The organism is Pseudomonas sp. TE12508 (genome assembly GCF_056279485.1).
The window spans coordinates 1-54,757 of sequence record NZ_JBWCCN010000026.1 but is presented as its reverse complement, the minus strand read 5'-3'; the positions used below and the strand labels follow the sequence as shown (position 1 = coordinate 54,757).

General features: G+C 59.2%; 58 protein-coding genes and 2 pseudogenes (1 of these 60 cut by a window edge). 31 read left to right on the top strand and 29 right to left on the bottom strand.

The window, feature by feature from the left end; genetic code table 11:
- Positions 1-324, bottom strand: partial view of a putative selenate ABC transporter substrate-binding protein gene (locus ACZ9IM_RS28240; protein ID WP_008011825.1) — the start only. The gene continues 528 nt to the left of window position 1, outside the view; 324 of the gene's 852 nt are visible here — the first part of the coding sequence; the start codon lies at positions 322-324; the stop codon falls past the left edge of the window.
- A gap of 158 nt (positions 325-482) precedes the next feature.
- Positions 483-1,169 (bottom strand): annotated as a pseudogene (locus tag ACZ9IM_RS28235) (LysR substrate-binding domain-containing protein); the annotation flags it as partial.
- A gap of 2 nt (positions 1,170-1,171) precedes the next feature.
- Between ACZ9IM_RS28235 and ACZ9IM_RS28230 the strand changes: the two are divergent.
- Positions 1,172-1,489, top strand: a pseudogene (locus ACZ9IM_RS28230) (agmatine deiminase family protein); the annotation flags it as partial.
- A 44-nt stretch (positions 1,490-1,533) separates the two neighbouring features.
- Here ACZ9IM_RS28230 and ACZ9IM_RS28225 read toward each other — a convergent pair.
- Positions 1,534-2,013 carry a VOC family protein gene (locus tag ACZ9IM_RS28225; protein ID WP_007895952.1) on the bottom strand — a complete coding sequence of 160 codons (480 nt, stop codon included), beginning with the start codon at positions 2,011-2,013 and terminating at the stop codon, positions 1,534-1,536.
- A 176-nt stretch (positions 2,014-2,189) separates the two neighbouring features.
- Positions 2,190-3,053, bottom strand: a complete 864-nt coding sequence (locus tag ACZ9IM_RS28220) for an aldo/keto reductase family oxidoreductase (RefSeq protein WP_476225648.1) — start codon at positions 3,051-3,053, stop codon at positions 2,190-2,192.
- Positions 3,054-3,153: 100 nt separating this feature from the next.
- Here ACZ9IM_RS28220 and ACZ9IM_RS28215 point away from each other — a divergent pair, with 100 nt between their 5' ends.
- A complete protein-coding gene (locus ACZ9IM_RS28215) occupies positions 3,154-4,059 on the top strand; it encodes a LysR family transcriptional regulator (protein ID WP_476225647.1) in 906 nt (301 codons plus the stop codon).
- Positions 4,060-4,155: 96 nt separating this feature from the next.
- Here the strand turns inward: ACZ9IM_RS28215 and ACZ9IM_RS28210 are convergent, their stop codons facing one another.
- From ACZ9IM_RS28210 to ACZ9IM_RS28180, 7 genes are read right to left on the bottom strand one after another with little or no spacing between them, the layout of a single operon-like run.
- Positions 4,156-4,593, bottom strand: a complete 438-nt coding sequence (locus tag ACZ9IM_RS28210; protein WP_476225646.1) for a hypothetical protein — start codon at positions 4,591-4,593, stop codon at positions 4,156-4,158.
- Between the two features lie 10 nt (positions 4,594-4,603).
- Positions 4,604-5,437: an enoyl-CoA hydratase/isomerase family protein gene (locus tag ACZ9IM_RS28205; RefSeq protein ID WP_476225645.1), complete on the bottom strand. Its 834-nt coding sequence runs from the start codon at positions 5,435-5,437 to the stop codon at positions 4,604-4,606.
- A gap of 40 nt (positions 5,438-5,477) precedes the next feature.
- Positions 5,478-6,212 (bottom strand): nitroreductase family protein, encoded by a 735-nt coding sequence (locus ACZ9IM_RS28200; RefSeq protein WP_476225644.1) that lies wholly within the window; start codon positions 6,210-6,212, stop codon positions 5,478-5,480.
- Positions 6,213-6,216: 4 nt separating this feature from the next.
- A complete protein-coding gene (locus ACZ9IM_RS28195) occupies positions 6,217-7,047 on the bottom strand; it encodes an alpha/beta hydrolase family protein (protein ID WP_476225660.1) in 831 nt (276 codons plus the stop codon).
- A gap of 47 nt (positions 7,048-7,094) precedes the next feature.
- Complete coding sequence (locus tag ACZ9IM_RS28190) at positions 7,095-8,783, bottom strand: AMP-binding protein (RefSeq protein WP_476225643.1); 1,689 nt, start codon at positions 8,781-8,783, stop codon at positions 7,095-7,097.
- Positions 8,780-8,992: a hypothetical protein gene (locus ACZ9IM_RS28185; RefSeq protein ID WP_476225642.1), complete on the bottom strand. Its 213-nt coding sequence runs from the start codon at positions 8,990-8,992 to the stop codon at positions 8,780-8,782. Before ACZ9IM_RS28185 ends, ACZ9IM_RS28190 begins: the two co-directional genes overlap by 4 nt.
- Positions 8,993-9,013: 21 nt before the next feature.
- Positions 9,014-9,811, bottom strand: a complete 798-nt coding sequence (locus ACZ9IM_RS28180; protein ID WP_476225641.1) for a crotonase/enoyl-CoA hydratase family protein — start codon at positions 9,809-9,811, stop codon at positions 9,014-9,016.
- Between the two features lie 173 nt (positions 9,812-9,984).
- Between ACZ9IM_RS28180 and ACZ9IM_RS28175 the strand changes: the two genes are divergently transcribed.
- On the top strand, positions 9,985-10,560 hold the full coding sequence (locus tag ACZ9IM_RS28175; RefSeq protein WP_476225640.1) for a TetR/AcrR family transcriptional regulator: 576 nt from the start codon (positions 9,985-9,987) through the stop codon (positions 10,558-10,560).
- Here ACZ9IM_RS28175 and ACZ9IM_RS28170 read toward each other — a convergent pair.
- The gene (locus ACZ9IM_RS28170; protein WP_476225639.1) at positions 10,557-11,168 is read right to left on the bottom strand and encodes a TetR/AcrR family transcriptional regulator; all 612 of its coding nucleotides are present in this window, start codon (positions 11,166-11,168) and stop codon (positions 10,557-10,559) included. The genes ACZ9IM_RS28175 and ACZ9IM_RS28170 overlap by 4 nt on opposite strands.
- Before the next feature lie 102 nt (positions 11,169-11,270).
- Between ACZ9IM_RS28170 and ACZ9IM_RS28165 the strand changes: the two genes are divergently transcribed.
- Together ACZ9IM_RS28165 and ACZ9IM_RS28160 are read left to right on the top strand one after the other, a co-directional pair.
- Complete coding sequence (locus ACZ9IM_RS28165; RefSeq protein ID WP_476225638.1) at positions 11,271-11,666, top strand: cupin domain-containing protein; 396 nt, start codon at positions 11,271-11,273, stop codon at positions 11,664-11,666.
- Between the two features lie 384 nt (positions 11,667-12,050).
- Entirely contained in the window at positions 12,051-12,593 is a 543-nt protein-coding gene (locus ACZ9IM_RS28160) for a 3-demethoxyubiquinol 3-hydroxylase (RefSeq protein WP_476225637.1), read from the top strand.
- A gap of 145 nt (positions 12,594-12,738) precedes the next feature.
- Here the strand turns inward: ACZ9IM_RS28160 and ACZ9IM_RS28155 are convergent, their stop codons facing one another.
- Genes ACZ9IM_RS28155 through ACZ9IM_RS28145 form a run of 3 tightly spaced genes read right to left on the bottom strand, consistent with a single transcriptional unit; the run spans position 12,739 to position 14,734 of the window.
- A complete protein-coding gene (locus ACZ9IM_RS28155) occupies positions 12,739-13,224 on the bottom strand; it encodes a MaoC family dehydratase (RefSeq protein WP_476225636.1) in 486 nt (161 codons plus the stop codon).
- A 21-nt stretch (positions 13,225-13,245) separates the two neighbouring features.
- Complete coding sequence (gene panB / locus ACZ9IM_RS28150) at positions 13,246-14,088, bottom strand: 3-methyl-2-oxobutanoate hydroxymethyltransferase (protein ID WP_427623442.1); 843 nt, start codon at positions 14,086-14,088, stop codon at positions 13,246-13,248.
- 28 nt (positions 14,089-14,116) lie between these two features.
- Positions 14,117-14,734, bottom strand: coding sequence for a LysE family translocator (locus tag ACZ9IM_RS28145; RefSeq protein WP_476225633.1), 618 nt, complete (start codon positions 14,732-14,734; stop codon positions 14,117-14,119).
- A 188-nt stretch (positions 14,735-14,922) separates the two neighbouring features.
- Between ACZ9IM_RS28145 and ACZ9IM_RS28140 the strand changes: the two genes are divergently transcribed.
- Positions 14,923-15,375 carry an Lrp/AsnC family transcriptional regulator gene (locus ACZ9IM_RS28140; protein WP_008073172.1) on the top strand — a complete coding sequence of 151 codons (453 nt, stop codon included), beginning with the start codon at positions 14,923-14,925 and terminating at the stop codon, positions 15,373-15,375.
- 50 nt (positions 15,376-15,425) lie between these two features.
- Here ACZ9IM_RS28140 and ACZ9IM_RS28135 read toward each other — a convergent pair whose 3' ends face one another.
- Positions 15,426-15,647: a hypothetical protein gene (locus ACZ9IM_RS28135; RefSeq protein ID WP_427623445.1), complete on the bottom strand. Its 222-nt coding sequence runs from the start codon at positions 15,645-15,647 to the stop codon at positions 15,426-15,428.
- A gap of 243 nt (positions 15,648-15,890) precedes the next feature.
- On the opposite strand from ACZ9IM_RS28135, the gene ACZ9IM_RS28130 reads away from it, so the two are divergent.
- Positions 15,891-16,904 carry a GlxA family transcriptional regulator gene (locus tag ACZ9IM_RS28130; protein ID WP_476225632.1) on the top strand — a complete coding sequence of 338 codons (1,014 nt, stop codon included), beginning with the start codon at positions 15,891-15,893 and terminating at the stop codon, positions 16,902-16,904.
- A gap of 101 nt (positions 16,905-17,005) precedes the next feature.
- Here the strand turns inward: ACZ9IM_RS28130 and ACZ9IM_RS28125 are convergent, their stop codons facing one another.
- Both ACZ9IM_RS28125 and ACZ9IM_RS28120 read right to left on the bottom strand, forming a co-directional pair.
- A complete protein-coding gene (locus tag ACZ9IM_RS28125; protein WP_401176152.1) occupies positions 17,006-17,386 on the bottom strand; it encodes a RidA family protein in 381 nt (126 codons plus the stop codon).
- Between the two features lie 39 nt (positions 17,387-17,425).
- Positions 17,426-18,067 (bottom strand): FMN-dependent NADH-azoreductase, encoded by a 642-nt coding sequence (locus ACZ9IM_RS28120; protein WP_476225630.1) that lies wholly within the window; start codon positions 18,065-18,067, stop codon positions 17,426-17,428.
- A 94-nt stretch (positions 18,068-18,161) separates the two neighbouring features.
- On the opposite strand from ACZ9IM_RS28120, the gene ACZ9IM_RS28115 reads away from it, so the two are divergent.
- On the top strand, positions 18,162-19,016 hold the full coding sequence (locus ACZ9IM_RS28115; RefSeq protein ID WP_476225628.1) for a LysR family transcriptional regulator: 855 nt from the start codon (positions 18,162-18,164) through the stop codon (positions 19,014-19,016).
- A 41-nt stretch (positions 19,017-19,057) separates the two neighbouring features.
- Here ACZ9IM_RS28115 and ACZ9IM_RS28110 read toward each other — a convergent pair whose 3' ends face one another.
- Together ACZ9IM_RS28110 and ACZ9IM_RS28105 are read right to left on the bottom strand one after the other, a co-directional pair.
- Positions 19,058-20,095 carry an AraC family transcriptional regulator ligand-binding domain-containing protein gene (locus ACZ9IM_RS28110; protein WP_427623448.1) on the bottom strand — a complete coding sequence of 346 codons (1,038 nt, stop codon included), beginning with the start codon at positions 20,093-20,095 and terminating at the stop codon, positions 19,058-19,060.
- 10 nt (positions 20,096-20,105) lie between these two features.
- On the bottom strand, positions 20,106-21,020 hold the full coding sequence (locus ACZ9IM_RS28105) for a GGDEF domain-containing protein (RefSeq protein WP_476225626.1): 915 nt from the start codon (positions 21,018-21,020) through the stop codon (positions 20,106-20,108).
- 436 nt (positions 21,021-21,456) lie between these two features.
- Between ACZ9IM_RS28105 and ACZ9IM_RS28100 the strand changes: the two genes are divergently transcribed.
- The 8 genes from ACZ9IM_RS28100 (at position 21,457) to ACZ9IM_RS28065 (ending at position 30,634) form a co-directional block, all read left to right on the top strand.
- A complete protein-coding gene (locus ACZ9IM_RS28100) occupies positions 21,457-23,985 on the top strand; it encodes a TonB-dependent receptor (protein WP_476225625.1) in 2,529 nt (842 codons plus the stop codon).
- A 63-nt stretch (positions 23,986-24,048) separates the two neighbouring features.
- Positions 24,049-25,962: a phytase gene (locus ACZ9IM_RS28095; protein WP_476225623.1), complete on the top strand. Its 1,914-nt coding sequence runs from the start codon at positions 24,049-24,051 to the stop codon at positions 25,960-25,962.
- A gap of 95 nt (positions 25,963-26,057) precedes the next feature.
- Positions 26,058-26,768 carry a protein TolQ gene (tolQ, locus tag ACZ9IM_RS28090; protein WP_476225622.1) on the top strand — a complete coding sequence of 237 codons (711 nt, stop codon included), beginning with the start codon at positions 26,058-26,060 and terminating at the stop codon, positions 26,766-26,768.
- A gap of 13 nt (positions 26,769-26,781) precedes the next feature.
- Positions 26,782-27,228 (top strand): protein TolR, encoded by a 447-nt coding sequence (gene tolR / locus ACZ9IM_RS28085; RefSeq protein ID WP_476225621.1) that lies wholly within the window; start codon positions 26,782-26,784, stop codon positions 27,226-27,228.
- Positions 27,225-28,019 carry an energy transducer TonB gene (locus tag ACZ9IM_RS28080; RefSeq protein ID WP_476225619.1) on the top strand — a complete coding sequence of 265 codons (795 nt, stop codon included), beginning with the start codon at positions 27,225-27,227 and terminating at the stop codon, positions 28,017-28,019. The genes tolR and ACZ9IM_RS28080 overlap by 4 nt, the downstream gene beginning before the upstream one ends.
- 96 nt (positions 28,020-28,115) lie before the next feature.
- Positions 28,116-29,336, top strand: a complete 1,221-nt coding sequence (locus ACZ9IM_RS28075; RefSeq protein ID WP_476225617.1) for a helix-turn-helix domain-containing protein — start codon at positions 28,116-28,118, stop codon at positions 29,334-29,336.
- A 50-nt stretch (positions 29,337-29,386) separates the two neighbouring features.
- Positions 29,387-30,019 carry a Vgb family protein gene (locus ACZ9IM_RS28070; protein ID WP_476225615.1) on the top strand — a complete coding sequence of 211 codons (633 nt, stop codon included), beginning with the start codon at positions 29,387-29,389 and terminating at the stop codon, positions 30,017-30,019.
- Between the two features lie 423 nt (positions 30,020-30,442).
- Positions 30,443-30,634, top strand: a complete 192-nt coding sequence (locus ACZ9IM_RS28065; RefSeq protein ID WP_476225613.1) for a hypothetical protein — start codon at positions 30,443-30,445, stop codon at positions 30,632-30,634.
- A gap of 27 nt (positions 30,635-30,661) precedes the next feature.
- Here the strand turns inward: ACZ9IM_RS28065 and ACZ9IM_RS28060 are convergent, their stop codons facing one another.
- Positions 30,662-30,931 (bottom strand): hypothetical protein, encoded by a 270-nt coding sequence (locus ACZ9IM_RS28060; protein WP_008068154.1) that lies wholly within the window; start codon positions 30,929-30,931, stop codon positions 30,662-30,664.
- A 467-nt stretch (positions 30,932-31,398) separates the two neighbouring features.
- Between ACZ9IM_RS28060 and ACZ9IM_RS28055 the strand changes: the two genes are divergently transcribed.
- Entirely contained in the window at positions 31,399-32,460 is a 1,062-nt protein-coding gene (locus tag ACZ9IM_RS28055; protein WP_476225611.1) for a hypothetical protein, read from the top strand.
- A gap of 17 nt (positions 32,461-32,477) precedes the next feature.
- Complete coding sequence (locus tag ACZ9IM_RS28050; protein ID WP_008068166.1) at positions 32,478-32,831, top strand: DUF1428 domain-containing protein; 354 nt, start codon at positions 32,478-32,480, stop codon at positions 32,829-32,831.
- 14 nt (positions 32,832-32,845) lie between these two features.
- Here the strand turns inward: ACZ9IM_RS28050 and ACZ9IM_RS28045 are convergent, their stop codons facing one another.
- Entirely contained in the window at positions 32,846-33,040 is a 195-nt protein-coding gene (locus ACZ9IM_RS28045) for a hypothetical protein (RefSeq protein WP_192343516.1), read from the bottom strand.
- 126 nt (positions 33,041-33,166) lie between these two features.
- On the opposite strand from ACZ9IM_RS28045, the gene thpR reads away from it, so the two are divergent.
- A complete protein-coding gene (gene thpR, locus ACZ9IM_RS28040; RefSeq protein ID WP_476225609.1) occupies positions 33,167-33,706 on the top strand; it encodes an RNA 2',3'-cyclic phosphodiesterase in 540 nt (179 codons plus the stop codon).
- 340 nt (positions 33,707-34,046) lie between these two features.
- Here thpR and ACZ9IM_RS28035 read toward each other — a convergent pair whose 3' ends face one another.
- From ACZ9IM_RS28035 to ACZ9IM_RS28015, 5 genes are all read right to left on the bottom strand, one after another.
- On the bottom strand, positions 34,047-35,144 hold the full coding sequence (locus tag ACZ9IM_RS28035; RefSeq protein ID WP_427623461.1) for a polyamine ABC transporter substrate-binding protein: 1,098 nt from the start codon (positions 35,142-35,144) through the stop codon (positions 34,047-34,049).
- A 263-nt stretch (positions 35,145-35,407) separates the two neighbouring features.
- Positions 35,408-36,292 (bottom strand): ABC transporter permease subunit, encoded by an 885-nt coding sequence (locus ACZ9IM_RS28030; protein ID WP_476225607.1) that lies wholly within the window; start codon positions 36,290-36,292, stop codon positions 35,408-35,410.
- Positions 36,289-37,170 (bottom strand): ABC transporter permease subunit, encoded by an 882-nt coding sequence (locus tag ACZ9IM_RS28025; protein WP_427623619.1) that lies wholly within the window; start codon positions 37,168-37,170, stop codon positions 36,289-36,291. The genes ACZ9IM_RS28030 and ACZ9IM_RS28025 overlap by 4 nt, the downstream gene beginning before the upstream one ends.
- 29 nt (positions 37,171-37,199) lie before the next feature.
- On the bottom strand, positions 37,200-38,342 hold the full coding sequence (potA, locus tag ACZ9IM_RS28020) for a polyamine ABC transporter ATP-binding protein (RefSeq protein ID WP_008068177.1): 1,143 nt from the start codon (positions 38,340-38,342) through the stop codon (positions 37,200-37,202).
- A gap of 440 nt (positions 38,343-38,782) precedes the next feature.
- Entirely contained in the window at positions 38,783-39,544 is a 762-nt protein-coding gene (locus ACZ9IM_RS28015; RefSeq protein ID WP_427623464.1) for a gamma-glutamyl-gamma-aminobutyrate hydrolase family protein, read from the bottom strand.
- 280 nt (positions 39,545-39,824) lie between these two features.
- Between ACZ9IM_RS28015 and ACZ9IM_RS28010 the strand changes: the two genes are divergently transcribed.
- The 9 genes from ACZ9IM_RS28010 (at position 39,825) to ACZ9IM_RS27970 (ending at position 50,256) form a co-directional block, all read left to right on the top strand.
- Complete coding sequence (locus ACZ9IM_RS28010) at positions 39,825-41,201, top strand: glutamine synthetase family protein (protein WP_192343521.1); 1,377 nt, start codon at positions 39,825-39,827, stop codon at positions 41,199-41,201.
- A gap of 262 nt (positions 41,202-41,463) precedes the next feature.
- Positions 41,464-42,954, top strand: a complete 1,491-nt coding sequence (locus ACZ9IM_RS28005; RefSeq protein ID WP_427623465.1) for an aldehyde dehydrogenase — start codon at positions 41,464-41,466, stop codon at positions 42,952-42,954.
- Between the two features lie 52 nt (positions 42,955-43,006).
- Positions 43,007-44,305, top strand: coding sequence for an NAD(P)/FAD-dependent oxidoreductase (locus tag ACZ9IM_RS28000; protein ID WP_427623467.1), 1,299 nt, complete (start codon positions 43,007-43,009; stop codon positions 44,303-44,305).
- Between the two features lie 441 nt (positions 44,306-44,746).
- Positions 44,747-45,295, top strand: a complete 549-nt coding sequence (locus tag ACZ9IM_RS27995; RefSeq protein ID WP_427623468.1) for a cupin domain-containing protein — start codon at positions 44,747-44,749, stop codon at positions 45,293-45,295.
- A 115-nt stretch (positions 45,296-45,410) separates the two neighbouring features.
- Positions 45,411-45,857: an NUDIX hydrolase gene (locus ACZ9IM_RS27990; protein ID WP_476225605.1), complete on the top strand. Its 447-nt coding sequence runs from the start codon at positions 45,411-45,413 to the stop codon at positions 45,855-45,857.
- Between the two features lie 251 nt (positions 45,858-46,108).
- A complete protein-coding gene (locus ACZ9IM_RS27985) occupies positions 46,109-46,576 on the top strand; it encodes a GNAT family N-acetyltransferase (protein WP_427623470.1) in 468 nt (155 codons plus the stop codon).
- A gap of 180 nt (positions 46,577-46,756) precedes the next feature.
- Positions 46,757-47,752: an L-tyrosine/L-tryptophan isonitrile synthase family protein gene (locus tag ACZ9IM_RS27980; protein WP_476225602.1), complete on the top strand. Its 996-nt coding sequence runs from the start codon at positions 46,757-46,759 to the stop codon at positions 47,750-47,752.
- Positions 47,752-48,468, top strand: coding sequence for an HAD family hydrolase (locus tag ACZ9IM_RS27975; protein ID WP_476225600.1), 717 nt, complete (start codon positions 47,752-47,754; stop codon positions 48,466-48,468). Before ACZ9IM_RS27980 ends, ACZ9IM_RS27975 begins: the two co-directional genes overlap by 1 nt.
- Positions 48,469-48,495: 27 nt before the next feature.
- The gene (locus ACZ9IM_RS27970) at positions 48,496-50,256 is read left to right on the top strand and encodes an isocyanide synthase family protein (RefSeq protein WP_476225599.1); all 1,761 of its coding nucleotides are present in this window, start codon (positions 48,496-48,498) and stop codon (positions 50,254-50,256) included.
- A 281-nt stretch (positions 50,257-50,537) separates the two neighbouring features.
- On the opposite strand, the gene ACZ9IM_RS27965 is transcribed toward ACZ9IM_RS27970, so the two are convergent.
- Positions 50,538-50,831 carry a fructose-bisphosphate aldolase gene (locus ACZ9IM_RS27965; protein ID WP_476225597.1) on the bottom strand — a complete coding sequence of 98 codons (294 nt, stop codon included), beginning with the start codon at positions 50,829-50,831 and terminating at the stop codon, positions 50,538-50,540.
- A 603-nt stretch (positions 50,832-51,434) separates the two neighbouring features.
- On the opposite strand from ACZ9IM_RS27965, the gene ACZ9IM_RS27960 reads away from it, so the two are divergent.
- The gene (locus ACZ9IM_RS27960; RefSeq protein WP_427623475.1) at positions 51,435-51,824 is read left to right on the top strand and encodes a hypothetical protein; all 390 of its coding nucleotides are present in this window, start codon (positions 51,435-51,437) and stop codon (positions 51,822-51,824) included.
- A 15-nt stretch (positions 51,825-51,839) separates the two neighbouring features.
- Positions 51,840-52,262 (top strand): HD domain-containing protein, encoded by a 423-nt coding sequence (locus ACZ9IM_RS27955; RefSeq protein ID WP_427623476.1) that lies wholly within the window; start codon positions 51,840-51,842, stop codon positions 52,260-52,262.
- A 564-nt stretch (positions 52,263-52,826) separates the two neighbouring features.
- Here the strand turns inward: ACZ9IM_RS27955 and ACZ9IM_RS27950 are convergent.
- Positions 52,827-53,660, bottom strand: coding sequence for an NAD(P)H-dependent oxidoreductase (locus ACZ9IM_RS27950; protein WP_476225595.1), 834 nt, complete (start codon positions 53,658-53,660; stop codon positions 52,827-52,829).
- A gap of 85 nt (positions 53,661-53,745) precedes the next feature.
- On the opposite strand from ACZ9IM_RS27950, the gene ACZ9IM_RS27945 reads away from it, so the two are divergent.
- On the top strand, positions 53,746-54,639 hold the full coding sequence (locus ACZ9IM_RS27945; protein WP_427623479.1) for a LysR family transcriptional regulator: 894 nt from the start codon (positions 53,746-53,748) through the stop codon (positions 54,637-54,639).
- Positions 54,640-54,757: the final 118 nt, after the last annotated feature.

Here is a 54,757-nt window from a genome sequence, read left to right as displayed (position 1 = left end):
GTCCTGTTCACGCTGTACCAGCGGAATCGCATTGCCGGTTTTCAGGCGTGCCTGCACGAACGTGAAGCCGCCCAGCCAGGCCAGGTCGATTCGGTCGGTGGCCAGCGCCTCGACCACGGCCGGATAGTCGCTCACGGGCACGAACTCGACCTTCATGCCCAACTGTTGTTCCAGATAGGCGCCAAGCGGCTTGAACTTTCGCAGCAGTTCGGTAGGGGCTTCATCGGGAATCGCGCTGACTTTCAGCGTATCGGCGGCCTGCGCCAACAGGGTGCAAAAAGGCAGGATCAAGCTGACGGCCAATGCCAGGGTACGCTTGAGCATGGAAAATCTCCGGTGTATTAACGAAAGAATGTCGAGGCGCCTGGCACACGCTTATCGCTGCCTGGCGCTTTGTGAGGGTAGACGAAAGGAGCGATATTGACCGGTTTTGGCCCAATTGCAATCGCTCATGAATGGACGAAATATTTGGACCAAAATCGTTACGTTGTCGGGCTTGTTGCTTCCAGGTTCCTGAGCAGCCACTCGCTGAAGTTTCGTGCATTGCTCTCACTGTCCCGATGGGTCAGCAAGGCCCAGTTCGGGCCGCGAATGGTTTGCTCCACCAAGGGTTGCAACAGGCCGTTGGCGCGCGCCTACTGACTCAGTAATTGGCTGACCAGGGCAATACCGAGCCCCGAGCACGCGGCATCCAGCAGCAGGCCGGGGTCGGAGAAGTTCAGCCCCTGATCTTGCTGGCCTACATCGATGCCGGCCTCTACTGCCCAGTGACTCCAGTCCATTTCCCGCTCGCCATGAAGGGTTGTGCGCTGTTCCCGTGGCAGTGCCAACAGGTTCGGGTGACAGGCCGGGTAGAGGCGGTCTGCGTGCAGCACCTTGAAGCTGCACTCGGCTTGGGAGCTGATGTCATCGCGCACAGCGAGGTCGATAGTCTGGCTGGCCATGTCCGGGACTTCATCGGTGCTGAAAATCCACAAATCGACTTCCGGATGCTGACGGCGAAAGTCCCCCAGACGTGGCAGCAGCCAATGACGGGCGAACGCTGGAGTGGTGTTGAGCACCAGTTGGTTGGGTTTCTGATACTGCCCAAGCCGGCGTATGCCGACGGCCAGTTGTTGCAGCAGCGTCTGGGTGGTGCTGAGCAGGTCGTGACTGACGCTGCGTCCACTGCCACCTGGATATTCTCAAACAGGCCACGGATGCCGACGGCCGCAAGCTGCAGGTGCATACCGTGTCGCCACCGCTCAATCCGCGCAAGAGCAAGTTCAGCCGCAACAACCCGGACTTTGCCGCCGGCTACATCAACTACTTCGTCATCAACGGGGCAATCATTGCGCCCGAGTTTGGTGACAAGGCGGCAGATACCAGAGCCTTTGATTTGTTGTCTGAGCTCTACCCGGACCGTGAGGTGGTGCAGCTCAACATCGACGCGATCGCCGCCGGTGGTGGCGGAATCCACTGTGTGACCAGTCACCAACCGCAGGCTTAGTCTGCACCAGCGCGTCGGCATGCCCTCGCATCCGCGGGCGCTGGTTAACCCTCCAGAGCCGCTTCGATCGCTGCGATGTCGATCTTGCCCATCCCCATCATGGCGTCGAACGCGCGCTTGGCCGCCGCTCGATCAGGATTGGCTATCGCGGCGGTCAGGACACGTGGAGTGATCTGCCACGACAGCCCCCACTTGTCCTGGCACCAGCCGCATACATTTTCCTGGCCGCCGTTTCCGACGATCGCGTTCCACAAGCGGTCGGTTTCGGCCTGGTCGTCGGTCGCCACCTGGAACGAGAAAGCCTCGTTGTGCTTGACCCCTGGCCCGCCGTTCAGCCCGAGACAAGGGATACCCATCACCGTGAACTCCACCGTCAAGACATCGCCTTGTTTGCCCGCCGGATAGTCGCCAGGCGCACGAAGGACAGCGCCCACGGCGCTGTCCGGGAACGTCTCGGCGTAGAACGTCGCAGCGTCCAGCGCGGTGCCGTCGTACCAGAGACAAATCGTGTTCTTGCTGATCATCTTGGTTCTCCAGAGTTGGGGGAGGTACGTGGATTTTAGCAGTGCAGGCGACCGCCTATTCCTGGCCTGCGCTACAGGGCAGGAGCAGTCTCTCAGCGTGCTTAAAAAAGGAGGGACTATTCAGTTTCCCATTCAGCTGCCCTTGCTGCGATACTTGTCCCGATTCTCCTCAAGCGCTACACCAATCTATCCAGCTCCGCCAGCAATTCAGGCGTAATCACCAACTCACTGGCGCTAAGGTTTTCCTGCAAGTGTGCGACCGACGATGTCCCCGGAATTAGCAGAATGTTCGGCGAGCGCTGCAGCAGCCAGGCCAGCGCTACGCGCAAAGGCGAAGCATTTAGGCGTTGCGCCACACCGGATAGGGTCTCCGATTGCAACGGGTTAAAACCACCCAGGGGGAAAAACGGTACATAAGCGATGCCCTGCTGGGCCAGCTCGGCGATGAGTGCTTCGTCGTCGCGGTGGGATAGGTTGTAGTGGTTCTGCACGCACACCACCGGGGCGATGTTTTGTGCCTGCTTCACCTGCGCGGCCGACACGTTGCTCAGGCCAAGATGACGAATCAAACCCTGACGTTGCAGCTCGGCCAGCGTGCTGAATCCTTCTTCGATGGAGGCATCGTCGGGCGCGTGCATTGTTCCCCAAGCGCGATAATTCACTACGTCCAACACATCGACATTCAGGTTGCGCAAGTTGTCATGAACCGCGCTGGTCAGCTCTGCAGCGCTGTGCGCCGGGTTCCAGGAAGCATCTGCACCACGTGAGGCGCCGACCTTGGTGACGATTACCATATCCTCGTTATAGGGATACAAGGCCTCGCGTATCAGTTGGTTAGTGACGTGAGGACCATAGAAATCCGAGGTGTCGATATGGTTTATTCCAGCTGCCAGCGCTGCGCGTAACACCGCGATTGCCGCCGGGCGATCCTTGGGTGGGCCGAACACCTGTGGGCCGGCGAGCTGCATGGTGCCATAACCCATGCGGTTAACGGTGCGATCACCGAGTGAAAAGGTTCCTGCCTTGTTGGCGTTGCTCATGTCATCTGCCTTGTACAGTGGATGTGGGATTCACTATATGTGTTGACCACCTCGCTGATAATGCGCTGCAATCGGCACGGGCTGTACGAGAGCGCGAACAATGCCAACCGATATTCAAGATGTGCAAGCCTTTGTGGCCGTGGTCAATGCTGGCGGGTTTCGCGAAGGGGCGCGGCTCAGCGGAAAATCCGCCTCCAGCCTCAGTGATGCGGTGCGGCGTATGGAGGCCGGGCTAGGTGTGCGCCTGCTTAACCGCACCACCCGCAGCGTAAAACCCACCGAAGCCGGTGCGCGGTTGATGGAGCGCATCGTGCCGGCGCTGGGCGAAGTGGAGTCGGCACTGGATGTAGTCAACGACTTCCGAGACCGCCCCTCCGGCACCTTGAAACTCAACGTGCCCTTGAGCGCGGCGCGGCTAGTGCTGCCATCGATCATCGTCCCGTTCCTGCAAATCTACCCTGACATTCGTCTTGAAGTAATAGCCGAGGAAAGCTTTGTTGATGTACTGGCGGCCGGTTGCGATGCCGGCATTCGCTACGACGAACGCTTGGAACAGGACATGATCGCCGTACCCATCGGCCCGCGCCGGCAACGCTGCGCCACAGCTGCTTCGCCGGCCTACCTCAACGCTCGCGGTCGCCCGCAGCACCCGCGGGATCTGTTGCATCACGCCTGTCTGCGCGGCAAGTTTCCCAGCGGAGCGATGCCGTTGTGGGATTACGAACGCAACGGCGAAACCATCGGCCTCGACCCCACCGGGCCCTTGGTAGTGCGTATCGGTGGTGCTGCCGACCTTGCGGTGCAAGCAGCAGTCGACGGCTTGGGGATCATCCACCTTTTTGAAGACTGGATCCGCCCGCAGCTGGAAAGCGGAGCTTTGGAACCGGTGCTCGAACCTTGGTGGCAAAGTTTCTCCGGCCCCTTTCTCTACTATCCCGGCCGCCGCTACCTGCCCTCACCGCTGAGAGCGTTTGTAGACTTCATCAAAGCGTCGGGAAACCCTTAGCGTGAAGGAGAAGTATTGGTTGAAGGCGTCGTACATGAATACAGGCTCAGGAGGTCAGCACTGTGTGAATGTACGCAGTGCTGACCAAGCAGAGGCTCAGCGTTGCAGCATCAGGTAAACACCGCAAGCCAGCGTGAGGAGTCCTGCCGGGATAGCCGCCAGGGAAATGATGTCGATCAGCCTGGATTGACGGATCACATCTGACAGGTCGTCGTTTTCCGCTGCGGCACGGCGCTTCAGAACCGGCACCAGACAAAGCAGATTGCCGATAACCGCGATGCCGCCGGCAAACACCTTCACGGCATAGATTCCATCGAAGCGTGAAGGCTCGATAAGCAATATCCCGGTCACCAGCACCACGCTGAAGGCCGGCATCTCAAAAAACAAATCAATCTTGCGATGCAGCCTGGCGACGGTGAACCCTTGGCTGCGGCTCTGCGCACGACTTCGCTCGATCAGGTACTCGACCGCGACGATACCCAGCCAGAAGGCCACGGCGAACAGGTGCAGCTGAAGCAGGATGTCGAATCGCATGGTGGTCACCTCAGTCCCTGACCAGGCCAGGTGTTTTGGCCATGGCCTTGGTGGACCGGTCGGGGTGGTCGCGCTCCAGGAATTGGCGCAGCCCCTCACGGGTTTCCTCTTTGTGTATGGAGCGGTTGAAGCATTGCGCCTCGATGCGCAAGCCTTCCGCCAAGGGCTGGCCGTAGCCCCGGACAGCCGCCTCCTTGTCCGAGCGCATGGCAGGTTGGGGCAGGCTGCAGAGAAATTGTGCCAACGCCATCGCTCGTGGCAGCGACTGCCCTGTGGGGACTACCTCATTGGCCAGGCCAATGCTGAGGGCTTCTGCTGCGCAGATGACTTTACCCGTGAGTATCAGCTCCATCGCCCGGCCCATTCCCACTATTCGTGGCAGACGCTGGCTGCCTCCATCGGCGAGACCGATATTCCAACGCCGACAGGTCACGCCAAAGGAGGCGTGTTCTTCGGCAATGCGCATGTCGGCAAAGCACGCCCATTCCAGGCCACCGGCATAGGCTGCACCGTTTACTGCAGCAATCACCGGTTTGTAGATATTGGTCCAGCGGCTGGGGCCGAGAATGCCTGGACGTTCACCGCGGTCGTGTGCGGCAATTTCGTCCGGGCTACTGGGTGCCAAATCAAAACCTGCTTCAAGATCACCACCGGCACAGAACGCCTTGTCGCCGGTACCGGTGATGATGGCGACCAGAGCCTCGGGATCGTCCCGAAAGCGGGTCCAGGCCTCTACCAGTTCCAGGTGGGTGGTGGGGCCGATGCAGTTGCGCTTCTCCGGGCGATTGAAACGGATGACTCTTATCGGGCCATGCACTTCGTATTCGATCTCAAGAAAGGCCATAACGGGTAGTCCTCTTGTTGTTTTCAGCCGTTGGGATGGGTCAATGCCACGTCACGTTTTGGCCGAGAGGAAAGCGTAATCGGGGATTACGAATCGCACGCTCTCCCGGCATTCCCACCGCCAGTAGCATGATGGGAATAGCGTCTTTAGAAAGGGGCAATACCTTGTGCAAGCGCTTCACATCGAAGCCCTCCATGGGGCAGGTGCTGTAGCCGTGGCTCTGGAATGCCAGCATCAGGTTCTGTGCCGCCAGCGCTGTCGATTTCACCGCCCAGAGTTGCATTTGCGCCAGACTGTTGGGGCTGCGCATGATGGGCCGCTTGTAACCGAGCAGCCTTACCATCTGGCGTTTGATAAAACCACGCCAGCCCATCCAGCCCTGGTTGTACTGGTAGGGAGCCGCTCTCTTGTAGAACTGATCAATTACTCTGGGCACCGCAGGTTCAGGCCATAGTTTGAGCACGTCCGCACAGGCCTGCTCCCAAGCGTCCGTTCGTGCCAGAACAGCAATGATCAAGGGGGCCTTCGCGGCACTTTGTCCAAGGCAAACCGACTGCAGTTGTTGGAGACAGGCTGGATCACGCACTACTTGGAAAGACCATGGCTGCAGGTTGCAGGAACTGGGGGCCAGCGTCGCAAGTTCCAGACAGTCTCGGATGATCGCTTCGGGGACTGCTTCAGCCGTGAACTGGCGTGCAGCTCGCCGGCTTTCCACCAAGGTGCGAAATGTCGTTGCGGACTCCGAAAATTTCGAATGAGGTGCCAGTGAATTCATGTTTTCAGGCCTCGGCCAGACAGTGCTGAGTCGCAGCTGCGGATTTTTGAGCGGCGAGCCAGTCGAGTACTTCGTTCCAAATCGGTATGGCAGATGGGCGGAAGTAGCCCATGTGACCGATCGGGCTCTTCCTTGATTCAGGCTGCAGATCCCGTGTGCGTATTGCTGCATTGCAATAGCCTTTTACAAACGCATCGCGTGACACTGGCGGGGCCCACGGGTCATCTACGGCGTTGGAGAACACACAGGGTATGCGCACCTCTGCATAGAGTTGTGCGATAGCAGCCATTGACGGGTCGTCGAAGAAATAATGAGGAAAGGCGCACCAGCGTCGCCAATCTTTGTAGACACCGAGTGGCAGGTCATCGCCCATTCCCAGCAGACTCCAGGCCATATAGCCCTTGCGCGCGACGATCAGCGGCAAAATGACCGACCACAGCAAGCGAACCTTGAATGCCTCGAATTTGGGCATCCACCCAGTCCATCCGGCACCGGTACCGAAGCAGTAGGCTGCAGTGATCTTATGATGGTTCGGCAGCAGACCCAGAGCATGCCCACCAAAGGAGTGACCGATCCAATACAGGGGAGTCGTACCATCGTCCATGTGTTCGACGACGGCCGCCAGATCGAGAAATCCCCAATCCAGATATGACATCTCGAAACCTTTGAGGCGTTTGGGTCTGGACTTTCCAATACCTCGGTAATCGACCGTCATGACGTTGAAGCCCTGCTTGCTGGCGTGCTCGGCAAAGCGGCGATAGAAGCGCTGTTGTACACCCGTTGCGCCCGCCATGATGAGGTTGCCCTTCAATGCCCCTTGTGCTGAATAGCGCATGGCGGCGAGGCGGTAGCCGTCGTCGGCCACTAGCGTGAGCTGATCAATCACCGAGAAAACTCCTGCGGTTTTGCACCGACCAGTTCTTTGCGCAGAATCTTGCCCACATTGCTCTTGGGCAAGTCGTCCAGGAAGATGATGCGACGAGGACGTTTGTAGCTGACCAGATGCTTCTCGCAGTGTGCAATCACGTGGATCTCCTCCAGATAGGGTTGGCGACGAACGACGTAGGCGATGGGTATCTCTCCGGCCTTCTCGTCAGGGGCCGACACGACCGCCGACTCCATCACCCCAGGGTGAGCGTTCAGAACTCGCTCGATCTCCGAGGGGAAGACTTTGAATCCCGAGGAAATGATCATTTCCTTCTTGCGGTCGACCAGGCGCAGATAGCCATCCGGGTCGAAGAGACCGATATCCCCTGTGCGAAAGAAGCCATCACGGGTGAATGCAGATGTGTTTTCCTCAGGCCGTCGCCAGTAACCGGCCATGACGGCTGGGCTGCGTACGCAGATTTCTGCGTCCCCAATGGTGACCTCGTCGCCTGCGTCATCGCGTAGGGAAATTTCAATTCCCGCTACTGGCAAACCTACCGAGCCGGGGCGTGAGCGTCCGGCCGGGTTGCAGGAAATCAGTCCTGTTTCTGTCATCCCGTAGGCTTCGGTGATATGGCAGCCGGTGATCCGGTGCCAGAGTTTGGCCGTGGACTCGCTGACCGGCATGCCCGCACCGAGGCAGAGAGCGAGATCGGTAAAGTCCTGCGAGTGGAACTCTTCATTCTCCAGGAGCGAGTTGTAGAGGGTGTTGACGCCGGGGAAACTGCTTACGCGGTGCCGGGACCATTCTTTGACAAACGCCGTGGTATCGCGTGGATTCATCACCAACACCGCTTTGCCGCCCTTGGCCAAGGTGAAGAACAGATTGCCCAGACCGAGGATGTGGTAGAGCGGCACGGCCAGCAGCAGTACGTAGTCGCACTCGGTCTTGCCCTGAAGGTGCAGTCGAAGAGCTGAACATTGCTGGGCAACATTGAATAGCAGCGCCCGATGAGTGATCGGCACGCCTTTCGGTTGGCCTGTCGTACCGCCACTGTAGATCATGAAAGCCGTCTGCTCGGCCGTTATGGGCGAGCGCTTGGTTAGACCGCAAGCACGAGTCGCCACGACCCTTCGCCAGGCAATAGCACCTTCGACACGGACGGATTCAGCACTCAGGCGTCGACGCACCACCCAATTGACTAGCGGGCGCCGCCAGCCCAGCAAGTCGCCAGGGGCGACCCGCACGGCAATGCTTACACCAGCCTCGCGCATGGCATGCTGAACACCCAGGCTCATGGGCTCGAAGAGAAATACGGCTTTGACCTCACTGTCCTTGAAAACTTGAGCCAGCTCCTGCGCCGTATACAAAGGGTTCACGCACACGGCGGTGCAGCCTGCCCGGATGATCCCCAGGCATGCCACGGGATGGGCGAGCATGTTCGGTAACGCAATGGCAACCCGAGCTCCAGGTTGCAGTCCCTGATTGATCAGCCAGGTCGCTACCGAAGCGCTCAAATTCTGCAGTTCCTCATAGCTGATGCTGGCACCCAGAGCGGAAAGGGCCGGCGCATGAGGAGTCCTTGCTGCGCTGCGATGCAGCAGTTCATCGATGGTTGCGACGCCGAGGTCGGGAAGCTCATCGCTATCCTGCAGGGTGCTGACCAGCTTCAGTTCTTTATTGTTTTTTCTGGTGCGATTCATCTGCGGTCTGTCTTGGCGGAGTTGGATCGGTTCGATTTCAGGGGCAGCAGCGGTTCTTGGGTGAGTTCGGCACCGACCTCCAGAGTGGCCCAGAACAGGCCGGCGTCGATAGGGTGGTGCTCTGGAAGCAGAGGCAACAGTTCTGAAAGCTGAAGAACCTTGCGAACGAGGAGGTTGAACTCCTCCAATGGTGCTTGGCACTGCAGCATTTCTTGCCCCTGACTTATCCGTTAACGGCCTTTGAATACCGGTGCACGTTTCTGCATCATCGCCATGACGCCTTCACGCACGTCTTCGCTCTTGATCAGCGTGAACAGCAGTTCGTTGAGCTTGGAGAGTGCAGCGTCATCACCTTCATCGCGCGCCTGGAAAGCCGACTGCAGCGTGGCCTTGATGGCCAGCGGTGCCGCTTTGGCGATGCTCTCGGCATATTCGATGGCGCGCACCCGCTCTTGGCCGGGCTCAACGACCTCGGTCAGCAAACGCATGGCCAACGCCTCGTCAGCCCCAAACTCTTCGCCGGTCAACATGTAGCGCATGGCGTTGGTCCAGCCTGCAGCCTGGGTAAAGCGCACGGTGGAGCCACCGGACGGCGGAATGCCGCGCAGTACTTCCAGGTGGGCGAAGCGGGTATTGCTGGCGGCAATCGCGATGTCGGCGTTGAGCACCAGTTCGATGCCGGCGGTCCAGCAAGTGCCTTGCACGGCGAGTACCACTGGCTTAGTGCGGCGCGGTTTCGAGACGCCCCATGGATCGATGCCTTCATCCGGATATTTGAAGCCACCCGATGCCAGCTTCGGCGTCAGCTCCATCAGATCGAGTCCGGCTGTGAAGTGCGCACCGTGAGCGAACACGACGGCGCAACGCATCTCATCGTTGCGTTCGTATTCGCCCAAGGCTAGAGCCAGGTCGTTCAACATCGCGCTATCGAAAGCATTACGTTTGCCAGCCCGGTCCAGGCCGATAAGGAACAGATGATCACGCTGCTCTCGGGTGACGCGACCCGGACCGCTGTTTGCTTCGCTCATTGGAGGCATCTCCTGGTTGTATGAGAGGGTGTTGCCTGTTTCTTCAGGCAAGCCTAGTAACCTACCGAACGTTCGGTTACTAGAAACTAAACAAACATTCGGTAACCGTCAAATTGAGACACCAACGCTTATGACGTAGAATCAATCTGCATGATTTAGAGTAGGAGTTGCCCGTGCGCCCACTGAAAATTCCACGTGATGAGCTTCTGCAGCGCTGCGCCAACACCTTCAAACGTTTTGGCTACCACGGCACCACTATGGATGTGTTGTCGTCTGCATGCGGCCTGACCAAGGCGTCTTTCTATCACCACTATCCCAACAAGGAAGCGCTCCTGCGGGACGTGCTGGACTGGACGCACGAGCGATTGAAACAGACGCTGTTCTCCATCGCGTTCGATGAAAGCCTGGATGTGCAAGAACGACTCACACGCATGGGGCGCAAGGCAAAGAGGCTCTTTCAAGACGACTCTATTGGTTGTCTCATGGGTGTCGTTGCGGTCGATGCCACTTATGGAAAGACAGAGCTGATGGGACCGATCCGGCGCTTTCTGGATGACTGGACTGCGGCGTTCGCCCAGCTCTATAGCGTCGCCCACAGTCAAGCTGAGGCGCAAAGTTTGGCGCGGCAACTCGTAGCCGATTTTGAGGGGGCAATTTTGCTGGCTCGGATCTACGGCGATCCGAGTTACATCGATGCAGTGACCGCCCGGGGGCTCCGTCAGTTGGAGCCCGTTGGCGCTGGTGTCTAGGCTAGCTCCCGCTCAAAACTCTGCTTAAGCTCCTGCCAGATGAGATCGAGCGGCGTCGCGCTACGCGCAGCTCTGCAGAGAGCCACGGACCCCTCGATAGAAGCAATTGCCAACAGTGCAAGACTATGCGAGCGGACGGCAGTCACTCCAGCCTGCTGTAGAGCTCCGGCAACGATTTCTCTCCATTCCCCGAAGATTGCATTGGCCTGATCCAGAAGCTGCTGCTGGATCTGCGCTTCCAGCTCGGGAGCAGACTCCCCGCGCTGGTCGGACGTGTACTGCTCAACCGCTACGGCCAACACCGCACAGCCAGCCTGGAAAGCTGTCTCTTCAAGCATTTTTCGCCACAAAGCAACGAATAGTTCCATACCTTTCACTGGCCCATGTTTGCTCAAAAGCAGTGTTAGCGGCTCGCTGACTTCCCGGCCGGCATGTTCAACAGCAGCTTCAAGTAATTGGCGCTTACCGCCGGGGAAATGGTGGGCGATGGACCCGCGAGGGGTGTTCGAGTGGCGCACAACCTCACGCATGCTGGTCGCTGTCATGCCCTTACGGCGCAGCAGATCCGCTGCCCCAACGATCATTCGGTCACGCGTAGAAGTGCTCATCTGAAAATTATGCCATCCGTCATATTCTGGTGTAGTCTGAGATTCGACTATGCCACTTGTCATAGCCGCTATCCACCTCTTCCGATACGAGGCAACAAAAAAATGACAACTCGTCCTACGCTTCCCAACCCGATCGACTCCGTAGCGCTGGCATCCCTGAACGCACCCGACGGCTGGCTTGAATACCCGCTGGGTGATGATGTGATCGAAGGCAATCCCGATACCCGGATGAAACTTCTTCGTACTGTCGGCGTGAAAACTCCATACAAAGTCGTGGCATTCTTCACTTCACAACCTTCGAAGTTCGATTGGCGCTTCGACAATGATGAAGCTTTCGTGCTGATCGAAGGACGCATTGCTATCACTATGGATACAGGGGAACGATTCGAGATGACGGCGGGCGATGCTGTTTCGATTCCGGCAGGGCACACGGGGGTCTGTGAGGTACTTGAATTCAGCCGTAAATTCACTGTGGTTACCAGCGGAACCGTTGACTGATTTAGCTCGGATGTATCGTGGGTTCAGGCTGACTTGATACGTGGCCTGAACCCCAGTCTTGCGCGGAAGTGAGATTGAATCGGCCGTGATTTTGTAGGCCCGCGAAGGGCCGCTATTGGCCGATTCTATTGAAAAAGTCGGTTCTTCCAGACGGCCCGCATCCTGACCGCTGAAAACGCCTTTTTTGCGCGCCGCTACGCGAAATCTGAGCCCGGAATCCTCGTTCAATGTAAAGATTTCAATCTCAAACGCGTACTTTTCTACCGTGGAAACCAGGGCCGACTTGCGAACTCACTTGCTTATCTGCTTGGCGTTACAGCACGATGCTGGCTCAAGAGCAAGGACAGGCCCGATGACCAAGCCCCTCGAACAAGAAATCTCAATGTGAATTCACCAGACTACACGGCTAAGGGCGAAGACCTCGGCAACCGCATGATGAAGGTCGACTATGCGGGCGAGCATGGCGCGATCTGTATCTACAGTGGACAGTTGTTTATGGCTAGGCTTTTCGTCCCGGGCATGGTGAATGAACTCAAGGAGTTCCTCTCCCACGAGCGCCGCCATCGAACGGTTTTTCAGGAGGAGCTGCAACGTCGCAATTATCCCCGCTGCCGTAGTTATTGGTTGTGTGGCATCGGCGGTCTGGCGTTGGGTCTGGTTACTGGCATCTGTGGCCGCAAAGCCATTGTCGCTACTACCGTCGCGGTTGAAAGTGTGGTGCTCAAGCACCTGGCTCATCAACTTGATGTGCTGGGCGATATCGATCTCCACGCGGTGGCGGCCATCACTTCGATTGTGGAGGAGGAGCAGCACCATCATGACCACTCAGCAGCGCAGATTGATGTGCGCGATCCCTGGTTCAGGGTACTGACACCGATGGTGACTGCATGGACTGAAGCGGTAATCTGGATGGGTATGCGTTCTTAGAAAGCAGGTGTAATTATCCCGTTTCACTACCGCAATCTTTTAGACAAATGACTGACCCCTTCTGGCCGGTTACTGCCCGTGGCGAGAGGCAGAAACTGGCCGAAAACCGCCGGTTTAAGTAAGGGCAGCTCTCAACCCATGGCGATCATCTATCAGAACGCGCCACCCCATTCGTGGGATCACCCTCGGCCAGCATCTGCCTCATGATTTCCCGCTCCTGCGGGCCAGGCAAAACGCCGCTGGTTTCTCCTTCCAGCACGGTAATGCCGTCCTCGTTGGTCATCGTGACAACCGCCGTCGCACGACCTTTGTCATCCATGTCCTTGATGAGCCAATGGCAAGTGACGGTATCCCCTGGATAAACGGGGCGCTTGAAGTGGAATGTCATCGCTGAGGCCAGCCAGCCAATCTGGCCGCCGATTTCAGTCATCAGGCTGGCCGTCAGCAGGCCATGAGAAACCGGCGCTTTAAAGCGTCGGGCTTCGGCGAAACGCGCATCGAAATGCACCGGATTGTAGTCGCGGGAGATCTGCGCGAAGTGCTGGATATCTTCCTGCGTGAAGCAGCGGGAGAGGGTGAAGCTGTCACCTGTTTGAAGCCCTTCGGCTGCGCGCTGTCTGAAGCTTTTCATTGAAGTCCCTTGTACTGTCGACTAGAAGGAATGCTCGGTCCCTGGAAAGTCGCCCGCTTGCACATCGCCGGTGAAGTCGCGCGCGGCCCCGAGCAGCACGCCCCGCATGTCGGCGTATTGTTTGACAAACCTGGGCAGAGGCCCGGTGCGCAACCCCGCCATGTCCTGCCAAACCAATACTTGAGCGTCACAACCGTTGCCGGCGCCAATGCCGACGGTAGGAATCGAAACGGCGGCAGTGATGCGTGCAGCGACTTCAGCGGGCACCATTTCAATGAGCAGCGCGAAGGCGCCGGCGGTCTCGAAGGCGCGGGCACTCTCGATCAGTCGCTGCGCATTGTCACCTCGTCCTTGAACACGATAGCCACCGAGTTGATGCTCGGCTTGCGGGGTAAAGCCGATGTGAGCCATTACCGGAATCCCCGAGCGGGTGAGTTTCTCGACTTGCGGCAGCATCTCAACGTCACCCTCGATTTTCACCGCATGGGCGCCACCTTCCTTCATGAAGCGCACGGCGGTGTGGAAACACTGCTCGGCAGAGGCCTGGTAGGAGCCGAAGGGCAGGTCGGCAATCACCAAAGGTCTACGGGTTGATCGGGTGACGGCGCGTACCAGTGGAATAAGCTCGTCAACCGTGACGGGGAGCGTGGATTCATAACCGTAGACGTTGTTGGATGCCGAGTCGCCCACCAGCAGAACAGGAATGCCGGCCTCTTCGAAAATCGTGGCCGTGTACATGTCGTAGGCAGTCAGCATCGCCCATTTCTGACCCCGCACTTTCATCTGTTGCAGATGAGGAATCCGGATACGTGATTTCACATTCGACACTTCGTTGTTGCCGTAAGGCGAGAAGGTGTCACTCATTATCTTTTCCTCCGAGATGAATAAACGATCAGCGCAAAATCTGATCGATAAACAACAGCACCGCGATAATGACCATCACCGCTCCCGAAAGCCGACTGACCACTTGAGCCGCTACGGGACGTGCCTGCAACACGATTCGAGAGCCGAAACCCACCAGCAGATAGACCACACCACAACTGAACGCGTGGAGAAGGCCTAACGCGATGATCTGCATCGGCACCGGCCAAGAGGCTGTCGGGTCAGTGAATTGAGGCAATAACGCCAGGAACAGCAGAAAGACCTTGGGATTGAGGCCGCTCACGCAAAGCCCTTTAAAGGTCCAGCGCGCCCAGGAGGCGGATTCCTGGACTTGTCCCGCGCGAGGAACCGAGGGATGCACAAGCATGTTGATGCCCAGCCATAGCAGATACCCAGCACCGCCCACGGTAAGCACCGAAAGGGCAATGGGGTTGCTCGCAACAAGTCCGCCGACACCGGCCGCCACGACTAGCGTGGCGACTAAATGCCCGATCAACAGCCCGGCCACGGCGGGCATCACGACACGCCCAAACAACCCCGCCGATATCGCGTACGCCCAATCCGCCCCCGGTGTAATCACAAACAAAAACGACACAGCCCAGAATGCGGCGAGAACACTAAGGGTCATATTCGCCACCTTCTTATTTCAACGGGTACTTGCATGTTTCTATCTCGCAGACATTGAGAGTCGGTCCGACTTTTTTCAAAAAGTACGGACGATCAGTCATAAAGTTCACGGAAAGAATAATTGAAACAGGCTAGAATATTTTCTCTATTATTCCCGTCTGGATATCGCGTTGAGGGAGATTCTTCTATATGGACAGGATTGATCTGAAAATTCTTGCCGAGCTTCAGGCGGACGGGCGCCTGTCGGTGACTGAGCTGGCAGAGCGGGTCGGTCTTAGCCTGTCCCCATGCCATCGTCGGGTGCGTGCCCTGGAGGAATCAGGCGTGATTCTGGGTTATCGCGCACAGCTCGCTCCCGCCGCGCTCGGCCTTAACTTTTCGGCAATGGTGTTTGCGACGCTTCGCGAGGGAGATCGCCGGGCGGTTGAAGCATTCGAGGTGGCGCTTCAGGCGATCCCCCAGATAGTGGAGGCTCAAAGGCTTTTTGGAGAGCCGGACTACCTTCTCCATGTCGTCACCGGAGATCTGCCAGCGTTCCAGCAGCTTTACGATGAGCGCCTTTCCACGTTGCCTAACGTTCAGCGCCTGACATCCACCCTGGTGATGAAACGAGTCATTCAAGACCGTTCGCTTCCTCTGTGACTTGAGCAAGTTTCATCGTCGACAGGCGATCCGAAGGCCTCGCCCCTTCGCTAATTACCGTCCGCCACCTTGCGTTCTATCTCCGCTATTTTTCGCCTGAGCTCTTCAGCCTCCAGCTCCTGAGTGTGAGTTTGATTCACACCTTCGGCGTCACTGTCGCTGTCCTCAAGCTCGCTTTCGACCACATCGTCGGGTTTGCCAGACGTATCGGTAGGCGGGACGTTCGAGGTCGTTTCTGATTCGTCGTCATTCACACGGTCATCATTGTTCATTTCGCTTACCTCCATTGGCCTATAAATTGGATTCAGCGGTATGGAAGGAGTTCGGGTTTTTCAGCCTTATGACGCGGTTCAATGCTTGCCGTTTTCAGCCATTGCCATCTGTCGTTTTTTTTGTTCGCTTTTGCGCACTAATTGAGAACGACCCCTAGGGCTTTGTGAGCTTGTGCAGGTAGCATGACGCCTTATAAGCGCACCAAATGACAGACTGGCTAACGTAACCGAGTGGGTCGAACATTGATCGAACGACGTCAATTCAGCGGAGGCATGAAGGGGAAAAACCTCCGCTATCTGAATGAAAACCCTGGCGAGCCTGCTCGAATGACTCGGGCGGGCTTTTTGCTGCTCGAGCATTTCTCGCTGCCCGCGTTCACGCAAGCGCTGGACACGATTGTCACCGCGAATCTTCTACGCCCCGGATTGTTCTCTTCCCGAACGTTCGGCTTGAATGAGGGGGAGGTCGTCAGCGACCTGGGCCTGGTCATTCGGCCGGATGCACGTATCAACTCTTCAGCCATTCACGACCTGGACCTGCTGGTCATTTGCGGCGGTTACAGGACAGAACTGAAGGCGACTGATGAGCTCATCAGCCTGTTGCGAGCGGCGGCAGATCAGGGTGTCATTCTGGCCGGGTTGTGGAATGGTGCATGGTTCCTGGGCAGCGCAGGCTTGCTCGATGGATACCGTTGCGCCATTCACCCCGAACATCGCCCCGCACTCGCGGAAATCTCCAAGGCGACGCACGTCACCAGTGAGCCCTATGTGATTGATCGAGACCGGCTCACCGCGTCCAGTCCCTCTGGGGCATTTCATATGGCGTTGGACTGGATCAAGGAACTGCACGATAAAGCCCTGGTCGAGGGTATCGAGGACATTCTTGCTTTCGAGGAGTCTCGCTACCGGCGCATCAAACCGGCTGAAAATATTTGTGTGAGCGCGCCATTGCGAGAGGTGGTCAAGCTGATGGACGCCAACCTCGAAGAGCCTCTGGAGCTGGAGCAACTGGCGGTCTACGCGGGCCGTTCCCGGCGACAACTCGAACGCTTGTTCAAGGAGCAACTCGGGACAACGCCGCAGCGATATTACATGGAGCTGCGCATCACCGAAGCGCGTCGACTCCTTCAACACACAGAGCTGTCTCAGGTAGACGTGCTGGTTGCCTGTGGCTTTGTGTCGCCCAGTCATTTCAGCAAATGCTATAGCTCGTACTTTGGCTACAGGCCTTCCAAGGAAAAACGGCTGGTCAAATAAACACTGCGTGCATCACTCATTCCTGACGGCGCAAACCTGCCGTTGGGAATGAGTGATGCAGTGGCGGCCGCTCGCTGGAGCAGTGCCACCAGTCCGCAGATTCAGCCCTTGGCCGCCATCGCAGTGACTTCCACGCGCATACCTTCGACGGCCAGAGAGGCCACGCCAACGGCGGCGCGAACCGGCCAGGGCTTGGCGAAGAAGCGCTTGTAGACTTCGTTGAAGGCGGCGCGATCGGCCATGTCAGTGAGGTAGATGGTCAGATGCAGCACCCGGTCCATGGAACTGCCGGCAAGCTCCAACGCTACCTTGAGCGCTTGCAGAGTGCATTCACTCTGCTCGGCGATGCCACCCAGTTCCAGACTGCCGTCGGCGCGGGTAGGGATCTGAGTGGAGACCAACAGGCCGCCGAAACCGGCGACGTCGGAGGAGATGGATTCCGGGTCCGGGTCGGGGAGAAAGGTAATGTCGCGATTTGCCATGAGGGTTCTCTTGCTTGAGGTGGTAAAGGGGCGGTCAGTTTATAGCATGAGACTATCTGCCAATCTCATGGCCTGCTGAGTCGCGGCCTTGCGCGCACTCAGGTCAACGTCTTCCCCCAGGATGGTTTTCTCGACAATCACCGAGTGCACATCGCTCACGCCGATAAATTGCAGCCAGGCTTCCACGTAGGGCTTCTGAAAGTCGAAGCGCTCCGCTGGCGTGATCGACTGCGCCGAAAAATCCAGGCCGCGGGCGTACATCACCACGGCGGTTTTGTTGTGCAGCATGCCTTCCAGACCGCGTTCCGGGTCGAAGCTGAATAAAATGTCTTTCTGCGACACCAGGTCGATGAAGTGTTTGAGCTTGTACGGAATGCTGAAATTCCACAGTGGCACGGACATCACCAGGACGTCCGCGCGGTGCAGGAACCCGGCCAGGTCTTTCAAGGTGTTCCAGGCGTCTTGCTGCGCCGGGGTCAAGGGCGTGCCATTGAGCCCGGCGTATTTGGCGTCCATTGCCAGCTCGTCGAACTCCGGCAAAACCATATTCCAAAGATCGAGGGTGATGATTTCGGTATCCGGGGTGTTTTCTTGATAGCGCGCAATGAAGCCGCGGGCGACTTCAAGGGAGGCTGACCGTTGTTTGCGCGGGGAACATTCGATATGCAGAAGGGTGGTCATGGCGTGTCTCGGGCGGGGAAGTTGAATCATTGCAACATAGTTTTATTTGGAATATAAATCGTGAATAAGCAGGCCATTAATCACGAATAGAACTATGTTCGATGTGCTGTTGTTAAAAACATTCGTCACCGTCGTCGATGAAGACGGTTTCAGTCGCGCAGCCGAAAAGCTGCACCTGACCCAGTCTGCGGTCAGCGGTCACTTGCGGCGACTGGAAGAACAGGTCGGCAAACCGCTGTTGACGCGTACGACCCGTTCCCAGCAATTGACGCCCGATGGCGAGCGCCTGATCGCTTATGCGCGGACGATCCTCGCGCTGAACCGTGATGCCTGGGCGCAACTGACGCGCACACCGTTTCACGGGCAGGTGCGGATCGGGGTGTCGGAGGATTTTGTCGAACCGCGATTGCTGCGGGCTTTTCAGGATTTCGCGGCGCAGTACCCGGGCATGGAAATCGACGTGCAGGTGGGCATTCCTGGCACGTTGCTGAACCTGATGAAGCAAGGCGATCTTGAGCTGGTCATCGGTTCTCTGTGCGAAACCAGCGAAGCGGGGTTGCTACTGTGGCAAGAACCGCTGGTGTGGGCCTGGTCGGCGCAGCCCGTCACCCAGTTACCGACACCGTTGCCGCTGGCGCTGTTTCCTGAGCCCTGTCCTTATCGTGAGATCGCACTGAGGCGGCTGGCTCAGGCGGGGATCGCCCAACGTACGGCGATGTCATGCACCAGCACCGCCGGGCTGCGGGCGGCGGCGCTGGCTGGTTTCGCGGTGGCGCCCATGACAGTCAGTCAATTGGGGCAGGGACTGGCGGCTCTGGGTGCGGAGCAAGGATTGCCGGATTTGCCGGATGCGCAGTTTCGATTGTTTGCCTCTGCTGAAGCGGATCAGGCGATTGTGGCGGCGCTCTCTCAGCTCATTGTGGAGTATTGCTCCACGCGAAGGGCTTGACCGTCATTTCGAGGCGACGATCGGTCCGATCGCATAACGCTTCAGCCGGGATTGAACAACTGACGGATCAAATTGGGTGTACTGCCGGTCCAGCGCTTGAACGAGCGACGAAAATTTGCCGCATCGTTAAAGCTCAGGTACTCGGCCACGGCTTCGTTGCTGAACCCCTTGATCTGGTACAGGTACAGGGCCACGTGCTTGCGCACCAAATCTACCTGCTGCTGGAAACCGGTGTCGTGTTTTTGCAGTTTGCGCTTGAGGGTGGCAGGGCTCATGGCGAAGGCCTGGGCGGCTTGTTCCAGGCTTGGGGTGTGGCGCACGTGGCGCTGCAAATAGCGGTACAGGCAGTCGAGAAAGCTCGACGTGCAGCCCAACTGCTCCAGTTGCCCCTGAGCTTCCTGACGGGCGACCTGACCAGCAGTGGCCGACGCATCGGGCCATCGCTGGGCGAGAAATTCCCGGGGGATGCGCATCAGGTCCAGAGGTCGGTTGAACTGAGTGTGCTCGCCCAAATGCACCCAATATTGCTCGACATAACGGGGCTCGGCATGGCTGAAACTGCACTCCCACGGCAGACGCTGGCCGCTCAGCGCGCGACTCATGGCCACCAGCGAGGTCATGCTCGCTTCCAGCAGAAAACGCCATTGCTCGCCGGCCCCGCAACTGTCCAGCCAATAGAGATAGGCGTGTTTTTCATCCAGCACCAACCGCGGCGTCATTAACGGGCTGAGCAGCGCCTGTTGCTGCACCAGGGTGTCGAGTGCCTGGTGCAGGTTTTGTGCATGGCGCAGGGCGTGGCTGGCGGCGCCGTAGTGGCCGGGCAGCAGGCGCTGACCGAACAGAAAACTGCTGTCGTCGGCATCCAGCAGACGTCGGCTATTACCGATCAATGCGAGAAACTGCTGGGGGCTGAGGCGGGTCTGGCCAGCCAGAATGTCTTCATGAAACAGCCCGGTGCCGCGCAGCAGACGATGGCTGTCGATGTCCCGGGACAGCGCCAGATCGATCAGGGTTGCCGGCTGATAATGCCCGGGAATGAAGCGGCTGTCGGTTTCGTACCACGTGGTTTTCAGGGTCATGGACCGGGCCTCAAGCGGTTCTGGCCAGAGGCTGCTTGGCCCGGGCCAGCACCAGGTTAAGGCGCTTGAGCAGGGCGTCCGACGACTCGTTCAGCGCCATCACCACCGCCGTGCTCGCCGACAGTTGCAAGCGTTCGCCATGCAGCCGGGTTTTGTGTGCCAGACCCTGCACCGCTTGTTGCAGTTCCAGCGCTAGCAACCGTGCCTGGCTCTCGCCCGTATTGGGCAGCAGCACCACGAAACGGTCGCCGGCCAGTCGACAGAGCAAGTCCTGGCGCCGCAGGTTGAGCAGCAGCAAATGACTGACCGCTTGCAACACGGCGTCGCCTTCGGCATGCCCGAAGGCCTGATTGATGGCCGAGAAGTTGTCCAGGTCCAGCGCCAACAACGACAACGGCTGTTGTTGGCCGTGACTTTCCTCAAGGCTGCCGGCCAGTTGGCGCTTGAGGTAATCGGCGCCGCCCAACGGCGTGAGCTTGTCGAATAATCGATGCTCGCGGAACAGCCGCTCGCGCTTCTCCATCTGCGCGCTGATTGCCAGTTGTTCGCGGTGCCAGTGATAAATGCCGATGGTCAGCAGGATCATGCCGACCGGCATCGGCCCGGACTCGAGCCAGTGATCCCAGGTGATGCTGTCGGGCAGACGGATGAACTCGTCGAGGCTGTCGATCCACCAGGAAAAAAAGATCCCGCTCAAACCCAGCGCCAGGTAATTGGTGACGCGCCCGGCCGGCCGGCTCTTGAGTACCAACCCCAGCCAGACCAACGCCAGCAGCGCCGAACCGCCTTCACCGACGATGTCCAGCCAGACCCATTCGCTGACCGGTTTCACCTCGCCGCAGGCCAGATGCAGGAGCAACCCCAGGTTGGCGGCCAACAGCAGCAGGGCGAGTTTCCAACGGTGGGGTTTGAGCACTGAGAACATGGCCGCGATCCTTTGGCGAAGAAGCAATGCGCGCCAGCACAGCAGATGTTTGTGACAGTCGGGTGACGGGGGTGTGAGGTCGAATCAGCTCATGGTTCTACGAGGTTTTCTGTCTGGCGCAGAACCTGTGGGAGCGGGCTTGCTCGCGAAAGGGGTGTGTCAGTCGACATCAATGTTGACTGTGCCGCCGTCTTCGCGAGCAAGCCCGCTCCCACAGGTTCTGCGCGACAGTTGGGCAAGCCTCCTCACCACAGAAGCATTGTCAGCCGGAACAAGTCATTTCAGCTCACTTCCCGCCCCGAACCCCGGCAAAACCCCGGTTTACCGCACCTTCCGCCACCCCCTGTCACAGAACCGTCATCCCCCATCCCTAGCGTGCCCTCCCAGTTGCCGGGCCTCTTGCCTGGCGTTAACGGACTCTTGGGGGAGGACATTCATGTACAAGCGCAGCAGCACCGCAGGAGTGGTCGGTTTCACGCTCACCGCCCTGGCCATGGCGATCGCCAGTGAACGCCTGAGCGCCGCCGAAACCGTGGCGAACACTGAACACGTCGAAGTGGTGGGCCAGGCGGCGAGCATCGATCAGGCGCTCAAGGAACAGCGCAGTTCCGACAGCATCAAGAGCGTGGTGCATGCCGATGGCGTGGCGCAGTTGCCGGACGAAAACGTCGCCGAAGCGGTGCAGCGCCTGCCGGGAGTCAGCGTCGAGCGCGACCAGGGCGAAGGGCGGTTTGTCAGCGTGCGCGGCCTCGGACCGGATCTGAACAGCGTGACCATCAACGGCACGCTGGTACCCTCGCCGGAAAGCGAGCGCCGGGCCGTGGCCCTCGATGTATTGCCCTCGGAGCTGGTGCAGTCCTTGTCGGTAATCAAAACCCTGACCCCGGACATGGACGCCAACTCCCTGGGCGGCACCGTGGATGTGAAAAGCCTCTCGGCCTTCGATCACAAAGGGCTGTTCTACACCGGCAGCAGCGAAGCCAGTTACGACAAAAACACCCACCAGACCAGCCCGAAATTTTCCGGCGCCGTCAGTGATCGCTTCAGCCTTGGCGACGGCATCGACAACTTCGGCGTCGCTGCGGCGCTGAGCTGGCAGAAGCGCGACTTCGGCTCGGACAACGTCGAAACCGGCGGCGCCTGGGACTTCGAGCAAGGCGCCAAATTGCAGGAGTTCGAGCAACGCGATTACGACATCAGCCGTGAACGCGCTGGTGGGGGCCTGAACTTCGATTACAAACCCGACGATTTCAGCAGCTATTACCTGCGCACCCTGTACAGCCGCTACAAGGACAGCGAGACGCGCAATTCCACCAGCCTCGAATTCGCCGACCCGCTGGCGGCGGGGGAGTTGGGCGATGCCGAAGGCTCCCGCAAACTCAAACAGCGGGAAGAGACCCAGGAAATCCAGTCCTACGTATTGGGCGGCGAGCGTATGTTCGGCCTCTGGACCCTCAGCGGCCAGGCCGGCTACAGCCGCTCCAGCGAAGACAGCCCGGGCCACATCGCCAACGCCGCGTTCAACGGCACCGACGATTTTGCCGACAGCGGTTTCTACGACAACGACAAGCCGCGGCCCATCATCGGTCAGGGCTTCTACAACCCGAGCAACTTCAGCCTCGACAATGTCGAGTGGGAAAAACAGAAAACCACCGACACCGAGAAAAACCTGCGTCTGGACCTGGCCCGCGACTACGACCTCAGCGGCTATGCGTCCCAGGTCAAATTCGGCGGCAAGGTCAGCCGCCGCAACAAAGACAACAACCTTGATGCCTGGGTGTATGAAGATTTCGATGATCTGGGTTTCAGCGATGAACAGCTCAACCTCAGCCGATTCCAGAAAGGCACCGTCGATTACCGCCTCGGCCAGTTCGGCCCGGGCATCAGTGGCAGCGCCATCAAGCAGTTGATCGGAGGCCTGAATCAGGCGGACTTCTACGACGAGACCGAATCGCGGGTCAACGACTTCAAGATCAGCGAAGACATCAACGCCGGCTATCTGATGAACACCATCGATATCGATGACTGGCGTTTCATTGCCGGCATGCGCTACGAAGGCACCGAGTTCGAAGCCAAGGGCACCGGCGTCACCGACGGCGAGTTCCAGTCCACCGAGACCAAACGCCGCTATCACCACTGGTTGCCGGGCCTGCATGCGCGCTATCAACTGGACAAGAACACCCAAGTGCGCGCGGCCTGGACCAAGTCCGTGGTGCGCCCGACTTTCGGCCAACTGGCCCCGGGCTTTGTCATCGACGATGACGAGGCGAGCTTCGGCAACCCGGACCTCAAGCCGCTGGAATCCAGCAACCTCGACTTGGGCATCGAGCACTACATGGGCCATGCCGGCACGGTCTCGGCGTTTGTGTTCTACAAAGACATCAAGAATTTCGTCTACAACACCGACCTGGCCGGCACCGGCGCCTGGGCCGACTTCTCCGAGGCTCACACGTTTGCCAACGGCGACAGCGCCAAACTCTATGGCCTGGAACTGGCCTACTCGCAGAAATTCGACTGGCTGCCAGCGCCCTGGAACGGCCTGCTGCTCGGCGCCAACACCACCTTCAGCCGCTCCGATGCCGAGATCGAAGGCTTCGACGCCGCCAGCGGGATCAACCGCAAGCGCAGCATCGATTTGCCCAATCAGTCCGACACCGTCGGCAACCTGATGCTCGGTTGGGAAAACGACAAGTTGAGCCTGCGTCTGTCGGCCAACTACAAGTCCGATTACCTCTTTGAGCTGGCCTCGATCAACGACAAAGCCCACGACCTGCACGTCGATGCCCAGACCTTCGTCGATTTCAGCGCGCGCTATTCGCTGACCAAAAACCTGCAAGTCAGCTTCGAGGCGCAGAACCTCACCGACGAGCCGTACTTCGTCTACACCGGCAACCGCTCCTACAACGGCCAATACGAAGAATACGGCCCGACCTACAAGCTCGGCCTGACCTTCACCCACTTCTAAGCCCCGGGGCGGCAGCCCGGTGCTGCCGCCGTGATGGATGCACGACAAGGACTTTGCCTGTTCATGAGTATTTCGTGGTTACCCAAACACGGTCTGCTGACCACACTGATCAGCTTGACCATCGGCCAGGCCATGGCGGCCGCGCCGAACCTGAGCCTCACACCCTGGGCGCCGAACCTAGCGGTCGACGCAGTGGCGTTTTTGCCCGCCGACCTCGGCCCCGAACGCCTGGCCGCCAGCGAGCGTGACGGCTTGCTGCTGCTCGACGCGCAGGGCAAAGAGCTGGCGCGTTTGAAAGGTTCGTTCCGCAGCCTGGACAGCCGCGCCGCCGGTCAACACGTCTTGGTGGCCAGCCTCGACAACGCCCGTCAACAAGCGGTGCTGGTCAGCCTCGATCCGGCCAAGCGCGACTGGGGGCAACCGGTGTACCTGCCGACGCGGGATTACCCGGTGAACGGTTTGTGCCTGTACCACGACGAAGCCAGCAATCTGTTCCTGTTTCTGGTGGGCGAGGAGGGCAAGGGTGAGCAATGGCTGGTGGGCAACGGCGCCACTTTGAACCCGCAACCGCAACGGGTGCGCGGTCTGCCGCTGCCGCCGTCGGCACAGTTTTGCCAGGTCGACGATGCGGCCAATCAGTTGGTGGTCAATGAGGAAAACGTCGGTTGGTGGGCCTACCCGGCGCATGCCGAAGCGGATGTAACGCGCTCACCGGTGGCCATGCGCGAACCGTTCGGCGAGATCAAACAGGCCGCGGGTGCGATGGCCCTGGTGCCGGGTGGCATCGTCGCACTCGATCCGAAAGCCGCGCAGCTGCATCTCTATCAGCAGCAGGGCGAACGCTGGACGGCTCAGGCCACACTGGCGCTGCCAGGCTTGAAGGAGCCGGAAAATCTCGCCCTGCGCCCGACGGCCAAAGGCATGCAAGTACTGCTGCGCGACGATGACGACGGTCGTCTGTATCAGGGTGAACTCGACTGGCAGGCTACGCCGGTGCCCTTGGCGCCGGTGCTGGCGAACGTAAAAGCAATCAGCCAAAGCGACCCGGTGGCGCGCCAGGGCGATGCCGCGGATGATCCGGCGATCTGGATTCATCCGCAGCAACCCGCCCTGAGTCGGGTGCTGGGCACCAATAAAAAGCAGGGGCTGATGGCGTACGACCTGCAAGGCAAATTGCTGCAGGAATTGCCGGTGGGGCGACTGAACAACGTCGATATACGGCCGAATTTCAAGCTCGGTCAGCAGGCCGTCGACCTCGCGGTGGCGAGCAATCGCGATCACAACAGCCTCAGCCTGTTCAGCATCGACCGCACCAGCGGTGAGTTGCGCGAAGCCGGGGAGATCCCCACGCCGCTCAAAGACATCTACGGCATCTGCCTGTTTCAACCGGCCAGCGGCGAAATCTACGCGATCGCCAACGGCAAGGACGGCACCTTCCTGCAATACCGCCTGAGCGCGCCGAACGGCCGCGTACAGGGTGATCTGGTGCGCCAGTTCAAGGTCGATAGCCAGCCCGAAGGCTGCGTCGCCGACGACCAGCGCCAGCGCCTGTTTCTCGGTGAAGAGGATGTCGGCGTCTGGGCGGTGGACGCCCGCGCCGATCAACCGGCGACGCTCAGCAGCGTGATCAAGGTCGGTGCGCAGTTGCAGGCGGATGTGGAAGGGCTGGCGCTCTATCAAAGCGCGGCGCAGGACTATTTGGTGATCTCCAGCCAGGGCAACGACAGCTATGTGGTGCTCGATGCCGAACCGCCGTTCGCGTCTCGCGGTGCATTCCGCGTCGGGCTGAACGCGGCGGCGGGCATCGACGGCGCTTCGGAAACCGATGGCCTGGAAGTCACCTCGGCCAACCTCGGCGGGCCCTGGAGCCACGGCATGCTGGTGGTGCAGGACGGACGCAAACGCATGCCCGAGCAAACCCAGAACTTCAAATTCGTGCCCTGGGCCGAGGTCACTAAGGCGTTGAAGCTGCCCTGATCCGCCAGTCATCAACCTGTCATCACTATTTCATCGAATAGCTCAACGGCCGTCGCGCATCGACGGCCCGAGAGCGCCAGACAAGGAGTTTCACCATGCAAGCGACACTGGAACACATGACCATCTGGGGCTTGATCAGTGACGCCAGCCTGCTGGTCAAAGCCGTCATGCTCATCCTGTTGCTGGCGTCGGTGCTCAGCTGGTACCTGATCATCCAGCGCAGCGGTGTGCTGCAACGTCGCGAGCGGCAGCTGAACGGCTTCATGCAACGCTTTCGCAGCTCTGCGGACCTGTTGCCGCTGTACCGCGAAACCGCACAGAGCACTGACAGCGAAGCCGGTGTCGAGCCGATTTTCCACGCTGGGTTTCAGGAGTTCAGCCACCTCAAGCAGCACGCGGGCAACGCGGCCGATGTGGTGCTCGAAGGCGTTGAACGGGCGTTGTACGTGGCCATCAGCGAGCAAGAAGTTCTCCTGGAGAAGGGCTTGCAGTTCCTCGCCACGGTCGGTTCCGTCAGCCCTTATATCGGCCTGTTCGGCACGGTGTGGGGGATCATGAATTCCTTCCTCGGTCTGTCCCAGGTGCAGCAGGCGACGTTGTCCACCGTGGCCCCGGGCATCGCCGAAGCGCTGATCGCCACGGCCATCGGTCTGTTTGCCGCCATCCCGGCAGTGATCGCCTACAACCGTTTTTCGGCGCGCAGCCAAACCCTGCTGACCCGCTACTACGCCTTCGGCAATGAATTGCAGGTGCGCTTGCATCGCACCTTGCATGGCACGCCGATGAACCTGGCCGTCGCTGCCTGAGAGGAGAATGCAGATGCTCGTCAGACCGCAACGCAAGCACGGGCCCAAGGCCGAAATGAACGTGGTGCCGTACATCGATGTGATGCTGGTGCTGCTGGTGATTTTCATGGTCACCGCGCCGATGCTGACCCAGGGCGTGAAGATCGAACTGCCCAAAGTCGCCAGTGAAGCGTTGGCCACCGATACTCGCCAGCAAATCCTTACCCTGTCGGTGAAGGCCGAGGGCGGCTACCACTGGAACCTCGGCGGTGAACTGGATACGCAGCACCAGACCGACAGTGCGGTGGCGCTCGACGAGATGCGCGCCAAGGTCGCGCAGATTGTTGCCGAACGCCGTGACACTCAGGTTTACATTCGCGCCGACAAGGACGCCGGTTACGGCAGCGTGGTCGCAGCCATGGCGGCACTGCAGCAGGGCGGTGTGAGCAACCTCGGGCTGGTAACCGAGGCCCCGCAATGACAACGATGATCATGCCCAGTCCATCCATGACGTTGCGCGACGCTGCCCGCAGCGGGTTCTGGAAAAACAGTCTGGCGGCGAGCCTGGCGGTAGGGCTGCATGCCATCGTACTGGCGTTGCTGGTGCATGGCTGGTCGCTGGAGAAACCGACCATCGAACAGCCGGCGGTGTTGAGAACGCAACTGGTAATGCTGCCACCGACGCCGCAGCCACAGGCGCCTGAACCGGTAGCGGCGCCGACGCCGGAACCGGTAGCCGAGGCGCCCATCCACCCTGTCAAACCTGCTATCGATCCGCAGATCCAGGCGCAAAAACTTGAACAGGCCGTTCTTGCGCGCAAACGCGTCGAAGACAAAAAACGCGAACGCCAGGCCGAGCAACAACGCCAGCGTCAGGAGACAGAAAAGCGCACTCATGACCTCGAGCAGCAACGCCAGGCCCAAGAGCAGGCACAACGCGCCGAACAATCGCGCCTGGCCGCCGAACACGCACGTCAGCAGGCTGCCCAAGTGGCTGCCGACAGCCGCCAATACCTGCCCCTGAGCAAGGAAGCGCCGGATTATCCGCAACGGGCGCTGGATAAAAACATCGAAGGCGATTGCACCGTGGAATACACCGTCAATCCCCAAGGCCACATCGAGAACCCCAAGGTGCTGGACGGTTGCCATCCGTTGTTCATGCGTCCGTCGCTGGCCGCCGCCAACACCTTCCGTTACCAGCCGAAAATCGTCGACGGCCACGCGGTTGCGGTGCCGGCCGTGCGCAATACCTTTCACTACCGGATCAAGTAAGCGGCTCCCATAGCGGATCGGCGTGCGGCTAAGCGGTCGTGAGATAGACTGATCAGCGGGCATCGGACGGTGGGGGTGACAGGTGGTGCGCTTCAGATGGATTCGCTGATCACGGCGGCGGCGCGTGCGCTCGCGGCAGGTGACCCCCTCGGCGCGCTGAACCGTATCGCCTTGCGCGACGATGCACCTGCGCTCGCGCTTCGCGGCATCGCGATGGCGCAGCTGGGCGACCTGGTGCGAGCGAAGGCGCTGGTGCGCAGCGCCGCACGTGCTTTCGGGCCGAAAGAGGCGTTGGCCCGGGCGCGATGTGTCGTCGCCGAGGCCGAGATCGCGCTCGCCTCGCGGGACCTGAACTGGCCAACCAAGGCACTCGACGCCGCGCGGGCGACGCTTCAGGCGCACGGCGACTGGGTCAACGCCGCCCATGCGCGGTACCTCGAGATCCGACGCTTACTGCTGATCGGGCACCTCGACGAGGCCGAACATCGGCTCGCCGAGCTTGATCCAGCGCCGTTACCACCCGCATCGAGGGCAGCCTACGAACTGGTCGTGGCAGGCGTTGCGATGCGTCGCCTGCAAACAAAAACGGCGCGCGCTGCGTTCGAACGGGCCGAGCGTGCCGCACAACATGCCGCTATCCCCGCGTTGACGGCCGAGGTCGAAAGCGCCGCCCGCATCCTCGACACACCGGCGGCGCGGCTGATTGTCGGCGGCCAGGAACAGCCGCTGCTGCTCGATGAGATTGAAGCGTTATTGGCATCCCCTAAGTTGGTCGTGGACGCCTGCCGGTATGTCGTGCGCGATGCAGGCTCGGCGGTTTCACTCGCCCGGCGGCCGGTGCTCTTCGCGCTCGCCCGGGCGTTGGGCGAAGCGTGGCCCGCCGACGTGCCAAGGGAGACGCTGATTGCGCGCGCCTTTCGGATGAAGTTCGCGGATGACTCCCATCGCGCGCGGTTGCGCGTCGAACTCGGGCGGCTGCGCGCGGCGCTGCACCTGATCGCCGATGTCGTCGCGACCCCGCGAGGGTTTGCGTTGGTGCCGCAGGATGCGCGTGACGTCGTGGTGCTGGCGCGGCCTGTCGAAGAGCAGCATGCGACACTGCTCGCCTTCCTCGCTGACGGCGAATCATGGTCGAGTTCGGCCCTGGCGTTGGCGCTTGGCGCCAGTCAGCGCACCGTGCAACGAGCCCTCGACACGCTGGCGGCTGCGGGCAAGGTGCAGTCGTTCGGTCATGGCCGGGCCCGTCGCTGGATGACCCCGCAGGTTCCGGGATTCGCGACGGTATTGTTACTCACAGGGTTGCTGCCCAATGACTAGCATCCACTTCACCAACCCAGTGAATGCAGTCAGTGAACGAGGAGCAAGACATGAAACATTCAACAGCCGAAATCATCCGCGAATACGGTCCTTTCCCAGGCGTCGACAGCGTCCATGGCGTCACCCATGACGGCCGGCAGGTCTGGTTTGCCTCCGGCGACAAACTCAACGCCCTGGATCCTGCGAGCGGCAAAACGCTGCGCTCGCTCGATGTCGCCGCCCATGCCGGTACAGCCTTCGACGGTCAGCACCTGTTTCAGATCGCCGAGGATCGCATCCAGAAAATCGACCCGCAGACCGGCCGTGTGCTCTCCACCATCCCCGCGCCCGGCGGCGGTGGTGACTCGGGGCTTGCATGGGCCGAAGGGACACTCTGGGTGGGGGAGTATCGCGAGCGCAAGATCCATCAGGTCGACCCCCAGACCGGGGCAGTGCTGCGCACGCTCGAATCCAACCGCTTTGTCACCGGGGTGACCTGGGTCGAGGGCGATCTGTGGCACGGCACCTGGGAGGGTGACGAGAGTGAGCTGCGGCGAGTCGACCCGGCTACGGGCGAGGTGTTGGAGAGCGTCCAGATGCCGGTTGGCGTCGGGGTCTCGGGACTTGAGTTCGATGGCCACGACCGGTTTTTCTGTGGCGGCGGCAACAGCGGGAAGGTGAGGGCGGTGCGCCGGCCTGAATAAGCCTTTACGGCGCAAGTTTCGGGTCGTACCGCGGTGCGCGAATGGAACAACTTCGCCTGCGCGGAAAAAGTTGAGGGGTTCGTCGCGATGGACAGCCCTACAACCACTACTCCAGAGTGAGTTTTCCATGTCTGCTGATCGAATTCTTGAGAGCGGCGACCGGTGAGCACCCGGCTTTGTATCAGAATTCTTGCAGAGGCAGCGGGCGTGTCTGTCGCAGTTTGAGAAAGGTTTGGGGCTGTGCCGCAGAGGGGCAGTCGGAAATAGCCTATAACGCCGGCCCCTGAAATCGCTGTGGAATATGAGTCATTTTCGATACAACCATTACCCATTCTTTACATTGAAACGGTGCTCAAAGCCCGGTCAACACTGTCTGAAAGGGCGAGAAAGGTTGTTTTTCTCGCCTAAACAGAGAGTGAAGTAATGATGTTGAACAGAGTTGTAAAAGTGGCGTTGGTATTCGCTTTGTTGTCGTCCCTGTCGGGCTGCTGGATGTTCTTCCCGCCGGGTGGTGGTGGTGGTGGTGGTGGTGGTGGTGGTGGTGGTGGTGGTGGTGGTGGTGGTGGTGGCCATCATGGAGGTTTCGGTGGTGGTCCCGGTGGCGGCCCACGCTGACCAGCCATCACAGCATCACCCTGCGTGTCAGAAGGTGAACGCTTGTCCCGCCCGCGACGGATGCTGAGCCATTTCAGTCTCCAGTAGATGCTCAACCAGCACATCATTCAAAAAGCGGAACTGATCGTTGAGCCCGACCACTTCGTTACTGAAGTGGTTGGCCGCTGCCGGCATCAGCAAGGCCTCGAAGTGCTCATCGAACACCAGCGCGACTGCTTTGCGAGACACGACCTGCTGCGAATAATAGTTGCTGCCGAACACCGGGAAGCTCACGGCGAGGCTGACGGAATGAATCATGATTTCGGTTCCTCGGTTTGACCGATATCCAGCACGAAGCGGGAAAACAAGGTCAGGGTAACGGCCGTCAGGGCCAGGCAGGTCAGGAGATGGATCAACATGATTTGCCCCTCCGGTGCGGGGTTTAGATAGGGATGAGATTGATCCTGCACCTGATGGTTTTTTTGCGGAAGGCATTCGCGGCGATGGTGAATATTGATGTGAATGATGATGGTGATCTGCGCAGGGGATTAGGGATCCAAGTGATCCATTGTGGCGAGGGAGCTTGCTCCCGCTCGGCTGCGAAGCAGTCGCAATAAAAGACACCTGCGTTATATCTGAACCACTGCGGTGGCAGGTTTCAGGGCCGCTCCGCGCCCCAGCGGGAGCAAGCTCCCTCGCCACGCCCGCCCCCGACCTATACTCAAATCAGTACGCTGTTTAGCGTCGGACACTCCGTTCGACGCAGTCTGTAGGATCCCGCGATCTTGAACCTGCGTTCGCTGATCGTCGCTGTGTTGGTGATATTGGCGGGATGCGCCACGCCCACGCGTGCCCCGGTAATCGTGGTGCCGGTGGTGGTATCCCAGAGCACCTGGCAGCAGGTGGACCGGGAGATTGTCGCCGCTTCGCAACAGGCCACCGAACAGGCCAGGGTCTACGCCCGCGGGTCCATGGAGCACTGGCGCACGCGGGTTTATCAGCAAACCGAAGAAGTCTTCATTCCGTGGTTCAGCAGCTACTGGACCCAGGAATGGCTGTCGATGAAAGTCAGCTGGTACGCCATCAATGCCGGAGACGAGCAGGATGCGGCGACCAAACGCCTGGCGGCCTATCTGCTGGAGCAATATCACCGGCGCGTGCTGGAACCAGTGGCGGTGGAGATCGATCCCGACGCGATCCTCGGCCAAGCGACAGAGTTTTATGTGCAACTGATGGGGCAGCAGCTCGAAGTTATTTCCAAACGTCATGGCGTGCCAATGGCGCAGCTCAACGGTCGCATCCAGAAAATTCCGGCCATTTCACTGGGCCCGCCGCCTGCCCGTGACGCTTCGCTATATCAGGTGGTGCATGCCGAACTGAGCAAATTGCCGGCCTATCTGGCGTTGATCGAGAAGATCCACACGGCGGGCGGCGAGAAGGGCATCGCCTCGACGGACGCTGGCATGGCGCCGGTAGCCAAGCGTGCCAGTAAGCGAATACAAGCCGAAATGGCCCCGCGAGGGGCGGCCAGTGCGGTGGCGGCAATGGCGGGGAAGGCGGCCGGTGCGCTGATCTCCGTGGGGGTGGCGGGGGTGCGCGCAATTATCCAGGCCAACGACCGGCCCGATAGCGAAGCGTTGATCCGCAGCAGCCTGGGCAATTCGTTCGACAAGGCATGGGTGAAGCTGGTGGATAACCCCGCAACCGGCGTCATGGCCGGAACGCTGTACATGGCCAGGCAGATCGAGGGCAGCCTGGAGGAGACCGTTGAACCGTCGGTCGGTCTGGATGCAGGAACTGTCGATTTTAGCCACGTTGATTCGACTACCCAGCAGATCACCCCATAACCCGAAGGAGAACGATCATGGCTTACGTTGATGGCTTCGTCGCTGCAGTACCCACCGCCAACCGCGAAAAATTCAAGCAACACGCACAATCCGCTGCCGAAATTTTCAAGGAAAGCGGCGCACTCAGCCTCGCCGAATGCTGGGGCGATGACGTGCCCGATGGCAAACTGACCTCATTTCCCATGGCAGTAAAACTCAAGGAAGACGAAACCGTGGTGTTTTCCTGGATCGTCTGGCCGGACAAGGCCACCCGTGATGCCGGGATGGCGAAACTCATGAGCGATCCGCGGATGCAGCCGGACGTCAATCCGATGCCGTTCGACGGCCAGCGGGCGATTTTTGGCGGTTTCGAGATGCTCGTCAAAGCCTGAACATCGTCGCAGGATCACTCCGGCGTCGGGGTGGTCCTGCAACTCTTGCGGTTACGAATCTGGCTGTCCGACGGCCGCTCCTTGATGAACTCGAAGCGCGGCTCGCCTTCGTTGTAGTGAACCAGCCAACCCCATTCCAGCTCGGATTCATCCTGGCCGGGCTTGGGTGGCACAGCCCACCATGGCTCTTTGCTGATGACCTGACGCATGGCGCCCTCCCGTCGATTCGGTTGCTTCAACTATAACGCGCCTGCCGGGTGGTGCCAGAAATGCACTTGCTGGCGTGGTATCCCTTTGTAAAATCAAAGGGACTCCGAAGCCTTGAGGTGGCAGACATGAGCGATGAATCCCGTGAGCCGTTCAAACGGCTGTTCTTCGCCCTCAACTGCGCCCCCGAACAACGCCGGGCCATCGCCCAATGGCGCAGCGCGCTGGGGCTCAACGTCGGGCGCCCGGTGCCGGCGGAAAACTTTCATCTGACGCTGCTGTTTCTCGGCACGGTGGGGATGGCGCAGATAGCGGGCGTCTGCGAGGCCGCTGCCAGTGTGCGGATGCCCGGCGTGCCATTGACGGTTGTGCTTGATCGTCTGGAAGTCTGGCGTCGCTCCGGGGTTCTGTTGCTGGCGCCCGAGCAGGCAGCACCGGAGTTGCTACGGTTGGTGTATGCGCTGGAGCAGGCCATGTTGCCGTTTGGCTTTGAAGACACCCGGCGAGAATTTCGCCCGCATTTGACCCTGATGCGCGACTACCGGGCGCCGGTCCCTGAATCTGCGACGCCGCCAGAGTTTTTCCTGCGTGCTGACCGCTTTACCTTGTTCGAATCCCATAAAGGGCGGTACCGGGCGCTGGCGGAATGGCCGCTGGTTTGTGCATGACCCCACACCAAAAAAAGGCGCCCGAGGGCGCCCGAAATTCACCTTAACCGAGGAAGCCAGGTGAAACCGTTCTTCTGAGAGGAGTGCAGCGGTGGTAAGGCGCTGCGTGAACGGAAAATGGTTGAAACCTTGCCACTGATCGTTCCCACGCTCTGCGTGGGAATGCAGCCCGGGACGCTCCGCGTCCCTTCCAGAGCCGAACGCGGAGCGTCCGTGGAGGCATTCCCACGCAGAGCGTGGGGACGATCAGATTGATGTTGGATGTGATGGCCTCTTCGCGAGCAAGCCCGCTCCCACATTTTGGTCCGTGGTAGTCAGATATTTTGTGTTCGATTTTTAATCACTTACCCAGCTTCACCCGCGTCCAGCCCCGGGTCATCACCCGCTGAATACCGATCGGCATATCTGGAATCGCATACAACGTCGCCATCACCGCTTGCGGCGGATACGAACCCGGGTCATCGCGAATGGCTTCATCCACCAATGGCGTGGCTGCTGCGTTGGCGTTGCTGTAGCCGATGTTGTTGGTGACTTCGGCGATGATGTCCGGGCGCATCAGGAAGTTCATGAACAGGTAGGCGTTGTCGACGTTGGCCGCGTCCCGTGGGATGGCAACCATGTCGTAAAAGCTGCCGGCGCCTTCTTTCGGGATGCTGTATTCGATCTTCACCTTGTCGCCAGCTTCCTTGGCACGGGCCTTGGCTTGCAGCACATCGCCGGAGTAACCGACCGCTACGCAGATGTTGCCGTTGGCCAGGTCGGAGATGTACTTCGACGAATGGAAATATGCCACCGACGGGCGAATCTTCATGAACAGCGCTTCGGCTTCGGCGATCTGCGCCTTGTCCTGAGCGTTCACCGGGTAGCCCAGATAGTGCAGGGCGGCCGGGAGCATTTCTGTCGGTGAATCAAGGAAGCTGATGCCGCAGGCTTTCAACTTCGCGGCGTTTTCCGGTTTGAACAGCAAGTCCCAGGAATTCACCGGCGCATCGGTGCCCAGCACTTCCTTGACCTTGGCGGGGTTGTAACCGATGCCGATCGAACCCCACATGTACGGGAAAGCGTGGCCATTGTCAGGGTCGCTGGCAGAGGCGTTTTTCAGCAGCACCGGGTTGAGGTTTTTCCAGTTCGGCAGCTTCGATTTGTCCAGCGGCTGATAGACGCCAGCCTTGATCTGCTTGGCCAGGAAACTGTTGGAGGGCACCACGATGTCGTAGCCGGATTTACCGGCCAGCAAGCGTGCCTCAAGGGTTTCATTACTGTCGAACACATCGTAGGTCACGCGAATGCCGGTCTCGTCTTCGAACTTCTTGACGGTGTCCGGGGCGATGTAATCCGACCAGTTGTAGACGCGCAATACCTTGTCATTGGCCTGGGCACCGGTAGCCATCGCGCCCAATAAGGACAGTGTCAGCAGAGTCCTGCCAAACATTTTCATTGGTACAACTCCATTTTCTTTTTTGTTCAAATACGCAAAGCAAAAGTGCAGTGAATACAAAAACTGTGACTAAGGGCTTGCTGTGGCGAGGGGGCTTGCCCCCGTTCGGCTGCGAAGCAGTCGTAAACCAGCGAATTCGGTGTGCTTGATACACCTCGGTTGCAGGTTTGGGGGCCGCTTCGCGACCCAACGGGGGCAAGCCCCCTCACCACAACAAGCCCCTCACCACAGGTTTTGTGTTCACTTCATTTAACTCAACAGCACTAAGCCGTCGCTTCGACCCGCTGTTTTTTCGGCTGCTGCCACGACTCGCTGGCGGTCTGGTCCATGGCTTCCTGGATCGCCCGCTTGCGAGTGGCTTCGGCCTTGCGGCTGAAGTACCAGACCATGAACGTGACGATCGACACTGCCAACAGAATCAAACTGGCCACGGCATTGATCTCAGGCTTCACGCCCAGACGCACCGCCGAAAACACTTCCATCGGCAAGGTCGTCGAACCCGGGCCAGAGACGAAACTCGCCAACACCAGATCATCCAGCGACAAGGCAAACGACATCATCCCGCCCGCTGCGAGTGACGGTGCGATCATCGGAATGGTGATCAGAAAGAACACCTTGAACGGCCGCGCGCCCAGGTCCATGGCCGCTTCTTCAATCGACAGGTCCAGCTCACGCAAACGCGCTGAAACGACCACCGCCACATACGCTGCGCAGAACGTGGTGTGCGCAATCCAGATCGTCACCAGGCCACGCTCCTGCGGCCAGCCAATCAACTGCGCCATGGCCACGAACAGCAGCAACAGCGACAGACCGGTGATCACTTCCGGCATCACCAACGGCGCCGTCACCAGACCACCAAACAGCGTACGACCCTTGAAACGCGTCACACGGGTGAGCACGAAAGCGGCGAGGGTGCCCAGCGCTACGGCGGCAATCGCCGTGTAGCAGGCGATTTCCAGCGAGCGCACCACCGAGCCCATCAGTTGCGTGTTGTCGAGCAGTCCGACGTACCACTTCACCGACCAGCCGCCCCATACCGTCACCAGTTTCGAGGCGTTGAACGAGTAGATCACCAGAATCAGCATCGGCAGGTAGATAAACGACAGGCCGAAAATCAGCATGAACTTTGAAAATCCGAAGCGTTTCATCCCCGTCCCTCCATCTCTTTAGCCTGGCTGCGGTTGAACAGCAGAATCGGCACAATCAGGATCGCCAGCATCACCACCGCCAGCGCGGATGCCACCGGCCAGTCGCGGTTGTTGAAGAACTCTTGCCACAGCACACGGCCAATCATCAGGGTCTCCGGGCCGCCCAACAGCTCCGGAATCACGAACTCACCGACCACTGGAATGAACACCAGCATGCACCCGGCAATGATCCCGTTCTTGGCCAGCGGCACGGTGATTTTCCAGAAGTTGTTGAAGTTACTCGAACCCAGGTCCGACGCGGCTTCCAGCAAGCTCTGATCGTGTTTGACCAGGTTGGCGTACAGCGGCAACACCATGAATGGCAGGTAGGCATAGACCACGCCGATGTACACCGCCGTGTTGGTATTGAGGATCTCGATCGGCTGCGACGTGAGCCCGGTCCACATCAGGAACGCGTTGAGCAAACCGTTGTTGCTGAGAATGCCCATCCACGCATAGACGCGAATCAGGATCGCGGTCCAGGTCGGCATCATGATCAACAACAGCAGAACGTTCTGCGTTTCCTTGCTGGCCTTGGTGATTGCGTAGGCCATCGGAAAACCGATCACCAGGCACATCAGCGTGCTTAAAAACGCGACCTTCAACGAGCCGAAGTAAGCCGAGATGTACAACTCATCTTCGGTCAGCAGCGAGTAGTTGCCGATGTTCAGCAGCAGCTGAAATTTCTGTTCGGCGAAGGTGTAAATCTCGGAGTAGGGAGGAATGGCCAGGGCCGCTTCCGAGAAGCTGATCTTCATCACCAGGAAGAACGGCAACAGGAAAAACAGGCACAGCCACAGGAACGGAATGCCGATGACCAGTTTGCGACCGCTGGGCACCAGGCGCAGGAACTGCTGATTAAAGGTTCTCATGAGCGCAGTACCACGCCGCTGTCGTCTTCCCACCACACGTAGACCTGATCGTCCCAGGTCGGGCGTGCGCCACGGCGTTCGGCGTTGGCCATGAACGACTGGACGATCTTGCCGCCGGGCAATTCCACGTAAAACACCGAGTGGCCGCCGAGGTAGGCGATGTCATGCACCTTGCCCTCGGACCAGTTATAGCGAGTCTCGGGCTTGAGGGTGCTGACCAGCATTTTTTCCGGGCGGATCGCATAGGTGATCGACTTGTCCTGCACCGACGTACTCACGCCGTGGCCGACGTAAATCTTCTGCGCAAGGTCCGGGCTGTGAATGATCGCGTGACCTTCCAGATCCTCGACCACCGTGCCGTCGAAGGCATTCACGTTGCCGATGAACTCACAAACCATGCGGCTGACCGGCGCCTCATAAATATCCACCGGGCTGCCGATCTGGGCGATCCAGCCCAGGTGCATGATCGCGATGCGTTCGGCCATGGTCATGGCTTCTTCCTGATCGTGGGTCACCATCACGCAGGTGACGCCGACCCGCTCGATGATCTCCACCAATTCCAGTTGCATCTGCGAGCGCAGCTTTTTATCCAGCGCGCCCATCGGTTCGTCGAGCAGCAACAGCTTCGGCCGCTTGGCCAGAGAGCGGGCCAACGCCACGCGTTGACGTTGGCCGCCAGACAACTGATGCGGTTTGCGCTTGGCGTATTGGGTCATGTGCACCAGCCGCAGCATTTCTTCGACACGGGCATCGATTTCGCTGGCGGGCAAACGGTCCTGCTTGAGACCGAAGGCGATGTTCTGCGCCACCGTCATGTGCGGGAACAGGGCGTAGGACTGGAACATCATGTTGATCGGCCGTTCGTACGGCGGCATGTCGGTGATGTCGACACCGTCGAGCAGAATACGCCCTTCGGTCGGGCGCTCGAAGCCGGCGAGCATGCGCAGCAGCGTCGATTTACCCGAACCTGAACCGCCGAGCAGGGCGAAGATTTCGCCTTGATGGATCTCCAGGGACACATCGTCCACGGCGGTGGTTTCGTCGAATTTCTTAGTGACGCGGTCGACTTTCACCAACACCTTTTTCGGTGCCTGGTGACCTTCAAGAGCCTTCCTGTAGATGCTGGAGGCGTTTGCCATATGAAACTCCCAACAGGTTTCAGTCGTCGGGCCAACGCGGCCTGACTTAGTAGTTGATTGCAAGCCCAAGCCGTACGGTGCCAGTCATAACGCGACCCCCTTTAGGAGCGAGGCTTGTGTGGCGAGGGGGCTTGCCCCCGTTGGGGTGCGAAGCGCCCCTGAATCAGTCGCCGCGATCTTGAATCAGAAAGCGGTGACCGATTTACGATTGCTTCGCAATCGTACGGGGGCAAGCCCCCTCGCCACACAAGCCCGCTCCCACAAGGGGATTTGCATTTGAATCACTGGCCCGTACCGGCCGGGCTTATTCGGCACCGCCATCCTGGCTGCCTGGTCGTACTTGTTGTTATTGCGGTTCATCTATTACGTGAGCGACCGGCGCGCAAAGGCACGCCCGCCAGACTCACGGGGGCAGTTAAATCGTTGAATGCTTTTTGAAGTCAGCGCGTATTACGCAGCGCCGCCCGTTGCCGGCATGCGTCGCCAAACGCCTGGAAAATACTCAAGTAGGGGGGATTCGAAAGCACCTGCCATTCCGGGTGCCATTGCACGCCGACAGCGAAGGCCTTGCTGTGTTCGACCGAAATCGCCTCGATCAAACCATCCGGCGCGACAGCCTCAGCGCGCAGGCCGGGAGCGAGTCGGTCGATGCCCTGGCTGTGAATCGAATTCACCTGAAACACCTGCGGCAGGTCCAGCACTTCGAACACACCGCCCGGTTGCACATTCACCGCATGGGCCGGTGCGTACTGCACGGCCAAATCCGGATGATCCGCTTCCCGGTGATCGAGCATGCCGGGCAGTTCGTGCACCTTCTGATGCAGGCTGCCGCCGAACGCCACGTTCATTTCCTGAAAACCCCGGCAGATGCCGAGCACCGGAACACCGGCGGCGATGGCTGCGCGCAGTAAGGGCAGGGTGGTGGCGTCCCGTTGCGGATCGTGATCCGTACCGGGGGCACTGGCCGGGCCTTGATAGTGGAAGGGCTCCACATTCGACGGCGAGCCGGTCAGCAGCAGACCGTCGAGCTGCGCGAGCAGGTCATCGATTTCGGTCAGATCGCCTAAGGAGGGAATGACCACTGGCAACCCCAAAGCCGCGACGCTGACAGCACGCAAATACTTGTCGCCGCTGACGTGGTAGGGGTGCAGGCCAATCTGTTTGATGCACGCAGTAACGCCGATCAATGGCTTGAATGCCATTTTTATCACCTCGAAGTTTCACACTTGAACGAGCTTTTCCGGAGCTTAGCCTTGTTGATTTTAATTAACAACTCTCATGTAAAAAATTCTAAACGCTACACGTCCGATCTTCAGGGTTTACGCGGTTCGCAAGACTAATCTGGCACTCATGTGTCCAAAAAAGGCCCGAAAATAAAGGTTGAAAGGCCAAGTGTTCGCTATTGACTTCACTTTGCCTTTCGGATTGACTGGGCTCGTGAAAGGGTAGTGAACATAATAATTAACAGCTAATAGGTGCATCATGTCGGTCCCTCTGCGTGCCGTTCAACTCAACGAAGCAAACGCATTCCTTAAGAAATATCCTGAGGTTTTGTACGTCGACCTTCTGATTGCGGATATGAACGGTGTGGTGCGCGGCAAGCGCATCGAACGCACCAGTCTTCATAAGGTTTACGAAAAAGGCATCAACCTCCCGGCGTCACTGTTTGCTCTGGACATCAACGGTTCTACGGTGGAAAGCACCGGCCTGGGTCTGGACATCGGCGACTCGGATCGAATCTGCTTTCCCATCCCCAATACCCTCAGCATCGAACCCTGGCAGAAGCGCCCCACCGCGCAGCTGTTAATGACCATGCACGAACTTGAAGGCCAGCCATTCTTCGCTGACCCTCGCGAAGTGCTGCGTCAGGTGGTGAGCAAGTTCGATGACATGGGCCTGACCATTTGCGCAGCGTTCGAACTGGAGTTCTATCTGATCGACCAGGACAACGTGAACGGTCGTCCGCAGTCGCCACGCTCGCCGGTGTCCGGCAAACGTCCGCACTCGACCCAGGTGTACCTGATCGATGATCTGGACGAATACGTCGACTGCCTGCAAGACATCCTCGAAGGCGCGAAAGAGCAGGGCATTCCCGCTGACGCCATCGTCAAGGAAAGCGCCCCGGCGCAATTCGAAGTGAACCTGCATCACGTCAACGACCCTATAAAGGCCTGCGACTACGCTGTGTTGCTCAAACGTCTGGTGAAGAACATCGCCTACGACCACGAGATGGACACCACCTTCATGGCCAAGCCGTATCCGGGCCAGGCGGGCAATGGTTTGCACGTGCACATTTCGATTCTCGACAAAGAAGGCAACAACATCTTTGCCAGCGAGGATCCCGAGCAGAACGCCGCACTGCGTCACGCGATCGGCGGTGTGCTCGAGACCCTGCCGGCGCAGATGGCGTTCCTCTGCCCGAACGTCAACTCGTACCGCCGTTTCGGCGCGCAGTTCTACGTGCCGAACTCGCCAAGCTGGGGCATCGACAACCGTACCGTTGCGGTACGTGTGCCCACCGGTTCGGCGGATGCCGTGCGCATCGAGCACCGCGTAGCCGGCGCCGACGCCAACCCGTACTTGCTGATGGCGTCGGTACTGGCCGGTATTCACCACGGCCTGACCAACGAAATCGAACCTGGCGCCCCGGTCGAAGGCAACAGCTACGAGCAGAACGAGCAAAGCCTGCCAAACAACCTGCGCGATGCTTTGCGTGAGCTGGACGACAGCGAAGTCATGGCGCGCTACATCGACCCGCTGTACATCGACGTGTTCGTGGCGTGCAAGGAAAGCGAGCTGGCCGAGTTCGAAAACTCCATCTCCGACCTTGAGTACAACTGGTACTTGCATACGGTTTGATGAGCTAAATGGTGTACGCATTCTCTGCATACACCACCCATCAACTGTGGGAGCGACCTGTGGCGAGGGGGCTTGCCCCCGTTTGAGTGCGTAGCACTCACAAAGATCTTTGGTGCATCTGAGATTTTAGGGCTGCTTCGCAGCCCAACGGGGGCAAGCCCCCTCGCCACAGGTCGCTCCCACAGGAAATCGTGGTTTTCTGATCGTTAATTGGTCGGCTTTAGTCCGGCGACTACATATTCCTCTGCGTAGAGTCACAACCATGACAAACACTCGCAGCGACTGGGAACAACGCTTCCAGTCCCTCACACTAGAAGGCCGCGCATTCATCGACGGCCAATACTGCCCGGCGCTCAGCGGCGACACCTTCGAGTGCATCAGCCCGGTCGACGGCCGCTTCCTGGCGAACATCGCCAGCACCGACGAAGCCGACGCCAATGCCGCCGTGCAGGTTGCACGCCGCACATTCGAATCCGGCATCTGGGCCAAACTGCCCCCGGCCGAGCGCAAGCGCGTCCTGATTCGTTTCGCTGATCTGATTCTGCAAAATCAGGAAGAACTGGCGCTGCTCGAAACCCTCGACATGGGCAAACCGATCAGCGATTCCATGGCCATCGACATCCCGGCGACCGCCAACGCGATCCGCTGGAGCGCCGAAGCCATCGATAAAATCTACGACGAAGTCGCCGCCACACCGCACGACCAACTCGGCCTCATCACCCGCGAACCGACAGGCGTGGTCGCCGCCATCGTGCCGTGGAATTTCCCGTTGATCATGGCCAGCTGGAAGTTCGCCCCGGCCCTGGCGGCAGGCAATTCGTTCATCCTCAAGCCTTCGGAAAAGTCACCACTGACGGCGATCCGCATCGCGCAGCTTGCTCTGGAGGCTGGCATCCCCAAAGGCGTGTTCAACGTCCTGCCAGGCTTCGGTCACACCGTCGGCAAGGCGCTGGCGTTGCACATGGACGTCGACGTGCTGGCCTTCACCGGCTCCACCGCGATTGCCAAGCAACTGCTGATCTACGCCGGGCAAAGCAACATGAAACGCGTCTGGCTGGAGGCGGGCGGCAAGAGCCCGAACGTGGTGTTCGCCGATGCGCCGGACTTGCGTGCGGCAGCACAAGCAGCCGCTGGTGCGATTGCCTTCAACCAGGGCGAAGTCTGCACCGCTGGCTCACGTCTGCTGGTGGAACGCTCGATTCGCGAGCAATTCATTCCGCTGCTGGTGGAAGCTCTGCAAGCCTGGAAACCAGGCCACGCCCTCGATCCTGAAACCACCGTCGGCGCGGTCGTCGATCAGCGCCAACTGGACAACGTGCTGCGCTACATCCAGATCGGCAAAGACCAGGGCGCGCAACTGATTGCCGGCGGCAATCGTACCCTCGCAGACACCGGTGGCCTGTACGTGGAACCGGCGATTTTCGACGGCGTGACCAACGCCATGACCATCGCCCGGGAAGAAATCTTCGGCCCGGTGCTGTCGCTGATCACCTTCGACACCGCTGAAGAAGCGCTGCAGATCGCCAACGACAGCATCTTCGGTCTGGCAGCCGGCGTATGGACCAGCAACCTCAGCAAGGCCCACAGCTTCGCCCGTGGTTTGCGCGCCGGCAGCGTCTGGGTCAACCAGTACGACGGCGGCGACATGACCGCGCCGTTCGGCGGGTTCAAGCAGTCGGGTAACGGTCGGGACAAATCGCTGCACGCGTTCGACAAATACACCGAACTGAAAGCGACCTGGATCAAGCTCTAACACCTTTACAGCGGCGGTCGCAGGCGAGCGTTTGCGGCCATCGGAGAAACCTATGAAACAAGACTCTGTTAAACAAAAGCATGTAAACAGCTACTACGCCGCCACCCGCAACTTCACCGGTGACTTCCCGGTGCTGGAACAAGCAGTGGACTGCGACGTCTGCGTGATCGGCGCCGGCTACACCGGTTTGTCCTCGGCGCTGTTCCTCAGCGAAGCAGGCTACAGCGTGACCGTGCTCGAAGCCGCCAAAGTCGGCTTCGGCGCCAGCGGTCGCAACGGCGGCCAACTGGTCAATTCGTATAGCCGCGACGTCGATGTCATTGAAGAGCGTTACGGCGACAAAACCGCCGAAGTGCTCGGCAGCATGATCTTTGAAGGCGCCGATATCATCCGTTCGCGCATCAAAGAGTACGACATCAAATGCGACTACCGCCCCGGCGGCATCTTCGCGGCGCTGAACAAAAAGCAACTCAACGGCCTGGCCGAGCAAAAGAGCAGTTGGGAGCGCTATGGCAACAAGAATCTGAGAATGCTCGACGCCGCTGACATCAAGCGCGAAGTGGGTTGCGACAACTACGTCGGCGGCCTGCTCGACATGCAGGGCGGCCACATCCACCCGCTGAACCTGGCCCTCGGCGAAGCCGCCGCGATCATCAGCCTGGGCGGCAAAATTTACGAACAATCCGCCGCCGTGGAAATCACCTACGGCGAGCCGATTACCGTGCGCACCGCCAAAGGCGTGGTGCGGGCCAAGTACCTGCTGATCGCCGGCAACGCCTATCTGCCTCAAGACCTCGACAACCGCGTCACGCGCAAAAGCATGCCGTGCGGTTCGCAAATCGTCGTCACTGAGCCGCTGTCCGAAAAAGTCGCCCGCAGCCTGATCACCAACAACTACTGCGTCGAAGACTGCAACTACCTGCTCGACTACTACCGCCTCACCGCCGACAACCGCCTGCTGTACGGTGGCGGCGTGGTCTACGGCGCCCGCGAGCCGGACGACATCGAGCAACTGATCAAACCAAAAATCCTCAAGACTTTCCCGCAACTCAAGGACGTGAAAATCGACTACCGCTGGACCGGCAACTTCCTGCTGACCATGTCCCGCATGCCGCAATTCGGCCGCATCGAAAAAAATGCCTACTACATGCAAGGCTACAGCGGTCACGGCGTCACCTGCTCGCACCTGGCCGGCAAACTCATCTCGGAAATGATCCGCGGCGACGCCGAACGCTTCGACGCCTTCGCCTCCCTGCCGCACATGCCCATGCTCGGCGGCCGCACCTTCCAGGCCCCGCTCACCGCCATGGGCGCCGCGTATTACGCGCTGCGCGACCGGTTTGGTATCTAAGCCAGACGCAATCCCTGTAGGGGCCGAGCTTGCTCGCGAAGGCGGCCGCACAGTCAGCATCTCTGTCGACTGACACACCGCCATCGCGAGCAGGCTCGCTCCCACAAGGGAACTGACGACATACACAAATTTTGCGAACAACACCGACCACTGTGGGAGCGAGCCTGCTCGCGATGAGGCCCTATCAGCCGCCATCAATGCTGCCTGATACACCGCCATCGCGAGCAGGCCCACTCCCACAATTCCCGCACCTGACCGCCGGCATCAGGGGCCCGCCGGCTTTTTTCATAGCCGTTTATCGAACCTGCTGAGCAACACCAACAAACGTGATTTAATACCCGCCTTCCACGGTTCCGGGACGGGAAACGGCGTGATCCGCGGCCACCAGTCGCCCGCCACCCACCCCCATTACCCCTTAAGTATTCTTCGCATAAGGCTGTCATGGACACGGGCTCACGACTCAAATTAGTACGCGAAAGCTACAAACTGTCCCAGCGCGAGCTGGCCCGGCGTAGCGGCGTCACCAATGCCACCATCTCCCTGATCGAACAGAATCGCGTCAGTCCCTCCGTCAGCTCCCTGAAAAAACTGCTCGAAGGCATCCCCATGTCTTTGGCGGACTTCTTCACCTTCGACCAACCGCCCCGCGAGCACCAATACGTGTTCCGCGCCAATGAACAGCCGGATCTCGGGCGTCATGGGTTGCGGTTGTTGCTGATCGGCGCTTCGGTGCCGAGTCGGCAGATGCGGCTTTTGCGCGAGCAATACGCGCCGGGGGCGAGTTCGGGGGAAGAACCCATCGTGCATGCTGAGGGGGAGGAGTGTGGGCTTGTAACCCGTGGCACGGTTGAGCTGACCGTGGATGGGCAGATCAGTGTGCTCAACGCTGGCGACGGCTATTACTTCCCGACAACGCTGCCTCACAAGTTTCGCAATATCGGCCAGGATGAAGCTGAAATCATCAGCGCCAACACTCCAGCCAACTTCTGATATCAAAACGGACACTACCCTGTAGCAGCTGCCGAAGGCTGCGTCCGCGGCCACTACCTATGCCAAATGGAAGCACCTGCTACAGGGTTTGATCAAAGCAAATGGACTTCACCTAATGACCGCACACCGCATCCGCCCTCTCGCACTCTGCATCTTCCATCACGATGGCAAGATACTGGTCAACGAAGCGTACGACCCCGTTACTGGAAAGCCATTCATGCGCCCAATCGGTGGCGGAATCGAGTTTGGCGAGACCAGCGCCCAAGCCGTAGTACGTGAAGTCGATGAAGAACTCGGTTTATCCATCACCGATGTTCGCCTGCTCGGCACGCTCGAAAACATCTTCACGTATGCCGGCACGCCCGGGCACGAAATCGTGCAGGTCTACGATGCAAAATTCGTGGATACCAGCGTCTATGAACGGCCCCACTTGAACGCTCAAGAAAGCGATGGTGCTGCCTTTATTGCGAAGTGGCTGCCGCTCGACAGTATTACTGGCGATACGCCGCTGGTTCCTGTCGGGCTGTACGAGCTACTGAAGAAGGTCGCGCTGCTGGACTGATTCCCGTCATCCAGTACGGCCGGATGACTCTCACATTTACTTCCCCCTCAAAATTGACAACCCGGATCATCCAAAACACTATCGACCCATGACCTGCATCCCCCGCATGAACATGATGTGCTCCTCCATGACCGCCTCTGGCGGGCCGTGAGGTCACGCGTTCACAGGATTTGACGTAGTTACCCAAGGCCCCGCCAGAAATGGACGGGGCTTTTTAGTTCTCCGTCTACCGATTGCCAATGGAGAATGAAATGTTTGAGATTAGACGCGCCACGCACAGCGATGCCCAAACGGCGTTCGACATTCGCCTTCAAGCGATACGGCATCAATGCGTCGGTGCCTATACCACGGAGCAAATGCTGGCCTGGACGGCAGGAGCGGCCAAGGACGGGTATAGCGACCTGATGAATAAACACTTTTATCTGGGCTGTATTCAGGGTGAGCCGGTGGCGACAGGAATGCTTGATCTGGAGAAGAGTGAAATCGGCGCACTCTTTGTGCTCCCGAGCTTCATGCAACGTGGCATTGGCTTGAGAGTCTTGGACTACCTTGAATGCCTGGCGCGGAATTTGGGGCTGAGGGAAGTCAATCTGGACGCCACTTTAAACGCCGCTGATTTTTACCGGCGCTGCGGTTTCGTTGGTCACGAACCAGCAATTTACCATTCGCCCTCCGGGCTTCAGCTGGCTTGTGTGCCGATGGTGAAAGCGCTTTTGTAGGCTTGGCATTGGTTGATAGCTTCACCGACGGCAGACCCGGAGGGGCTCGTGCAGCCCGCAATATTCCTGATTGCCACGATTGACAGTCGTAACGACTTGTAGGAATTTAGCCGCCCGCAGGTAAGGAATATCTGCTGACGGTCAAAAAATGGCCGTTATTCACCACACAAGGGATTGTCTATGCAGGGTTCAAACACCGTTGCTCAACAGGTGTGCGGTCAGCTGGTGCTCGAGCGTCAGAACAACGCGCACATGAACATTGCCCAGCAAATTCTCGAATGCCTGTTTCGACGTCGTAGCCTTGCCCCGGGGCAGGATCACGAGCTTTCGTTGCAGGTGCTGGAACCCCATCTGACCAGGGTCATGCAAGCAGTCGAGAGCGGTCGCAAGGTCGAAATGGTCTTGCCGGCCTTTCCCGGCAAGTCGCCCAGCCGCAAGAAAACCCTCAGCCATCTGCCCGATCTTGCCGAACATCATGCCATCGACGAGTTACATCGCCTGTGCAATGAGATCCAGCAGATCTACGCACCAGGGGCGCTGATTCATATCTGCTCTGATGGCTATGTGTTCTCTGACCTGGTGCATGTTCCCGATGCGGACGTCAAAGCCTACACCGACGCTATCCAGGACTACGCCGAACAGCACTATCCCGGCACGTTCGCCCATTTCGATCTCCGGGATGCCTATCCTCCGCTTGATTGTCTGGACGCCATGCGTGAGGAGATGATGATCGAGCACGGCCAGTCATTGGTCTTGTTGCAGCAGCGTTTCAAGGATGAGCCGCACATGATGTTGATGTACTGCGGTATCCATCGCTTCCTGTCCGAGGATTACTCGGGGCTCAAGGTATTCGCCGGCATGAGCCTTAATGCGGTGAAGAAAATCGCCAAACCGGCCTCGCAGCGGGTGATCCAGCGCAGTGAAGCCTGGAGTGCGCTGTTACAGGCGCGCTACCCGCATTGCCTGCGCCTGTCGATTCACCCGCAACTGGCGGTGTCGACGAAAATCGGTATCCGGTTGGTGCCAACCAGTGACCTGTGGCGCACACCCTGGCATTCGGTGGCTATCAAGCGACGGGGTGTGGTCACCCTAGAAAAACGCAGCAATGTCGATGAACGCTACCACCGCTTGGTGTTCCGCAAGGGGCGTCCTTGTCACTACGCCAGTGCTCAATAATGGCGTCTCGGTTGCGGGTCGAAGCCGTACTCTTCGATTTGGATGGGACCCTGGTCGACACCTTGCCTGACATCACCTGGTGCCTGAACCAGGTGTTGCTCGAACACGGTTGCCCGGCGCAGACAGCGGAGACGGTGCGGGGTTATATCGGCGGTGGGGTCACAGCGATGATCGAGCAGGTCGCCACGGGGTTTGGCATTGCCGATGCGGCCGCGCTGCACCAGCGTTATGTGGCGCTGTATCAAAACAACCTTGTTCAATTTTCCCGGCCCTTCAGCGGTGTGCTTGCCTTGCTTGAAGGTTGTCGCCAGTTACAAGTGCCGCTGGCAATCGTGACCAACAAGACCGAGGAAATGGCCCGGCAAGTAGCCGATGCGCTGCTTCCGCAGAATGCCTTCGGGACGATTCTGGGGCACCGCACGGGCAGGGCGCTCAAACCTCAGCCGGAGGTGGCATGGGAAGCCGCCCGACGGTTGTCGGTTGATCCGCAACACTGCTTGTTCGTCGGTGACACCGAGATCGATTTGAAGACCGCCCGTGCTGCCCGCATGTACTCGGCGGCGGTCACCTGGGGCTATGGTCTGACACCTGACTTGCAGGCGCTTGCCCCGAACTTCTGCTGCGAACAGCCGGCCGGATTGCTGCGCATTCTGCGGCAAGTCTGCGGTACGGCGCATGCATTCACCGAGCATGGCGACACCGTTAAATCCTATTGATACACACATTCTCAAGGAAGTTGTTCTATGGAACATAGAGACGCATGGATCGCTGCCGTCAGCGATTTGCTCGCGGGTTATCTGCTCAAAGGCACGGATGATTGTTTCGACACACAAGGCAGAGCGAATCTCGCGCTACGTTTGGGGCATTGCTTCGATCAGAGCCTGCCGGTACGTCTGGTATTGCCAGGCTTTCCCTGCAAGTCGCCGAACGCCACTGACCAGACATTCGGCGTGTTGCCGGATTATGGCGAGGTCATGGCCATCGAGCGCCTCGACCAACTCGGCCAAGCCATCGCCGCGCTGCACGCACCGGGTTGTGTGGTCTCGATCCTCAGTGACGGAACGACGTTCAACGACATCGTCGGGGTGGCCGACGACGTTCGCGAGACCTACAACCGGGCTTTGCGTGGACTGTGCACCACCCACACGATTCAGTGGGTCAGCATGGAAGACCTGTTCCCTCAGGCCCAAAGTGCCGAGTCGGTTCGCGCCAGCCTGATCAAGCAGGCCCGTTTGCCCTGGAAAAACCTTGGGGATCTGATCGAGCAGAGCCGGCACGATGAATCCCTCAGCCAGGCGCATGACCACCTCTGCAGTCACCTCTACAACGACCTGCGTCTGTGCCGTGAAGAGGGGCAGAGCGAGGACGAGTACCTGCAGCAAATCAACTTCAAAGCCTACCAAATGATGTTTCGCGGGCAGGCATTGAATGCGGCAGTGGATCGTTTCTTCGGCGATGACATTCGCTTGTCGGTCCATCAATACAGCAATGCCGGGCCCAAATTCACCTTCGGCCTGGCCGAAGGGCTGACCCGTGTCGACAGCCCCTGGCACGCCGTACCGGTGTGCAACCTCGATGGCAGCCAAACCCTTCGCGCCCGCGCCCAGGTCGACCTCGACCACCATGTGCTGGTCACCTGGCAAGGTCGCCCGTGGCTCTACCACCAAACAGAAAACCCGCAGGCCAAAGGCTTCGAATACGAACTGCAAAAACTGCCGCTGTTTGGCCTGGTGGTGCGAGACCCGTTGGGGCTGGGTTTCGAACGACTGTCCACGGGCCTGCTGGAAGCACTGGTGGAAACCTTCGGTTTCGTCTGCCTCAAGGGCTGCCGCTTCGATGACCAGGACAGTTTTGCTCGCAGCTGCGAACGCTTTGGCACGCTGTACGAATGGGCCTTCGGCGCCGTGCACGTGGTCAAGCCTGCGGACAAACCCCAAGGCGTGGTGCACTCGCTGGAGAAAACGCCGTTGCACTGGGACCTGAACATGCTGCCCGACAGCGACGCACAGGTTCAACGCAACCCGAAATTCTGCGCCAGCAAATTCATGCTGTATTGCAAGACCGCGCCGCAGCCGGGCGAGGGCCAGACCACCATCGTCGACAGCCGAAACGTACTGCGCAAAGTCGGCCAGCAAGTCGCCCGACAATGGCAGGACGTGAACATCACCTACTACACCAAAATGACCTACTTCGGTGGCTCACCGCGCATGTACAGCCTGGTGGATCATCACCCCCGCAGCGGCGAACTGATCCTGCGTTACCAAGAGGGCACCGACTCGACATTGCAGACCCTGAGCCAGGCTGTGCAGGACCATGATGAAGAGGCTCAACAGGCGCTGCTCGAACAGGTCAACTCGCTGGTTTATGACCCGGAGTGCCTGATTGCTCATCAATGGAGTGAGGGGGATCTGGTGTTGATCGACAACTATCGGACGCTGCATGGGCGGTTGCCGATGTCGGCGGGTTCTTCGTCGCGGGAGTTGTGGCGGGTGCAGGTTTACTAAGCGATGGCGTCTGGGAGGCCCTGGGGACAGGGCCTTTCTTCGAGAGCTTTTCTCATCACTGCGCGATGAAGTTGCGAATCGAGAAAAATCGCTGGCATTGCATCAGCATCACACCAAGTTGGCCCAATACTCACATCTACCTCGACGCAGATGGCAACATTGATATGCGAAAAGGAAGTGGCACTGACACTGATCGCTTGAGGCCGTGCGAATGGGATCTAGCGAAGCCATAGTCGTAAAAAACCCGCAATAACACGGGTTTTTTTACGGCCCAAATAGGGTCACTGCCCCTTAGGCGTATCAAACCCACGCTGCTCAATCACCCGAAACACATCACTCACATCCTGAACCATTATCCGGGCGATGTTGGTAACGGTGTTGATGTCGTGCTCGGCGTAGTCCGGCAGGCTGGTGCAGGCCATGAGGTTGAGGTATTTGAGGACAGCGTTGAGGCGTTCGCTGAGGCAGTTGTGGAGTTCGCGCAGTGGGGCGTCGGCGTCGATGAGGAGGACGGGGTGATCGGTGGCGAAATGGGACATTGGGGTGTAGTGGCGGAGCGGGTTGTTCGTACTCATAAGTAAATCTTCCTCGTATCTGTAAGAAGAGCTACTGCCGTTCGCTGCGAATCGAAAGGGTGGTAGCTATGTGCGGGTTCGCAGACCGAGGATACGAGGAACCCGGCAGACCCGAAGATCTCCCACACACAGCCACCATAAAACGGAGTACGGGCGCGTTTTTGCGGCCGTTGCTGGTTATGGGGTGCAAGGTTACTACACGTATCGTCAGGGCTGCGAAACCCTATCGCTGAATATGCTCAGCGACAGACCCACTCTAGGCAGCGATTTCGGTAGCCGCAACCGGGCTGTAGGACCACACGGGGTCACTGTGGCGAGGGGGCTTGCCCCCGTTCGGTGGCGCAGCCGCCGCAAAACCGGGCATTGCGGTGTGTCTGAGGAAACGGGCTAGCAGGGTTTGGGGCTGCTTCGCAGCCCAACGGGGGCAAGCCCCCTCGCCACAAAGGGCAGATTCCTACATGTTTTTCAGACTTCAAAATCCTGGCCGCGCCTTCATCAAACGATCAAGCGCGGGATTTTCGGTGGTGAGTACGCTTGCTTCCGTTCAGCGCCGCCACCGTCGTAGACTGAAAGCCAACGGCAAATCAAGGATGGAACACGCCCATGATCGAAATCGGCAGCCGCAACAACGCCCCCACGCCACAGCACAAAACCCAGGACATTTATCTCTTTCACATCGACCTTTCCCGCCCGGATATGCCTTTTTGTTTCGAACAGTCCATCGGTGGCGGTCATTGCGAGCAGGGCGGGGCGGTGTGGTTGGCGGTGTCGGCGCTTGAAGCCTGGCCGGGTGAATGGCGTCTGCATTTGCAGAAGGCTGGTTGTGGCTGGGTCGCTGAAGTGGTGGATGGTCATCCGGGCGTCGATCAGGCGACGCTGGTGTCGATGATTCTCGAACGCCACGCTGAGGGCGCCAAGCCTGTGGGGCGGTGGCAAGCGATTGCAGGCTGGTTCCAGCGCAACATTCATGTCGCCGGCCGTTACGGCGTTTAACCCGAGGAGAATCCCATGACCCAGACACTGGAACGCGCCATTGCCATCGCCGCGGCGGCGCACGAGGGGCAGGTGGACAAGGGCGGCGCGCCTTACATCCTGCATCCGCTGAGAGTCATGCTGCGGGTGAACACGCTGGAAGAGCGCATCGTCGCGGTGCTGCATGACGTGGTCGAAGACTGCGGCATCAGCTTCGACGATCTGCGTAACGAAGGTTTTAGCGAAACGGTGCTGATGGCGATTGCGTCGGTGACCAAGGTGCCGGGCGAATCCTACGAGGCGTTTATCGAGCGCGTGGCGCAGAACCCGATCGGGCGGGTGGTGAAACTGGCGGATCTGGAAGAGAACAGCGACTTGTCGCGGATTGCCCAGCCGTCCTGGGAGGATCTGGAGCGCGTTGAGAAGTATCGGCGGGCGATCGGGGTGTTGCGGTCGTAGTGAGTGTTGGTAACGTGTTGCCGGCGTGAGTGCTACGCCGTCCGGCGCTATTGTCTCTCCTGCGGTGAGTGCGGGTTCTGTGCAGCGTGCTTTGATCCCGCCAAGGCGGTTTATTAAATTAGCGGTGGTTTGGGAGCTTTAAGATCAAAAGATCGCAGCCTTCGGCAGCTCCTACAGGAGATCGCGTCCTGATTTGATCTCTAAGCGCGCCATTATTATTTTTCAATCCTCCCACTGTTCTCTTGGAAAAGAATCGGTCTAAAAACCCCGACCCAGGCCTCGAACGATTTGCTATTCTGAAGCTGTAGGTGAAGACGCAGACTGATGCGCAAAGGGATAGCGAGGAAGCGTGGGGCGCGCTCCCAAGGGTACACGGTTAGAAAGATCTCCGCGCTGAGATCCAGCCCTTATGCCGTGTGAGGCAGAACAGCCTAAAGTTAAAAATCCTGTTCTGTGAGAGGCCCGATAAACCTTGTAAGCCAGAGACCAGCGCTGGCCACCTACATCGATTTCCAAAGCCCGCCTTGTGCGGGCTTTTTCGTGTTTGCGGGTAGCCAGTTTGTTCTACACGGCGCGCGCTTTTGCGGATGCGGCTCGCACGTCTTGTTCATCGCGTTCTGCCTGTCTGACGTGAGCTGCAAACCCAGTCTGATCCGACGCAATCTCCGCACGCAATGTCAGCTGCGGGATGTCATACGCGCCTGCATTCTGTGGCCGGAAAGGAATCGGTGCGGTCTTCCATAGGTCATCCAGCCGTTGGCCGAGCGCATCACAGGTCGTCGAAAATTTCGCTTCATCCATTCGGCTGGTGCGATAGATCACGAACGGTGGCAGCACGTCGAAACCGGGGTAAAACAGCACGCCATGCTGAATCGGGAATAACACATCATCGATGGGCCCATTGATGCCCCGAGGGCTGTAATGAGACTCCCATCCGCCGGCGGTGACGATCAGCATCGCCCGTTTGCCCGCCAGCGTGCCTTCTCCATAGCGGTTACCCCAGCGCACATCGGAATGCTCTCCTACGCCATAGGCAAAACCATAGGCATAGACGCGTTCCACCCAGCCTTTGAGGATCGCCGGCATCGAAAACCACCACAGTGGAAACTGCAGAATGACGGCGTCGGCCCAGAGCAGTTTTTCCTGTTCGAGGACGATGTCCTGGCTTTGCCGACCTTCTTCGAAGGCAAGTTTGGAGTCCAGCGAAGGATTGAACCGCGATTCGGCTGGCCGGCCGGGACTGTCATCGGCATCCAGCGAGGCTTTCCAGTCCATCGCGTATAGATCGGAGACTTGCACCTGGTGGCCGTTAGATTCCAGGCGTTTGACGGCAAAGTCTTTGAGCGAGCCGTTCAATGATTTTGGTTCGGGATGGGCATAAACGAGCAGGACTTTCATGGCTGAGTCTCCGGTGTCAGGAGGCTGCAGAGTCGGGCTTTGCCCGGTATATTGGAAATGAATAACCAATATGCCAGGTATTACCATGAATAATCTGCGACGCCTGGACATCAATCTGTTGCTGACCCTTGATGTCTTGCTCTCGGAACACAACGTGACCCGTGCGGCGCAACGCCTGAGTTTGTCTCAACCGTCGGTGAGTGTTCATCTTGCCAAATTGAGGGACATTTTCGGTGATCCACTGTTATTGCCAGGACCACGGGGCATGCGGCCCACCGCCCGGGCAGATGAGTTGCGCGAGCCGTTGCGCCAGGCCCTGGAAGCCCTGGAGCGCGCCGTGTCACCCGCCAGCCCTTTCAACCCGGTTGAGGCACGGCAGACGTGGAACGTCATGGCGTCTGACTACGGTGAGTCGACCATCGTGTTGCCCGCGTTGGCCGGGCTGCGTTCGGCAGCACCCGGCACGCGTCTGGCGGTATTTGACCTGGTTCCGTCACAGATCGCCAGACAAGCGGAGCAGGGGGCAATTGATTTGGCTTTTCACACCAGCGAGGACGCTCCCCTCGGCTTGCGGCGTCGAGCGTTGTTTACCGAGCGGTATGTTTTGGTAGGGCGTGCCGGCCATCCGCAGTTGAAAAAACGGCCGACACTGGCGCAATTTTGTGAACTCGACCACGTGATCGTGTCACGGGATGGTGGGGCGTTTCAGGGTGTCACCGACCAGGCGCTTTCGGCGGTGGGCATGACGCGCCGGGTGGTGCTTTCAGTCCCGCATTTCCTGTTTGTCCGGTCGGTGGTGGAGAGCACTGACATGGTCGCGATGCTGCCGTCGCGGCTGGTTCGCGATGCGGGGGCGTTGGAGGTGGTCGAGCCACCGCTTGATGTCCCGGGTTACGAGATGTCGATGCTCTGGCCCGAGCGTGTTCATCGCGACCCTGCGCATCAATGGTTGCGCGAGTTCATCGTGAGTGCGTTGTGATTAACGTCCGTTAAACGCAATCCATGTGGGAGATTCTATGGTTGAGGGGAAGCCCTCAACCCGTTTTCGCTTGGTATTCACTCTGCCCTTTCAGCAGTGCAAATACGACCCGTGCAAG

Coding starts and splice junctions, on each gene's coding strand:
- panB (WP_427623442.1), bottom strand. CDS start 14,088: ATGAGTGACACCTTCTCGCCTTACGGCAACAACGAAGTGTCGAATGTG.
- ACZ9IM_RS28180 (WP_476225641.1), bottom strand. CDS start 9,811: ATGAGCGAAGCAAACAGCGGTCCGGGTCGCGTCACCCGAGAGCAGCGT.
- ACZ9IM_RS27995 (WP_427623468.1), top strand. CDS start 44,747: ATGGACACGGGCTCACGACTCAAATTAGTACGCGAAAGCTACAAACTG.
- ACZ9IM_RS28060 (WP_008068154.1), bottom strand. CDS start 30,931: ATGATTCATTCCGTCAGCCTCGCCGTGAGCTTCCCGGTGTTCGGCAGC.
- ACZ9IM_RS28140 (WP_008073172.1), top strand. CDS start 14,923: ATGGACAGGATTGATCTGAAAATTCTTGCCGAGCTTCAGGCGGACGGG.
- ACZ9IM_RS28030 (WP_476225607.1), bottom strand. CDS start 36,292: ATGAAACGCTTCGGATTTTCAAAGTTCATGCTGATTTTCGGCCTGTCG.
- ACZ9IM_RS28195 (WP_476225660.1), bottom strand. CDS start 7,047: ATGCGCTATTCAGCACAAGGGGCATTGAAGGGCAACCTCATCATGGCG.
- ACZ9IM_RS28120 (WP_476225630.1), bottom strand. CDS start 18,067: ATGACCACCCTTCTGCATATCGAATGTTCCCCGCGCAAACAACGGTCA.
- ACZ9IM_RS28155 (WP_476225636.1), bottom strand. CDS start 13,224: ATGAAAAGCTTCAGACAGCGCGCAGCCGAAGGGCTTCAAACAGGTGAC.
- ACZ9IM_RS27965 (WP_476225597.1), bottom strand. CDS start 50,831: ATGAGTACGAACAACCCGCTCCGCCACTACACCCCAATGTCCCATTTC.
- ACZ9IM_RS28050 (WP_008068166.1), top strand. CDS start 32,478: ATGGCTTACGTTGATGGCTTCGTCGCTGCAGTACCCACCGCCAACCGC.
- ACZ9IM_RS27990 (WP_476225605.1), top strand. CDS start 45,411: ATGACCGCACACCGCATCCGCCCTCTCGCACTCTGCATCTTCCATCAC.
- ACZ9IM_RS28205 (WP_476225645.1), bottom strand. CDS start 5,437: ATGGCCTTTCTTGAGATCGAATACGAAGTGCATGGCCCGATAAGAGTC.
- ACZ9IM_RS27970 (WP_476225599.1), top strand. CDS start 48,496: ATGGAACATAGAGACGCATGGATCGCTGCCGTCAGCGATTTGCTCGCG.
- ACZ9IM_RS28225 (WP_007895952.1), bottom strand. CDS start 2,013: ATGATCAGCAAGAACACGATTTGTCTCTGGTACGACGGCACCGCGCTG.
- ACZ9IM_RS28220 (WP_476225648.1), bottom strand. CDS start 3,053: ATGAGCAACGCCAACAAGGCAGGAACCTTTTCACTCGGTGATCGCACC.
- ACZ9IM_RS28210 (WP_476225646.1), bottom strand. CDS start 4,593: ATGCGATTCGACATCCTGCTTCAGCTGCACCTGTTCGCCGTGGCCTTC.
- ACZ9IM_RS28145 (WP_476225633.1), bottom strand. CDS start 14,734: ATGACCCTTAGTGTTCTCGCCGCATTCTGGGCTGTGTCGTTTTTGTTT.
- tolQ (WP_476225622.1), top strand. CDS start 26,058: ATGCAAGCGACACTGGAACACATGACCATCTGGGGCTTGATCAGTGAC.
- ACZ9IM_RS28105 (WP_476225626.1), bottom strand. CDS start 21,020: ATGTTCTCAGTGCTCAAACCCCACCGTTGGAAACTCGCCCTGCTGCTG.
- ACZ9IM_RS28115 (WP_476225628.1), top strand. CDS start 18,162: ATGTTCGATGTGCTGTTGTTAAAAACATTCGTCACCGTCGTCGATGAA.
- ACZ9IM_RS28110 (WP_427623448.1), bottom strand. CDS start 20,095: ATGACCCTGAAAACCACGTGGTACGAAACCGACAGCCGCTTCATTCCC.
- ACZ9IM_RS28080 (WP_476225619.1), top strand. CDS start 27,225: ATGACAACGATGATCATGCCCAGTCCATCCATGACGTTGCGCGACGCT.
- ACZ9IM_RS28200 (WP_476225644.1), bottom strand. CDS start 6,212: ATGAATTCACTGGCACCTCATTCGAAATTTTCGGAGTCCGCAACGACA.
- ACZ9IM_RS28170 (WP_476225639.1), bottom strand. CDS start 11,168: ATGAGCACTTCTACGCGTGACCGAATGATCGTTGGGGCAGCGGATCTG.
- ACZ9IM_RS28075 (WP_476225617.1), top strand. CDS start 28,116: ATGGATTCGCTGATCACGGCGGCGGCGCGTGCGCTCGCGGCAGGTGAC.
- ACZ9IM_RS27960 (WP_427623475.1), top strand. CDS start 51,435: ATGATCGAAATCGGCAGCCGCAACAACGCCCCCACGCCACAGCACAAA.
- ACZ9IM_RS28095 (WP_476225623.1), top strand. CDS start 24,049: ATGAGTATTTCGTGGTTACCCAAACACGGTCTGCTGACCACACTGATC.
- ACZ9IM_RS28045 (WP_192343516.1), bottom strand. CDS start 33,040: ATGCGTCAGGTCATCAGCAAAGAGCCATGGTGGGCTGTGCCACCCAAG.
- ACZ9IM_RS28100 (WP_476225625.1), top strand. CDS start 21,457: ATGTACAAGCGCAGCAGCACCGCAGGAGTGGTCGGTTTCACGCTCACC.
- ACZ9IM_RS28010 (WP_192343521.1), top strand. CDS start 39,825: ATGTCGGTCCCTCTGCGTGCCGTTCAACTCAACGAAGCAAACGCATTC.
- ACZ9IM_RS27975 (WP_476225600.1), top strand. CDS start 47,752: ATGGCGTCTCGGTTGCGGGTCGAAGCCGTACTCTTCGATTTGGATGGG.
- ACZ9IM_RS28070 (WP_476225615.1), top strand. CDS start 29,387: ATGAAACATTCAACAGCCGAAATCATCCGCGAATACGGTCCTTTCCCA.
- ACZ9IM_RS28005 (WP_427623465.1), top strand. CDS start 41,464: ATGACAAACACTCGCAGCGACTGGGAACAACGCTTCCAGTCCCTCACA.
- ACZ9IM_RS28125 (WP_401176152.1), bottom strand. CDS start 17,386: ATGGCAAATCGCGACATTACCTTTCTCCCCGACCCGGACCCGGAATCC.
- ACZ9IM_RS27980 (WP_476225602.1), top strand. CDS start 46,757: ATGCAGGGTTCAAACACCGTTGCTCAACAGGTGTGCGGTCAGCTGGTG.
- ACZ9IM_RS28065 (WP_476225613.1), top strand. CDS start 30,443: ATGATGTTGAACAGAGTTGTAAAAGTGGCGTTGGTATTCGCTTTGTTG.
- ACZ9IM_RS28015 (WP_427623464.1), bottom strand. CDS start 39,544: ATGGCATTCAAGCCATTGATCGGCGTTACTGCGTGCATCAAACAGATT.
- ACZ9IM_RS28035 (WP_427623461.1), bottom strand. CDS start 35,144: ATGAAAATGTTTGGCAGGACTCTGCTGACACTGTCCTTATTGGGCGCG.
- ACZ9IM_RS28185 (WP_476225642.1), bottom strand. CDS start 8,992: ATGCTGCAGTGCCAAGCACCATTGGAGGAGTTCAACCTCCTCGTTCGC.
- ACZ9IM_RS27985 (WP_427623470.1), top strand. CDS start 46,109: ATGTTTGAGATTAGACGCGCCACGCACAGCGATGCCCAAACGGCGTTC.
- ACZ9IM_RS27945 (WP_427623479.1), top strand. CDS start 53,746: ATGAATAATCTGCGACGCCTGGACATCAATCTGTTGCTGACCCTTGAT.
- thpR (WP_476225609.1), top strand. CDS start 33,167: ATGAGCGATGAATCCCGTGAGCCGTTCAAACGGCTGTTCTTCGCCCTC.
- tolR (WP_476225621.1), top strand. CDS start 26,782: ATGCTCGTCAGACCGCAACGCAAGCACGGGCCCAAGGCCGAAATGAAC.
- ACZ9IM_RS28000 (WP_427623467.1), top strand. CDS start 43,007: ATGAAACAAGACTCTGTTAAACAAAAGCATGTAAACAGCTACTACGCC.
- ACZ9IM_RS28165 (WP_476225638.1), top strand. CDS start 11,271: ATGACAACTCGTCCTACGCTTCCCAACCCGATCGACTCCGTAGCGCTG.
- ACZ9IM_RS27950 (WP_476225595.1), bottom strand. CDS start 53,660: ATGAAAGTCCTGCTCGTTTATGCCCATCCCGAACCAAAATCATTGAAC.
- ACZ9IM_RS28190 (WP_476225643.1), bottom strand. CDS start 8,783: ATGAATCGCACCAGAAAAAACAATAAAGAACTGAAGCTGGTCAGCACC.
- ACZ9IM_RS28135 (WP_427623445.1), bottom strand. CDS start 15,647: ATGAACAATGATGACCGTGTGAATGACGACGAATCAGAAACGACCTCG.
- ACZ9IM_RS27955 (WP_427623476.1), top strand. CDS start 51,840: ATGACCCAGACACTGGAACGCGCCATTGCCATCGCCGCGGCGGCGCAC.
- potA (WP_008068177.1), bottom strand. CDS start 38,342: ATGGCAAACGCCTCCAGCATCTACAGGAAGGCTCTTGAAGGTCACCAG.
- ACZ9IM_RS28215 (WP_476225647.1), top strand. CDS start 3,154: ATGCCAACCGATATTCAAGATGTGCAAGCCTTTGTGGCCGTGGTCAAT.